Origin of the sequence: Ruegeria sp. HKCCD4315 (assembly GCF_013112245.1) — a bacterium.
GTDB lineage: Bacteria > Pseudomonadota > Alphaproteobacteria > Rhodobacterales > Rhodobacteraceae > Ruegeria.
Genome location: NZ_WVRN01000003.1, coordinates 54731 through 110311, shown reverse-complemented (window position 1 = coordinate 110311; position 55581 = coordinate 54731). Strand labels below are relative to the sequence as shown.

Annotated in this window: 62 protein-coding genes and 3 pseudogenes (2 of these 65 only partly in view); 28 read left to right on the top strand and 37 right to left on the bottom strand. The window is 54.9% G+C overall.

Translation table 11 applies throughout. From position 1 onward, the window contains the following. From GS646_RS22460 to GS646_RS22440, 5 genes are all read left to right on the top strand, one after another. Positions 1-235, top strand: partial view of a cytochrome c gene (locus GS646_RS22460; RefSeq protein ID WP_171648655.1) — the final stretch only. It extends 320 nt beyond the left edge of the window; the window shows 235 of its 555 coding nt (coding positions 321-555); the start codon falls outside the window, past its left edge; the stop codon is at positions 233-235. A gap of 9 nt (positions 236-244) precedes the next feature. Then, entirely contained in the window at positions 245-1144 is a 900-nt protein-coding gene (locus GS646_RS22455) for a c-type cytochrome (protein WP_171648657.1), read from the top strand. Positions 1145-1291: 147 nt separating this feature from the next. Next, positions 1292-2554, top strand: a complete 1263-nt coding sequence (locus GS646_RS22450; protein ID WP_247744399.1) for a multicopper oxidase family protein — start codon at positions 1292-1294, stop codon at positions 2552-2554. Then, positions 2554-3027, top strand: coding sequence for a c-type cytochrome (locus tag GS646_RS22445; RefSeq protein WP_171648660.1), 474 nt, complete (start codon positions 2554-2556; stop codon positions 3025-3027). Before GS646_RS22450 ends, GS646_RS22445 begins: the two co-directional genes overlap by 1 nt. Before the next feature lie 37 nt (positions 3028-3064). Then, a complete protein-coding gene (locus GS646_RS22440) occupies positions 3065-3757 on the top strand; it encodes a DsbA family protein (protein ID WP_171648709.1) in 693 nt (230 codons plus the stop codon). 36 nt (positions 3758-3793) lie between these two features. Here GS646_RS22440 and GS646_RS22435 read toward each other — a convergent pair whose 3' ends face one another. Then, positions 3794-3991 (bottom strand): heavy-metal-associated domain-containing protein, encoded by a 198-nt coding sequence (locus GS646_RS22435; protein ID WP_171648662.1) that lies wholly within the window; start codon positions 3989-3991, stop codon positions 3794-3796. 173 nt (positions 3992-4164) lie between these two features. Between GS646_RS22435 and GS646_RS22430 the strand changes: the two genes are divergently transcribed. Together GS646_RS22430 and cueR are read left to right on the top strand one after the other, a co-directional pair. Beyond that, complete coding sequence (locus GS646_RS22430) at positions 4165-6675, top strand: heavy metal translocating P-type ATPase (protein ID WP_171648664.1); 2511 nt, start codon at positions 4165-4167, stop codon at positions 6673-6675. A gap of 15 nt (positions 6676-6690) precedes the next feature. Next, complete coding sequence (gene cueR / locus GS646_RS22425) at positions 6691-7098, top strand: Cu(I)-responsive transcriptional regulator (RefSeq protein ID WP_171648666.1); 408 nt, start codon at positions 6691-6693, stop codon at positions 7096-7098. Here the strand turns inward: cueR and GS646_RS23085 are convergent. The 10 genes and pseudogenes from GS646_RS23085 to GS646_RS22380 all read right to left on the bottom strand — a co-directional run. Next, positions 7084-7374, bottom strand: a pseudogene (locus GS646_RS23085) (IS5/IS1182 family transposase); the annotation flags it as partial. The gene cueR and the pseudogene GS646_RS23085 sit on opposite strands and share 15 nt — an antisense overlap. A gap of 117 nt (positions 7375-7491) precedes the next feature. Continuing rightward, on the bottom strand, positions 7492-8712 hold the full coding sequence (locus tag GS646_RS22420; RefSeq protein ID WP_253746769.1) for an ABC transporter transmembrane domain-containing protein: 1221 nt from the start codon (positions 8710-8712) through the stop codon (positions 7492-7494). A 104-nt stretch (positions 8713-8816) separates the two neighbouring features. Beyond that, on the bottom strand, positions 8817-9314 hold the full coding sequence (locus tag GS646_RS22415) for a plastocyanin/azurin family copper-binding protein (RefSeq protein WP_171648668.1): 498 nt from the start codon (positions 9312-9314) through the stop codon (positions 8817-8819). Positions 9315-9424: 110 nt separating this feature from the next. Further along, positions 9425-10135, bottom strand: coding sequence for a copper resistance protein B (locus GS646_RS22410; RefSeq protein ID WP_171648670.1), 711 nt, complete (start codon positions 10133-10135; stop codon positions 9425-9427). 30 nt (positions 10136-10165) lie between these two features. After that, positions 10166-12001, bottom strand: a complete 1836-nt coding sequence (locus tag GS646_RS22405) for a copper resistance system multicopper oxidase (RefSeq protein WP_171648672.1) — start codon at positions 11999-12001, stop codon at positions 10166-10168. 211 nt (positions 12002-12212) lie between these two features. Beyond that, on the bottom strand, positions 12213-12536 hold the full coding sequence (locus GS646_RS22400; protein WP_171648674.1) for a hypothetical protein: 324 nt from the start codon (positions 12534-12536) through the stop codon (positions 12213-12215). Positions 12537-12639: 103 nt separating this feature from the next. Further along, the gene (gene tnpA, locus GS646_RS22395) at positions 12640-13056 is read right to left on the bottom strand and encodes an IS200/IS605 family transposase (RefSeq protein WP_171648676.1); all 417 of its coding nucleotides are present in this window, start codon (positions 13054-13056) and stop codon (positions 12640-12642) included. Positions 13057-13283: 227 nt separating this feature from the next. Beyond that, positions 13284-13667 (bottom strand): annotated as a pseudogene (locus GS646_RS23285) (DDE-type integrase/transposase/recombinase); the annotation flags it as partial. A gap of 232 nt (positions 13668-13899) precedes the next feature. Further along, complete coding sequence (locus tag GS646_RS22385; RefSeq protein ID WP_171648678.1) at positions 13900-14925, bottom strand: IS110 family transposase; 1026 nt, start codon at positions 14923-14925, stop codon at positions 13900-13902. A gap of 68 nt (positions 14926-14993) precedes the next feature. Next, positions 14994-15227, bottom strand: a pseudogene (locus GS646_RS22380) (IS6 family transposase); the annotation flags it as partial. Positions 15228-15547: 320 nt separating this feature from the next. Here GS646_RS22380 and GS646_RS22375 point away from each other — a divergent pair. Next, a complete protein-coding gene (locus GS646_RS22375) occupies positions 15548-16603 on the top strand; it encodes a tyrosine-type recombinase/integrase (RefSeq protein WP_170417862.1) in 1056 nt (351 codons plus the stop codon). A 54-nt stretch (positions 16604-16657) separates the two neighbouring features. Here the strand turns inward: GS646_RS22375 and GS646_RS22370 are convergent, their stop codons facing one another. Both GS646_RS22370 and GS646_RS22365 read right to left on the bottom strand, forming a co-directional pair. Further along, the gene (locus tag GS646_RS22370; protein ID WP_170417859.1) at positions 16658-17002 is read right to left on the bottom strand and encodes a type II toxin-antitoxin system RelE/ParE family toxin; all 345 of its coding nucleotides are present in this window, start codon (positions 17000-17002) and stop codon (positions 16658-16660) included. Then, on the bottom strand, positions 16999-17256 hold the full coding sequence (locus GS646_RS22365) for a type II toxin-antitoxin system ParD family antitoxin (RefSeq protein WP_170417856.1): 258 nt from the start codon (positions 17254-17256) through the stop codon (positions 16999-17001). Before GS646_RS22365 ends, GS646_RS22370 begins: the two co-directional genes overlap by 4 nt. An 836-nt stretch (positions 17257-18092) precedes the next feature. Between GS646_RS22365 and repA the strand changes: the two genes are divergently transcribed. The 6 genes from repA to GS646_RS22335 all read left to right on the top strand — a co-directional run bounded on the left by repA (position 18093) and on the right by GS646_RS22335 (position 24836). Further along, complete coding sequence (gene repA / locus GS646_RS22360) at positions 18093-19277, top strand: plasmid partitioning protein RepA (protein WP_170417853.1); 1185 nt, start codon at positions 18093-18095, stop codon at positions 19275-19277. Then, positions 19277-20245, top strand: a complete 969-nt coding sequence (gene repB, locus GS646_RS22355; protein ID WP_170417850.1) for a plasmid partitioning protein RepB — start codon at positions 19277-19279, stop codon at positions 20243-20245. Before repA ends, repB begins: the two co-directional genes overlap by 1 nt. A gap of 177 nt (positions 20246-20422) precedes the next feature. Further along, the gene (locus tag GS646_RS22350) at positions 20423-21478 is read left to right on the top strand and encodes a helix-turn-helix domain-containing protein (RefSeq protein WP_170417847.1); all 1056 of its coding nucleotides are present in this window, start codon (positions 20423-20425) and stop codon (positions 21476-21478) included. A gap of 154 nt (positions 21479-21632) precedes the next feature. Beyond that, positions 21633-22742 (top strand): Fic family protein, encoded by a 1110-nt coding sequence (locus GS646_RS22345; RefSeq protein ID WP_170417844.1) that lies wholly within the window; start codon positions 21633-21635, stop codon positions 22740-22742. Between the two features lie 343 nt (positions 22743-23085). Continuing rightward, a complete protein-coding gene (locus GS646_RS22340) occupies positions 23086-24345 on the top strand; it encodes an XRE family transcriptional regulator (RefSeq protein WP_170634624.1) in 1260 nt (419 codons plus the stop codon). After that, entirely contained in the window at positions 24345-24836 is a 492-nt protein-coding gene (locus GS646_RS22335) for a DUF4411 family protein (protein WP_170634626.1), read from the top strand. The genes GS646_RS22340 and GS646_RS22335 overlap by 1 nt, the downstream gene beginning before the upstream one ends. Before the next feature lie 295 nt (positions 24837-25131). Here GS646_RS22335 and GS646_RS22330 read toward each other — a convergent pair whose 3' ends face one another. Beyond that, on the bottom strand, positions 25132-26043 hold the full coding sequence (locus tag GS646_RS22330) for a homocysteine S-methyltransferase family protein (RefSeq protein WP_170417800.1): 912 nt from the start codon (positions 26041-26043) through the stop codon (positions 25132-25134). 84 nt (positions 26044-26127) lie between these two features. Here GS646_RS22330 and GS646_RS23140 point away from each other — a divergent pair, with 84 nt between their 5' ends. After that, a complete protein-coding gene (locus tag GS646_RS23140) occupies positions 26128-26427 on the top strand; it encodes an MBL fold metallo-hydrolase (protein ID WP_170417797.1) in 300 nt (99 codons plus the stop codon). A 482-nt stretch (positions 26428-26909) separates the two neighbouring features. Here the strand turns inward: GS646_RS23140 and GS646_RS22320 are convergent, their stop codons facing one another. From GS646_RS22320 to GS646_RS22310, 4 genes are all read right to left on the bottom strand, one after another. Then, a complete protein-coding gene (locus tag GS646_RS22320) occupies positions 26910-28316 on the bottom strand; it encodes a hypothetical protein (protein ID WP_174819503.1) in 1407 nt (468 codons plus the stop codon). 115 nt (positions 28317-28431) lie between these two features. After that, a complete protein-coding gene (locus GS646_RS23280; RefSeq protein ID WP_371732129.1) occupies positions 28432-28542 on the bottom strand; it encodes a DUF6429 family protein in 111 nt (36 codons plus the stop codon). Between the two features lie 185 nt (positions 28543-28727). Next, on the bottom strand, positions 28728-29030 hold the full coding sequence (locus GS646_RS22315) for an SH3 domain-containing protein (RefSeq protein WP_152460662.1): 303 nt from the start codon (positions 29028-29030) through the stop codon (positions 28728-28730). A gap of 102 nt (positions 29031-29132) precedes the next feature. Continuing rightward, complete coding sequence (locus GS646_RS22310; RefSeq protein ID WP_152460663.1) at positions 29133-29525, bottom strand: GFA family protein; 393 nt, start codon at positions 29523-29525, stop codon at positions 29133-29135. A 233-nt stretch (positions 29526-29758) separates the two neighbouring features. Between GS646_RS22310 and GS646_RS22305 the strand changes: the two genes are divergently transcribed. The 10 genes from GS646_RS22305 to GS646_RS22260 all read left to right on the top strand — a co-directional run bounded on the left by GS646_RS22305 (position 29759) and on the right by GS646_RS22260 (position 39047). Next, complete coding sequence (locus tag GS646_RS22305; protein ID WP_245220702.1) at positions 29759-30028, top strand: WGR domain-containing protein; 270 nt, start codon at positions 29759-29761, stop codon at positions 30026-30028. 527 nt (positions 30029-30555) lie between these two features. Further along, complete coding sequence (locus GS646_RS22300; RefSeq protein ID WP_152460664.1) at positions 30556-30960, top strand: DUF3768 domain-containing protein; 405 nt, start codon at positions 30556-30558, stop codon at positions 30958-30960. Positions 30961-31178: 218 nt separating this feature from the next. Continuing rightward, positions 31179-33044, top strand: a complete 1866-nt coding sequence (locus GS646_RS22295) for a ParB/RepB/Spo0J family partition protein (RefSeq protein WP_170417794.1) — start codon at positions 31179-31181, stop codon at positions 33042-33044. Positions 33045-33159: 115 nt separating this feature from the next. Next, the gene (locus GS646_RS22290; protein ID WP_170417791.1) at positions 33160-33453 is read left to right on the top strand and encodes a type II toxin-antitoxin system RelE/ParE family toxin; all 294 of its coding nucleotides are present in this window, start codon (positions 33160-33162) and stop codon (positions 33451-33453) included. Between the two features lie 5 nt (positions 33454-33458). Beyond that, on the top strand, positions 33459-33749 hold the full coding sequence (locus tag GS646_RS22285) for an addiction module antidote protein (RefSeq protein WP_152460667.1): 291 nt from the start codon (positions 33459-33461) through the stop codon (positions 33747-33749). Between the two features lie 22 nt (positions 33750-33771). After that, positions 33772-34314: a hypothetical protein gene (locus GS646_RS22280; RefSeq protein ID WP_170417788.1), complete on the top strand. Its 543-nt coding sequence runs from the start codon at positions 33772-33774 to the stop codon at positions 34312-34314. A 683-nt stretch (positions 34315-34997) separates the two neighbouring features. Then, positions 34998-35198, top strand: a complete 201-nt coding sequence (locus GS646_RS22275; RefSeq protein WP_170417785.1) for a hypothetical protein — start codon at positions 34998-35000, stop codon at positions 35196-35198. Positions 35199-35670: 472 nt separating this feature from the next. Further along, the gene (locus tag GS646_RS22270) at positions 35671-36090 is read left to right on the top strand and encodes a hypothetical protein (RefSeq protein ID WP_170417782.1); all 420 of its coding nucleotides are present in this window, start codon (positions 35671-35673) and stop codon (positions 36088-36090) included. After that, positions 36087-37922: a relaxase/mobilization nuclease domain-containing protein gene (locus GS646_RS22265; RefSeq protein WP_170417779.1), complete on the top strand. Its 1836-nt coding sequence runs from the start codon at positions 36087-36089 to the stop codon at positions 37920-37922. Before GS646_RS22270 ends, GS646_RS22265 begins: the two co-directional genes overlap by 4 nt. A gap of 87 nt (positions 37923-38009) precedes the next feature. Next, entirely contained in the window at positions 38010-39047 is a 1038-nt protein-coding gene (locus tag GS646_RS22260) for a hypothetical protein (protein WP_170417776.1), read from the top strand. A gap of 209 nt (positions 39048-39256) precedes the next feature. Here the strand turns inward: GS646_RS22260 and GS646_RS22255 are convergent, their stop codons facing one another. Continuing rightward, a complete protein-coding gene (locus GS646_RS22255; RefSeq protein ID WP_170417773.1) occupies positions 39257-39673 on the bottom strand; it encodes a helix-turn-helix domain-containing protein in 417 nt (138 codons plus the stop codon). Between the two features lie 74 nt (positions 39674-39747). Between GS646_RS22255 and GS646_RS22250 the strand changes: the two genes are divergently transcribed. From GS646_RS22250 to GS646_RS22240, 3 genes are all read left to right on the top strand, one after another. Then, positions 39748-40377 (top strand): cation transporter, encoded by a 630-nt coding sequence (locus GS646_RS22250; protein WP_170417770.1) that lies wholly within the window; start codon positions 39748-39750, stop codon positions 40375-40377. Between the two features lie 74 nt (positions 40378-40451). Then, positions 40452-40919 carry a DUF411 domain-containing protein gene (locus GS646_RS22245; RefSeq protein WP_170417767.1) on the top strand — a complete coding sequence of 156 codons (468 nt, stop codon included), beginning with the start codon at positions 40452-40454 and terminating at the stop codon, positions 40917-40919. Between the two features lie 161 nt (positions 40920-41080). Beyond that, the gene (locus GS646_RS22240) at positions 41081-41503 is read left to right on the top strand and encodes a cytochrome c (RefSeq protein WP_170474328.1); all 423 of its coding nucleotides are present in this window, start codon (positions 41081-41083) and stop codon (positions 41501-41503) included. Between the two features lie 214 nt (positions 41504-41717). Here the strand turns inward: GS646_RS22240 and GS646_RS22235 are convergent, their stop codons facing one another. From GS646_RS22235 to GS646_RS22150, 18 genes are all read right to left on the bottom strand, one after another. Next, entirely contained in the window at positions 41718-43610 is a 1893-nt protein-coding gene (locus GS646_RS22235) for a type IV secretory system conjugative DNA transfer family protein (protein ID WP_171648680.1), read from the bottom strand. Continuing rightward, complete coding sequence (locus GS646_RS22230) at positions 43603-43761, bottom strand: DUF4177 domain-containing protein (RefSeq protein ID WP_152460674.1); 159 nt, start codon at positions 43759-43761, stop codon at positions 43603-43605. Before GS646_RS22230 ends, GS646_RS22235 begins: the two co-directional genes overlap by 8 nt. 12 nt (positions 43762-43773) lie before the next feature. Further along, entirely contained in the window at positions 43774-44787 is a 1014-nt protein-coding gene (locus GS646_RS22225) for an ATPase, T2SS/T4P/T4SS family (RefSeq protein WP_152460675.1), read from the bottom strand. Positions 44788-44992: 205 nt separating this feature from the next. After that, positions 44993-45826 (bottom strand): TrbI/VirB10 family protein, encoded by an 834-nt coding sequence (locus tag GS646_RS22220; protein WP_170575215.1) that lies wholly within the window; start codon positions 45824-45826, stop codon positions 44993-44995. Positions 45827-45837: 11 nt separating this feature from the next. Further along, positions 45838-46518: a hypothetical protein gene (locus tag GS646_RS22215; RefSeq protein ID WP_152460677.1), complete on the bottom strand. Its 681-nt coding sequence runs from the start codon at positions 46516-46518 to the stop codon at positions 45838-45840. Continuing rightward, the gene (locus GS646_RS22210; protein WP_152460678.1) at positions 46518-47333 is read right to left on the bottom strand and encodes a TrbG/VirB9 family P-type conjugative transfer protein; all 816 of its coding nucleotides are present in this window, start codon (positions 47331-47333) and stop codon (positions 46518-46520) included. Before GS646_RS22210 ends, GS646_RS22215 begins: the two co-directional genes overlap by 1 nt. Continuing rightward, positions 47333-47977, bottom strand: a complete 645-nt coding sequence (locus GS646_RS22205) for a virB8 family protein (RefSeq protein WP_152460679.1) — start codon at positions 47975-47977, stop codon at positions 47333-47335. The genes GS646_RS22210 and GS646_RS22205 overlap by 1 nt, the downstream gene beginning before the upstream one ends. Positions 47978-47994: 17 nt before the next feature. Then, on the bottom strand, positions 47995-49050 hold the full coding sequence (locus tag GS646_RS22200) for a type IV secretion system protein (protein WP_152460680.1): 1056 nt from the start codon (positions 49048-49050) through the stop codon (positions 47995-47997). Beyond that, positions 49047-49547, bottom strand: a complete 501-nt coding sequence (locus tag GS646_RS22195) for a hypothetical protein (RefSeq protein ID WP_152460681.1) — start codon at positions 49545-49547, stop codon at positions 49047-49049. The genes GS646_RS22200 and GS646_RS22195 overlap by 4 nt, the downstream gene beginning before the upstream one ends. Continuing rightward, on the bottom strand, positions 49544-50290 hold the full coding sequence (locus GS646_RS22190; protein WP_152460682.1) for a type IV secretion system protein: 747 nt from the start codon (positions 50288-50290) through the stop codon (positions 49544-49546). Before GS646_RS22190 ends, GS646_RS22195 begins: the two co-directional genes overlap by 4 nt. Further along, positions 50290-50427 (bottom strand): hypothetical protein, encoded by a 138-nt coding sequence (locus GS646_RS22185; protein ID WP_170425207.1) that lies wholly within the window; start codon positions 50425-50427, stop codon positions 50290-50292. The genes GS646_RS22190 and GS646_RS22185 overlap by 1 nt, the downstream gene beginning before the upstream one ends. Continuing rightward, a complete protein-coding gene (locus GS646_RS22180) occupies positions 50424-52790 on the bottom strand; it encodes a hypothetical protein (protein ID WP_170797136.1) in 2367 nt (788 codons plus the stop codon). Before GS646_RS22180 ends, GS646_RS22185 begins: the two co-directional genes overlap by 4 nt. After that, complete coding sequence (locus tag GS646_RS22175) at positions 52783-53061, bottom strand: VirB3 family type IV secretion system protein (protein WP_152460684.1); 279 nt, start codon at positions 53059-53061, stop codon at positions 52783-52785. Before GS646_RS22175 ends, GS646_RS22180 begins: the two co-directional genes overlap by 8 nt. Positions 53062-53064: 3 nt before the next feature. Next, positions 53065-53346 carry a hypothetical protein gene (locus GS646_RS22170; protein ID WP_152460685.1) on the bottom strand — a complete coding sequence of 94 codons (282 nt, stop codon included), beginning with the start codon at positions 53344-53346 and terminating at the stop codon, positions 53065-53067. Continuing rightward, entirely contained in the window at positions 53343-53987 is a 645-nt protein-coding gene (locus GS646_RS22165; protein ID WP_152460686.1) for a lytic transglycosylase domain-containing protein, read from the bottom strand. Before GS646_RS22165 ends, GS646_RS22170 begins: the two co-directional genes overlap by 4 nt. Further along, positions 53984-54409, bottom strand: coding sequence for a hypothetical protein (locus GS646_RS22160; protein ID WP_152460687.1), 426 nt, complete (start codon positions 54407-54409; stop codon positions 53984-53986). The genes GS646_RS22165 and GS646_RS22160 overlap by 4 nt, the downstream gene beginning before the upstream one ends. Beyond that, a complete protein-coding gene (locus tag GS646_RS22155) occupies positions 54406-55029 on the bottom strand; it encodes a hypothetical protein (RefSeq protein WP_152460688.1) in 624 nt (207 codons plus the stop codon). The genes GS646_RS22160 and GS646_RS22155 overlap by 4 nt, the downstream gene beginning before the upstream one ends. Positions 55030-55502: 473 nt before the next feature. Beyond that, positions 55503-55581: the end of a thermonuclease family protein gene (locus tag GS646_RS22150; protein ID WP_170417964.1), read on the bottom strand. The gene runs 335 nt beyond the window's last position; only the last 79 of its 414 coding nucleotides appear in the window; the start codon falls outside the window, past its right edge; it ends in the stop codon at positions 55503-55505.

Below are 55581 nucleotides of genomic sequence, written 5' to 3'. Positions count from 1 at the left end.
CAGCCAGTTGGAAACCTACTCTGAAGGCCTCGTGCTTGCGGCGGACAACGGGTTGATGATGTCCGGGTCGGGGCAAGGTTCGGGCATGATGGGCGGCGCATCCATGATGGGTGGCGGTTCTATGATGGGTGGCAGTCCAGATCAGACACAACTGTCTGAAATGCCAGCAGATGGTGTGTTCATGATGCTGAGCCAGACTTGCTCGGCGTGTCACACGCAATTTCGGTCGGAATAGGAATGCGTCATGAGACCGATATTCCGATTGGGCCTTGCTGCCGCCGTAACGGCGTCAGCGGGACTTGTTGCCGTGATGGCTTGGCCAATTGGCCAGCCCTTACAAGCTCTCGACATTCAGGGTGACGTTAACCGCGGGGCTTATCTGGCAAGGGCAAGTGGCTGTATCGCTTGCCACACAGATTTTGCCAAAGGGGGCGCGCCATTGGCCGGTGGGGTGGAGTTGGATACCCCGTTCGGCACGCTCTATTCACCGAACCTGACCACAGATCCTAACCACGGGATCGGTGATTGGACGGTCGAGGAATTTGCCCGCGCTGTGCGTCAAGGCGTGTCACCCGGCGGACAACCCTACTACCCGGCCTTTCCTTATCCGTTCTATGCCAATTTCACGGATCAGGATATCGCCGATCTCTGGGCCGCCTGGCAAACGGTTGCACCGGTAGCGGAACCGTCAAAAGAGCAGGAAATGGCGTTCCCCTTCAATCAGAGATGGGGCCTGAAGCTGTGGCGCGCGGCTTTTCTGGAACCACCCCGCACTGATCCCGTGCCGGGCAATGACGAAGTGTGGAACCGGGGCCGGCTACTGGTCGAAGGTGCCACGCATTGTGCGGCCTGCCACACCGGGAGGAACCTGGCTGGCGCAAGAAATTCGGACACGGAACACTTCAAGGGAAGTGACTCTCTGCCGGGCGGTGACACGGCACCGGCCATCGACTTTGAAACCCTGCAAAAGCGTGGTTGGACGGTAGATGATTTGGCCTACGCGTTGCGCACCGGCGTAATGCCTGATGGCGATGTCTTCGGCGGCGCCATGGGAGAGGTCGTAAACTATGGCACCAGCTTTCTGACAGACGAAGACCGGAAGGCAATGGCGACCTATCTGCTGGATGTGCACGACGGGGGGTAATCGAGTGAGAGATCAAATTTTCTTTGGAGGGAAGTCCTCATGAAGCTCAATCGCAGGCAATTCGTTGCAGGCACGTCGGCACTAATCGCAATGCCGACTTTCGGGAGGGCGGCTACCGCCCCTCGAATAATCGAGGCGCGTTCAGGATTGGCACGTATTGCCCCCGACAGCTATCCTGAAACCGAGATATGGGGATATGATGGCGGTGTTCCGGGCCCTGAAATTCGTGCCCGGCAAGGCGAAACGGTTCGCCGGACACTCCTGAACTCGCTACCTCAGCCTACAGCAATCCATTGGCACGGATTGCGGGTTCCAAACAATATGGACGGGGTGCCGGGCCTTACGCAGGAGGCTGTACCAACCGGCGGCGAATTTCAGTATGACTTGCCTCTGAAGGACGCGGGGACCTTCTGGTATCACTCTCACAACCAGTCAACGGAACAAGTGGCCAGGGGCCTTTACGGCGCGTTCATCGTCGACGAAACGGACCCGCCGGACACGGATCATGACATTACGATCCTTCTGGATGACTGGCGGTTGTCTAAGGACGCTCAAATAGTTGATGATTTTGGTGCAATGCATGATTGGACCCATGCAGGTCGGATGGGAAACTACGTTCACGCGCGCATATCGCCAATGACCGAAGTTTTGACGAACCAGCGATTGCGAATTCGAATGGTCAACGTGGCAACTGATCGGATCATGTATGTGTCAGTAGGTGGCGCAAACGGGAAACTGGTCGCTTATGATGGAATGCCTGTAAGGCAGCCAGAAGATTTCGAAACACTTGTTTTCGGACCTGCACAGCGAGCAGACTTGATCGTCGACGTCACAGCGGAATCGAACGAAGCCGTTCAAATAACTCTTCACGAACGCGATGAATCATTTGTTATCGCTGAGATCCCGGTTTCGGGAAGCGGTACATCTGCCAGCCGCGGTGAGATTGAAGCTCTGCCACCCAACCCTGTTTCTTTTCTTGAAGATGTTTCTGACGCCTTAAAGGTTCCATTGGTGATGGAAGGCGGGGCGATGGGCGGACTGCGTCAAGGTACTTACAACGGCCAAGTCATGAGCGCTAATGAGTTGGTTCAGGAAGGACAGATCTGGACATTCAACGGAGTCGCAGGGTTACCCGAAGACCCGCTCGCTTCCGTTTCGCGTGGCGACATAGTCCGTATTCAGATGCAGAACGACACTGTCTTTGCGCACGCCATGCACTTGCACGGGACGCACTTTCAGGAAGTTCTGCCGAACGGCAGCCTGGGGCCGCTGCGGGACACAATCCTGGTTGACCGGATGGAAACGCGGGAGATTGCGTTCGTTGCGGATAACCCGGGGGACTGGCTGTTTCATTGCCACATGCTGTCGCATCAGGCCGCTGGTATGAAGACCTGGCTGAGCGTGGCGTGATGAACAAGAGCGCGGCGAATTGGCTGTCACTGGCTGCTGTGGTGATCATTGTCGCGGTCGCTGGCTGGGGCTTGGGTGGGCGTGCGCAGAACAGTTCATCGGCGGATTCGGCACGTGGTGTATTTTTGTATGCCGAAAACTGCGCGTCATGCCACGGGGCAGATTTGGAGGGTCAACCAGATTGGCAGACACCCGGTGCAGATGGCGTACTACGGGCACCCCCGCATGACCGAACAGGGCACACTTGGCATCACAGCGACAAGCTGTTGTTCGATTATACAAAGCTTGGCGGGGACCAAACACTAAAACAGATGGGCGTCTCTGATGTCAAAAGCGGTATGCCAGGTTTCGAGGACACTCTGTCGGATCAGGAAATCTGGGACATCCTTGCCTTCATCAAGGAGAGTTGGCCGGATCGGGAACGCAAGCTGCAAGAGCAGCGCACCGAGGCAGAACAAACGGAAGGAAACTGATGTGAAACGAATATTTGCAGGCTTAATCGCCATCGCCATGTCGATTGGCGTTCCTATAGCACGCGCCGACGAGCTGTCTGACTCCGATGTGAAACGGCTGGCTCTGGAAGCCATTTTGGAAAACCCTGAGATCATCATGCAGGCGATTCAACTGCTTCAACAGCGCGAGAATCAGGCAAAAGCCGAAGCAATTGGAAGCGTCTTGGAAAATCAGCGTGAATTGCTGGAACAGGATCCGAATGCGCCTGTCATCGGAAACCCGAAAGGCGATGTAACCGTGGTCGAGTTTTTTGACTATAACTGCCCATATTGCAAACGCGCTGCCCCGGTTGTGAAAAACGTAATCGCAGGCGATTCCGATGTACGAGTTGTCTATCGAGAATGGCCCATACTCGGAGAAGGTTCCGACTTCGCGGCACGCGCCGCGCTTGCCTCACGTAATCAGGGAAAATATGAAGAATTTCATTGGGCGCTTATGGCTCTGGACGGTCGTGCCACTGAGGCCAGTGTCCTGAAAGTTGTCCGTGAACTCGGCCTGGACGAGGATCAATTGCGCGCAGATATGGAGGCGCCGGAAGTCGACGCACATATTCAGGTGTCCATGGAATTGGCCCGACAGCTTGGCTTCAGTGGCACCCCCTCGTTTGTGATTGGAGATGCTCTTGCCCCGGGGCTGATCGCCGAAGATGAAATGACCCGGCTAATCGAGGCAGTCAGAGACGCAAGATAAAACCAAGGGGCGACTGAATGTGCGCCCCTAAGTTTCTCATGCGACCGTGGCTTCGTATCCCTCGGACTTCAGAGCAGCAAGGATATGATCAAGTGGATTGGCGCTTAAGACACGTACCCTGCGGTTTTCCATGTCAAAGTCCAACTGTGCGAAGGAATCCACCGTGGCAACGGCTTTTTCGATAGCTGACTTGCAGTGCCCGCAGCTCATATCCGGGATATTTAGGGTCGTCATGGATGTTTGCTCCTGTTTTCCGTTGTCCCGGCTAAAGTATTCCAGCACAGGAAGGTCAAGTCGTGAAAATTGGATCGCCAAAATTAGTGGAAAAGAAAGTCAACCCCATCCCTTGACCTTCCACTTGCTGGAACCCTTATGTTGCCCGTCAGCAGAACATTTGTGGTGACAATATGACTGAAATTTCACATGCGCGGTTCCAGGTTCAGGGTATGAGCTGTGCCTCTTGCGTAGGGCGCGTCGAGCGCGCGTTGAAAGATGTGCCAGGGGTAGATGCCGCTTCGGTTAATCTCGCCAGCGAAAGCGTTCAGGTCGATTTCCGCGATCCAGCCGATAAAGCGGCCATTGCTGATGCGTTAAACAGCGCCGGATATCCGGCACGGACGGAAGAGGTAACGCTGGATATTCAGAACATGTCCTGCGCATCTTGTGTAGGACGCGTTGAACGGGCCTTGGAGGCCAACGACGGCGTATTGTCCGCGTCGGTTAATTTGGCCACCGAAAGTGCAACAGTACGTTATGCCGAGGGAGTCACAACACCCGAAGCCATCGCGGCGCTTGCAGCATCTGCTGGCTATCCGGCGAGCCTGCGATCCGCGACGCAGACCGAACCACAAGACCGTAAGGCGGCAGAGATCAGCCATTTGGCGCGGCGAACAAGCTTTGCCGCTTTGCTCGCTTTGCCGGTTTTCGTCCTTGAAATGGGCTCGCATGTTATTCCGGGCATGCACCACCTGATAACGAGCACGATCGGCATCCAGAACAGCTATTACCTGCAATTCCTTCTAACCACGATCGTTCTTTTTGGGCCAGGATTGCAGTTCTATACCAAGGGATTCCCTTCCTTGGTCAAAGGCGCGCCAGACATGAACTCTCTGGTGGCTCTGGGCACTTCGGCGGCCTATGGGTTCTCGCTTATCTCGACTTTTGCACCGGGTATTCTTCCGGCCGGAACCGCAAACGTCTACTACGAGGCCGCAGCGGTGATCGTGGTTCTCATATTGCTTGGGCGGTTCCTTGAGGCGCGCGCCAAGGGCCGAACGGGTGAAGCGATCCGAAAACTGGTCGGTCTGCAGGCAAAAACAGCGCGAGTTGAGCGCGACGGAACGGTTGTCGAGCTTCCAATTGAGCAGATCGTTGTAGGAGATCTTGTGCACGTTCGACCGGGCGAAAAGATTGCGGTGGATGGTGCCGTAGTGACCGGCGCGTCATATGTCGATGAAAGCATGATCACCGGCGAGCCGGTTCCTGCCGAAAAGACCGAGGGCGCAACTGTGGTCGGCGGAACAGTCAATGGCACGGGCGCATTGACGTACCGGGCTGAAAAGATCGGCGCAGACACTATGTTGGCCCAGATCATTCAAATGGTCGAACAAGCACAGGGTGCCAAGCTTCCGATTCAAGGCTTGGTTGACCGTATCACGCTGTGGTTCGTGCCTGTAGTGATCGCTGTGGCCGTAATGACTGTGCTGGTTTGGATGTTGTTCGGACCCGATCCCGCGCTCAGCTTGGCGTTGGTAGCCGGGGTTGCGGTACTGATCATTGCTTGCCCCTGCGCCATGGGGTTGGCCACACCCACCTCAATCATGGTCGGCACCGGCCGCGCGGCCGAGATGGGTGTCCTTTTCCGAAAGGGCGACGCCTTGCAAATGCTGCAGGAAACCACCGTTGTTGCAGTGGACAAGACGGGGACCTTGACCGAAGGGCGTCCGGAGCTGACCGACCTTATTGTGGCCGAAGGATTGGCCGAGGATGAGGTTCTGCGCCTTGTGGCTGCCGTTGAGGTCACATCCGAACATCCGATCGCCACGGCCATCGTGCGCGCGGCTGAAACCCGTGGTCTGGAGCTTTCGAAGCCAGAAGACTTCACGTCGATCACCGGTTACGGGGTAAGCGCTTCAGTCGAAGGCCATACAATCTTGATCGGGGCCGACCGCCTGATGAGTCGCGAAGGGGTTGAAATGGGCGCGCTGTCTGATCGGGGCGCTGAACTGGCAATCAACGGAAAGACTCCACTTTATGCTGCCGTAGACGGGGTTATCGCGGCCGTAATCGCTGTGGCGGACCCAATCAAGACCACCACGCCAGACGCAATTGAAGCTTTGCACGGACTGGGGCTGAAAGTAGCGATGATTACCGGCGACAATACCGCTACAGCCAAATCCATCGCGGCGCAGCTTGGCATCGATCATGTCGTGGCCGAGGTTCTGCCCGAGGGTAAAGTATCCGCGTTGCAGGATTTGCGTTCAAATGGCGGAAAACTGGCGTTTGTGGGTGATGGCATCAACGATGCACCCGCGCTGGCGGCGGCTGACGTAGGAATTGCGATCGGGACAGGCACTGACATCGCCATCGAGGCGGCTGACGTCGTTCTGATGTCAGGCGACCTGACAGGCGTGGTCAACGCCTTCGATGTTAGTCAGCGCACCATGCGTAACATCCGCCAAAACCTGTTCTGGGCGTTCAGCTACAACACGCTACTCATACCGGTTGCAGCGGGGGTGCTCTATCCGTTTGGCGGCCCGTTGCTGTCGCCGGTTCTGGCTGCAGGTGCCATGGCGCTGTCCAGTGTATTTGTCCTGACCAACGCGCTGCGGTTGCGCTGGGTTAAGCCGATCAAAGTTGGGCGAGAACAGATCTCGCAGAATGAAGAGCAGGCGCTGCGATCAGCGCCTGCTGAATAGAATAGGAGAACCGCTGTGAATATCGGAGATGTAGCAGAACGTTCGGGTCTGCCTGCCAAAACCATCCGCTATTACGAGGATATCGGATTCATCAAACCCAGGCGCAGCCTGAACGGGTATCGCCATTTCGATGAAAAGGAATTGCACAAACTGGCCTTCATCGGGCGGGCCCGCTCATTGGGCTTTACCATTGAGGATTGCCGTTCACTACTGGCGTTGTACGAGGACAAAGAACGCGCAAGCGCGGACGTGAAGGATATCGCCAAACAGAACCTAAAAGAGATAGATGCCAAGATCGCGGACCTGAAGGCCATGCATGCAACACTGTCTCATCTGATTGATGAATGCGCCGGTGACCATCGCCCCGACTGTCCAATCTTAAGGCAACTGGGTTCGAAACTCATTGGTTCACAGCCAGATTAGGACGCAGCCGCAGGAGCGATATCCGAGAAAAAGACTTTGGGCACCTGTCATAACGGGTAGCGACACGCCGTCGGCCCCTCTGGCGTCCAAACAGGATATTGATCCTGTTGCGTCGTTTGTAGCGTCGCATGTCGTACTGGACAGGTTTGCCGCGTGATTTCTGATCTAGGATGCAGGGCTTCGTCTCCCGTCTGTCAGGGCCTCTCGGAACCCGTCGGCATCACAGACGTGATCTCCCGGCAGCCAATCAACCGATGGAAGGCTGTTGATCAGGGCGCCTGTAACACGCAGCCGAGACGGTCGCAACCAAACTAATAGATCCAGAGCCTAGCAGTTCTTACCGCGTAGGAAGCACTTCGAATATTGGAAAGAGGTTGAACACACTATGGCCAATCAAATGTTAAGTCGCTGACTTTGAAGCGGGTGATCCAAAAATCTAAAGACTTCGTTGTAGCGTATCCGCGTGTCTTCAAATTGCTGATAGAACCTGAACAACTCCTTAAGTGGAGCCGAAAACTCCTTGTGCGCGGACAGCACCGCGATCAAGGCCCCCAAGGAAATCCGCTCCTGTATGACGAAATACCCGCCGAGCGAATAAAACAGGAATGGAGTTAGAGATGTCAGGAAGTTGCTCAATGCCTTGGCAAAGAATTTCACGCGGTGAATTTTCCGGCGGATCGCTTCCAGTTGCCGAAGCGATGCGGTGGTCTGCAATATAGTTCGGGCGTGATCTTGTTCAGGGTCAATCTGACTAGTTAGGTGCAAAGACAGCTTACGCATTTCGTGTATTCGTTTTCGGCTCAGCCGGTTCACGATCCGCTGCAGATAGGGCAGTAAAAGCAACTGCAATGGCAGAACCGTCAGCGCTGCAGCACCAAGGATCGGATCTTGAACGAACATAAACAACAGAATGGTGATCATCGTCCCGCCCTGTGTGATTGGCAGGGAAACAAGGTCTGCAGCGAAGCCTCCGATGGGCTCGACTTCAGATCCCAATACCTGCACAATTTCACTTCTTCGTCGACCGTCGGTCTGTTTACGCCAATTCTGATAGATCAAAAGGCGCATCCGCCTGAGGCATCGCTCAGCGACCCGGCCTTTCATTACGTTGAGGTGGTACTTTCCCACTCCGTTCAGCGCGATGGTCAGAAAGAATACACCGCTGAGAACTGCCAGATGCTGGGTCGCGGTGAGATCATAGCCCAACAGTGTCAGGCGCGAATGTGAGCTGTCCAGGACGTTGTTTACAATTTGCTTTGGCAGCTCCAGGGATAGATAGAGCACCGGCATCAGGGACAGGCTCAATACGAGCAGATAAAGCTGTTGCACTCGCGTTGTCTGCAAGATGTGTCGTATCAGATTGTGATTTAGGCCGGCAACGAGATTATCTGGATGATGGGCGGAAGCGACGATCGCTGGTTTGACCTGAAAAAGAAGTACTCTTGCAACCATCACAATTGTGGAAATGGCCAACAACGCCGGAGCAATTACAAGGATCAGATGCAATGCAGGATGCATCCAATCTGGTGCTGTTTCATCATAACGAAAGCCCAGCCAAGCTGCTGCGTCATGGGCGATTAAATGAAACTCCGGGATGTGCTGCTCTTTTCCCATCGGCTTTATTTCTTTTTATTAGATACGCGGCAGTTCGACCTGGAACTGCCGCGCACTTCGGCGCCGCATCATGGTGAGTGATTAATTTACAGCGCCGGAAGAAGCTATTGCACGGTTACGTTGCCGAACATTCCGGATTCGTAGTGCCCAGGAATCAGGCAAGCGAATTCAAAACTGCCATCATTTGAAAATGTCCAGATAAGTTTGCTTTGCTCTCCGGGCTCCAAACTGACGGCGTTCTCAGAAACGTGCCTTTGACTGCCGTTTACCATAACGTCTTTGTGTATCTTGTTGCGTTCAGCCGTATCCAAAATGAACTCATGTTCCAGTTCGCCAAGATTTTTGATATCGAACTCGATGGTCTGGCCTTTCTTGAACGACAAGTTCGAAGGTTCAAAAATCATGTCTCCGTCATCCGTTTCTTTCATAGAAACCTTGACGGTGCGGCCGATATCACTGCTCTTTCCGGGCTGTCCCACCTGCATCATTTCGGCGTGACTGTCGTCATGATTTTCACCGTGTTCCTCATGTTGATTTTCTGAGGCAAATAAGGGTGTCGCCAGCAAAGCAGCGATCGACGCGCCTAAGATTGTGGTTTTCATAGTTTTTCCATTCGGTTTTGGTTAGGAAAGGCCATCTTGCCGCACGTTCAGAATGCGATGGCCATCAGAAACCGGCCGGAGCAATCTGCCCCGGCCAAGATTATCGGATTTCAAAACATTAGCCGGGCGCCAAACACGACTGCGAACACTCCGTTCTCTTCGCCACTTGCCTGGATCAGATCCGCTGTGCCGCCGTAAGATTTCTCGTAGTTCACCCCAACATACGGCGATACCACCCGATCGATGAGGTCATAGCTCAGCCGAAGCCCAGCCTCGAGAGTGACTCCACCTGCTTTTTGATTGTATTCGAGGTCATCTTGCAAAGGCACAGTAAGCTCGAGATTCGGGATCAGGAACAGCCTGTTTGTCAAACCTGCTTCGTATTCGCCTTCGAACCGAAAAAACGAGTTGTCGGACAAGTACAAGTCAGCGTCGATTTCAAACCACTGCGGGGCCAATCCCTTTATCCCCAGGACCGCATTGTACCGATCCGGCAGACCGGTCGGTGTGTTGGCATACACCCCGACCACAGCGTCAAAGAAGTTGGATATTGGCTTTTGCAGTCGCAACTGGTTTTCGAGCGTTTCAAAATCGCCTGAGCTTTCACCCAGTTCGGCTTCGCTACGCCATACAAATTTCAACTCGTCAGTTCCCACGAAGGCATCAAAATCCCATTGGATTGTGTCCTCGCCTTTGTCATTGGAGCGGTACTCCAACTGCTCGGCTTGAAACCCATAGGTCAGGGCCTCTGCTTTTGTCTCAGCGGTCCAGCCAAGCGAAAGCCCGGCTGCCGCTGCGGTGACGGCAATTAAGTTTTTCATGTTTTTCACTCTGTTTGTGCTGCCGAAAGCTTAGGCAGGCCCGCCTTCGATGATTACTTTGCGGAACATCCCCGCATCGGCGTGGTAGGACAGATGGCAATGGAACGCCCATTGACCCGTCACATCCACTTCAGTCTCGGTGTAGACTGTCGTGCCCGGCGCGATGCTGACCGTGTGTTTGATCGGATCGCGGCTGCCACTGCCGGTATCAAGGATTGACCACATACCGTGCAAATGCATCGGGTGTGACATCATGGTTTCATTGACGAATTTGAACCGCACTCTTTCACCGTATTTCAACCGGAGAGGCTCAGCTTCGGACAGTTTCTTTCCGTTGATGGACCAGATGTAGCGTTCCATGTTGCCCGTCAGACGCAACTCGATTTCACGCGTTGCAGGGCGGTCCTTGTAAAGCGGTTTACGCGCCTTCAGGTCGTCATAAGACAGGAATTTCCCGCCATTTGCAGCATTGGGTGTCAGACCGCTACCCATAGCATAAAACTCCTGTTGCGCACCCCCAGGCATCGCCATCTGATGACCTGCGTGCTTCCCGCCTGACATGCCCTGCCCTGCGGCGGCAGAGGCGTTACTCATGTTATGTTGGCTGTGATCCATGGTATCGGATTGTGCCGCATCGACCGGTTTCGCCATTTGATGCTGGCTGTGATCCATAGTTTCAGACGGTGTCGCGTCGGCGGATTTTGCCATTTGATGCTGGCTGTGATCCATGCCCGGCATCTTCATCATGTCGTCGGACATCACCGAAGCGTTTTGCATGACGTGGCCTTCCATCCCCTTGCCGTGCATCATCCCGGACATGTCGGCCATGGTCAGGCGGGGCTTTGGTCGAAGACTTGGAACTGGCCCGGCCATTCCCTCGCGCGGTGCCAACGTTCCGCGGACCAGTGCAGTACGGCCCATTGACTCTGCTACTATGCTGTAGGCACGATTTTCCCTGGGCTGAACGATCACGTCATAGGTTTCGGCAACAGAGATGCGCAACTCATCCACGGTGACGGGTTTCACGTCATTGCCGTCTGCCTGCACGACGGTCATCTTGAGGCCCGGAATTCGAATGTCGAAATAAGCCATGGCCGAGGAGTTGATCAGCCGCAGCCGCACTTTCTCGCCCGGTTTGAATAGCCCGGTCCAGTTCTGCGAAGTGGTCTGGCCATTGATCATCGGGGAGAAACCCTGAACGTCCTCGACGTCCGTTGGCATCATCCTCATACGACCCCACATCTTTCGGTCTTCCAAAGCCGCCTTAAGCCCCATCTCACCGGAATCCTTGATGAGATCCTGCGCCGTACGTTGTGACCGGTTGTAGTAGTCAGCCGACATCTTGAGGTTTCGCATGATCCGCTTACCGCGGTGAGGGTGCGTGTCAGTCAGTTGCACGACATAATCCCGATCAGCACGAACCGTTTCGCCGCCCTTCGGCTCGATTACGATAGCTCCATATGCTCCATCGGGCTCCTGAAAACCCGAATGGCTGTGAAACCAATAGGTGCCTGCCTGTGTGATCGGGAAATTATAGGTGAAGGTTTCACCCGGTTTAATACCGGCAAAGCTGATCTTCGGAACACCGTCCTGATCAAAAGGCAAAATCAGCCCGTGCCAGTGGATCGAGGTGTCTTGTTTGAGATTATTCGTGACATTCAGCGTGACATCCTCGCCCTCTTTGAAACGCAGGATAGTTGGGGTTTGGCTCTTGTTGTAACCAACCCCCGTTTTGCGGAAATCACCGGCGTCGATGCGGATCTTGTCCACAGTAATATTGTAGGTTCCAGCCATGGCCGCCGTTGACGCGGATAAGGCAAGGGCGACGGAAGCAATAGCCACACGTGCAGATGCGATGGGACGCATTGTTTTTCCTTACTTGGTTGAATTGATGATTTGGAAATTCACTGCATTTGTCAGCAGGCGCTGCGGTCAGCCACGCTGATAGTCTATTCTCGCATTTCGCTTTTTTGATCAGTGCTCAAGAAGCTGGTTGATATCGGGTGCAGGACAGGAAGGTGCAGCACACAACATTCAAGAAAAGCAACGAAATAGCAGTGTATTCAGGCGCAATGAGTTACGCTTTGGGAGGTGGAAGCTGGGCTTCAAGTACGGTTGAATTTCTGCCTGGCTCGCTTTGCACGAACATCAGTTCCCCTGCATTTTCGGCGATAGAAGGTCTTTGGTGAGTCAAAAACGCAGCGGGAGTTTCGCATTGAGCAATCTTGTGGCATTGGCTAGGGTTTGAGTGATAGTGCCCCACCTCAATGTCGTTTTGGACTAAAGAAGCTTCAAGGAAATGACCTTTAGCACGAGCGCTGGTAAATGAAAAAATGGTGGACGCCACCAAAACGAGCGTAAGAAGAAGAAAAACACTTATTTTTGCCGCTCTTTGGCGCATCTTGAATTGCTCTCCGTGCTTCTCAAGCTATCTAGCAAAAAACTTCCCACCCGCAACCCGAAGATACAATTTGATACATTCTAGACCTACCGCAACTGAACCACTACCGACTGGCGTCGGTAGGATCGGCGATGTGATTTTCGAGGTATTGCAGGACAATGTCCTCGGTGATGGCACCGTTGGTGGTTGAGAAATACCCCCTGCCCCAGAACCGACGGCCCCAATAGCGCCTGCGCAACGCGGGAAATTCCCTTTGCACCTTGTGGGACGAACGGCCCTTCATCCTGCGCACCAGATCGGAAATGGCGATCTTCGGCGGCACCGAAACGAACATGTGGACATGATCGGATGACAGCACCCCGCGCAGGATGTCGACCACGTTCTCGCGGCAGACCTGACGAATGATGTCGCGCACCCGCAGGCGCACCCGGCCGGTCAGCACCTTGTAGCGGTATTTCGTCGACCAGACGATGTGGTAGCGGTGGTAGAAAACGCAGTGCTTGCCAGTGTCATACTGCATGACCTTACCCTCTGGAAAATGAGCCTTCCGACCGGCTGCGGCTCATTTTCCAGAGGGTAAGGTCATAGCACGATTCTTCGCGCTGAAGCAGTTCCGACTGGAAGTCGGAGGGTTTGCTCCAATGCGTGGATACTAAATGTGCCACGAAGCATGTGCATCAATTGAATGAAGTGCCCTTATCGGCAAAAGCCTGCTCGAACACCGAAAGTCGCACTGAACATGATCTGTTACAAAGAGATTTTTTTAGGAGTAGGAGTCGATTTGTTGAACCTCTGCACACGGAAAGCTCTGTGACCGCAAGTCGGGAGATCGTCCCGCGGTGGTCTTACCGGTGTGGTCGCCATATTGCCGATTTCATCAAACGCACGCGGCCAATGCTGGGGTTCAAGGCCTTTGAGCATTTTGTTGATGGCATTGATGCCAGCGGTGTTGGCGCCGCTCTTGTCGATCACGATCTTCCTCGGCAATCCATTGATCTCCAACACCCTGGCGAAGAACTTGGTGGCGGCTGGATTGTTTCGGCGTCGTGAAAGCATGAAATCAAGCGTCTTGCCGTGCTTGTCGACGGCTCGATAGAGATAAACTCAGGCACCTTTAACTTTGATGTAAGTTCTTTATTGAGCAGCAGCTCTCGATGAGATTAGTCCTGTATCGACCACCTGCAAAGTTCTTTACGAAGTCATCCTGTTGGCGCTTCATCTCGGCGTTCAAGGCATCAACCCCCAAAGGTTTCATGCGCGGTCTTTTCTGGGCAGCCGCATGTACATCAAACGGGTTCGGTCGACAGCCTGCCGTGTTTGTCTATACGGCAACTCGTGATTGGTTGATCCGCTGGTATTCTGACTAGGCCTCCTTGGTTTGAAAGGTTGATCCGTTTGTCCAGATGGCATGCATCAGGACCGCGAGTTTTCGAGCCAAGGCAACGACCGCCTTCTTGTGACTGGTGCGGGCTTTGAGGGCTCGAGCCCATCTCTGTAATTCCGATCCTTTGCCCGGTTTCACCCGGTTCAACAAACTGCTGGCCGCCTCGTAGAGCGCTGAGCGCAGCATAGGATCGCCGTGTTTCGATATTCTACCACCATAATCGACATCCCCAGACTGGTATCGACGGGACGTCAGCCCGAGATATGCACCAACTGATCTGGATTTCGAAAACCGACGCGGATTGTCGATGGTCGCAACAAAGGTCACTGCACTCACAGGACCAACACCCGGGATCGTCATCAGGCGTTGGCAAGCCTCATCGGCTTTTGCGTGGCGCACCATTTCTTTACTCAGCGCAGCCGCTTGCCGAAGGTCGGCTGTGCGCAAGTCGAGCAAGGGCAGGATGACACTCGATAAGACCGGCCGATCCTTCAGGATCGCGTGGACACGCTCTTCATAGGTGTTCAGATGTTTTGGCAAACGCAGCCCGAAACTGGCCAAAAGACCGCGGATTGTGTTTTCCACATTCACGCGGGATTTCAACGCCACTTCCCGAGCTTTCAGCAATGCCCGCCGCTCCTGGGCGAGCCGGCTTTTCACCTCAACCTTCCGATAGAACCCCGTGCGCGCCAGTTCAGCTAACATGGCGGCATCATTGGCATCGGTCTTGTTGTGCATCTGGCTGAGAACAGCATGAGCCTGACGTGCGTCGATACAAACCACCGGCAATCCCCGATCTGCAAGCTCAGTGTAAAGCCAGTTCGCCATACGGCCGGTTTCGAGGACCACACATTGGATGACGCCAACGTGGTCGCGCAACGCCTGAAAAATCACATCGGGGTCAGTTACTTTCTTCGCGGCAAACACGGGTCCACCGCTCTGATTGCAGACACAAATCGACGTCTCAGCCTTCGAGACATCCAGTCCTACAAAACACTGTTCCATCTTGCTCTCCCATTGCTGTTCCGATGCCATCATGCACCGGCCAAGAGAGCTGCTGTTCAATTACTCAGAGTTTCGTCCGTTCTCCACGAACGATCACATGGCCCATTGCGACGACATGCTGCGTCAGCGATTGCGCCAGAATACCGTGTTACCCATCGGTTTAGCGTGGTGCGGTCCACTGAAACGCCACGCTCATGCATGATCTCTTCCAGATCGCGGTAGGAAACGCCGTTTCGGAGATAGTAGAAAACCGCGAACAGGATCACGGCCTTCGGATATTGCGCGCCTTTGAACGAGATCATAAAAACAAACTTTCGACTTCAATATTTCGATATCCAATCACTCGAAGCACTTATGAGAGTCAACAGTCAAAAGTTTGCAACAGATCCTTCACCAACAGGCCGTTCGAAATGTCCTCCAACATAGCCTGCAGCTTACCGAGACGAAAACCCCTGCCAAGCCTGATTCTCTCTCTTGTTTGCGGTCCTATTGTCTATGAGACGCATTATTTCTTAATATTGCGCATTACATATCGTTACCCAATTTTTTGGAATTAAACCCGATAAGTATCCCTTATCAAGTATAATTGATTTTGCGGGAAAATGGGCGCAGAGTGGGCCGTATGAGCACCCCTGAGCCCTATCTCCCCGCCCCCTCCCCTGCCCTGTCGCAGTCTGACCAGGACGCCCTGACCGATCTCTATGTCCGCGGCACACCCGCCAACACGCTCAGGGCCTATGAGCGCGATTTGCTCTATGTAACGGCCTGGAAGGCAGCACGGTTCGGAGTGCCGTTGGACTGGCCCGAGAGCGAGGCCACAGCGCTGGCCTTCATTCTCGATCACGCCCGCGATCTGGGAGATGCCGCGCCCGAGGATGTCGCGCGTCAGAGTGCCGAGATGTTGATCGCGCAAGGGCTACGCAAGTCCCTCGCCTGCCCGGCCCCTTCTACGCTGGACCGGCGCATCGCCTCCTGGCTGGCCTTTCATCGAATGAAGAACCTGACCAGCCCTTTTGATGCGCCGCAGGTGAAGCAGGCCCGTGCCAAGGCGCGCCGCGCCGCCGCCCGGCCCCCTGCCCCAAAATCGCAGCAACCGATTACCCGCGATGTGCTCGAGCAGTTGCTGTCCACTTGTCGGGGGTCCCGGCGGGATTGCCGCGACCGCGCCATCTTGATGCTGGGTTGGGCTTCGGGTGGTAGACGGCGCTCGGAGATCACCGGGTTGATGTTTGAAGACGTCTCGCTGAAGGAGTTCGACGAGAAAAGCCTGGTTTGGATTTCACTGCTGGAGACCAAGACGACAACCAAAGGTGAAACGCCGCGGCTGGTGTTGAAAGGCCGCGCAGCCCAAGCGCTGGCCCATTGGATCGAGGTGGGTGAGATTCAGGACGGCCCCTTGTTCCGGCCTGTTTCAAAAGCCGATCGGGTGTTAACCCGCCGCCTCAGCCCGGATGCCATCGCGCAGATCGTCAAGCGTCGGGCGAAACTGGCGGGCCTGCCGGACGGGTTCGCTTCCCCCCATGGGCTGCGCTCGGGCTTCCTGACCCAGGCCGCGCTGGACGGCGCCCCGATCCAGGCCGCGATGCGCCTCTCCCTGCATCGCTCCATGGCCCAGGCGCAGAAATACTACGACGATGTGGACATCGCGGATAACCCGGCGACTGATCTACTGGGGTGAGTAGTTACTGACTATTTAATAATCCCCGCTTGAGGGAAACTCCGGCTGCTGTGCCTATGTCTTGTTTCCTGTCGCATCTGTTAACGTGGCCAGCGCGGAAACATGTCGCGGCAGATCGCAACGGGAATGCAGGATATCAACAATGATCACCGCGTCCGGCTGATCCAGATAAACCAGGAAATGCTCTCCTGCGCGCACATATCTGAGATCCGCCGCCTCTTCGACCAATATAGAACAACTTCGGCTGGCCACCCTGCCCTCTGTGATGGCCTGACAGCGCGCTATTAGTTCTTGTTCATAAAGATCGGCTTGATGCGATCCAAACTTGTCGATGGTCCATCGGGCAATTTCCACCAGGCTGGATTCAGCGCGGCGTGTCAGTCGAAAGGGTCTGGTCACGCCTTGGCTCGTGCCCTTGCAAAGGCACGACGGATCGCATCCGAACCCCTGCCTTCTGCCAAATCTCCGGCCTGAGCCTGCGCTACACCCTCCTGCAAGCCTTGTTTGAGAGACTCCAGCCCCGCTTCTTCCCGCTCCAAAAGCCGAAGGCCGGCGCGCAACGCTTCACTGGCGTTCTGATATCGACCGGACGCAACCAGATTCTGCACCAGTTGATCCTGCGATTCTGTAAGTACAACATTGCGGGTTACCATGGCGTAAGCCTCCTTTTTGGCAATATATGCCAACGAGACCGTCTGTTCAACGATTGAGGAGCCCAAAATCACTAATTCGAGCAAGCTGGTTTTATGGACGCTAATGGGACGTGAACACACGGATCATGTCTGTGATCCCATATGAATCCAATGACGGTAGAGACTTGCGTCAAAAGCCGCGCCGCGCAAGCACAGCTGCACTGGATCGAGGACAGTTCCGTGTTCCGTCGCAACTTACAGGCGCACAATTCCCGAAACCCCGCCCTCACGGTATGCCATTTCTTGGGCAATTGGCGAGCGGCTGACTCTAGCCGGAATGTTCGCGTGTTTTCCTCTGCGCACGGGCTGAGCTCGGTGTATCTGACCCAGATCGCCATGCCATTCTCACCGCATCGTACTCCCGTACTGGCGCAGAAGTATTGTTACGAAGTTGGTATCGCAGAAAACTCGATAACGAAATTGTTGGTGAGAGAATTTGACCAATCAGCTCAACTAGCTCCCTGCCCTTCCCAATTGCGCAATTTGCGCCAAAAGCCGTTCGGCCTTCACTCCAACTCCATGCTAGAGGCGTTCTACTCAAAGCGGAGCATAGGGAGGAGTTTTACAGGAATGCCTTCGCATGCCTACGTTAGAACTTCATCGACTGAAAGAACCCATGATCCCGCTCAACCGAGTTTACAACTGTAAACCACCCTGCTCTGATGCAAAGCGTATGTAGTCCTCCGCGTTGGAAAACCTACAATATAGGCGAAAATCCTTGACTTAGTGCTATGAATCACGGCTGTTTATCTCAAGTGGCGCAAAAATGACCACATTCTTTAATTTGAGGCAACTACATGATTCCCGTGACACCACTTGCGGCAGAAAGACCATCGGCACTCGCCACGGAAATATCTGAGAGATTAAACTCGGCTATCCGGGAACATCTACTTGCTGCATTTGCCCCCGACAACACCAAATCACTGCGAAATTTTGCAGCGCCAGAAGCTGCTGAACTCTTAGGAGTCTCAGGTCAATTCATGCGCAAAGTCCACGCAGAGGGAACGATTCCTGAACCGAATGACGTACGCAGCGGTAGGCGTTACTATACTGCCCAAGAACTTTGGGAGGCTCGCGAAACGCTTGAGAAAACCTCACGCAAAAAAGGGCGCTATGTCCCTCGCCGGACTGAAGGAGAAAAGCTCCAAGTCTGGCAGTTGATGAACTTCAAAGGCGGCAGCAGTAAGAGCACCACAACAATTCACTTGGCTCACTATTTTGCGCTTCGCGGTTACCGTGTGCTGGCTGTTGATCTGGATCCTCAAGGCTCTCTTACATCCATGTGCGGCATAAGCCCCGAAATAGAGTTTGACGGGCTGACGATTTACGATGCTATTCGATATGAAGATCCGGTAGATATGGCGGACGTCGTGCTTCCGACGTACTTCCCCGGTCTCTCTGTGGCTCCGTCACGGCTTGTTCTTTCCGAATTTGAGACAGAATCTGCCGTTCACTCCAACCCAGACCATCCGTTCTTTACAAGAATACGGAATGCCCTGGCCCAGGTGGAAGGAGATTTTGACCTTGTTCTGATTGATAGCCCACCTCAGCTAGGATTCTTGACAATTGCTGGGATGGCGGCCGCCAGTTCATTGCTTGTGCCACTTACACCTTCGATGCTGGACGTGTCTTCGACGGCTCAATTTCTCGAACTCGCTGGTGCTTACATGGCAGTCATTGAAGATGCCGGCGCTACGCTCGAATACGACAACTTCAAATTCCTGATAACGCGTGACGAGCCAACAGACGTACCGTCTCAACAACTGGCTTCGTTCATGCGGGCACTGTTTCAGGATCGCGTTATGTCAGCCACAGCCCTCAAAAGCACCGCGGTCAGTGACGCCACAATGCTCAAACAATCAATTTACGAAGTCGTGCGGTCAGAAATGACACGCGCAACTTATGATCGGGCAAAGAACTCAATGGATGCGATCGGCTCTGAGGTAGAGCAAATGATCCATCAAGCATGGGGACGCAGCTAATGGCTAGAAAGTCGCTTCAGGAGATGTCGGGGATCGCAAACACCATCGCGCGCTCTGGCCCCAAGGCCATCGATAAAACTCCAAAACCCAATGCCCCTGCTCTTGGTGCGCTTCAGGGCTCTCTTGCCGCAATCAGGGAAATTGACCCTGCTCTGATCGACGACTGGGGGCCTGCCGATAGGCTCGGTGAGTTTACAGCTGTAAACATTGACGAAGAAGACGATAGTTTTGAAAGCTTGATGTCGAGTATACAAGACGGTGGCCAACAAGTTCCCATTCTTGTCAGAAGATCGAAATCCGACGGTCGATACGAGGCAATTTATGGACGGAGGAGGCTCAAAGCCTGTCGTGAACTTGGTATTAAAGTCCGCGCCAATGTTCAGGATATCGACGATGCTTCAGCGCTTCTCGCCAAAGGGCTTGAGAATGCTGCGAGGCGCAATCTTTCCTTCTACGAGAAAGCACGTTTCGCCGAGGCGATCCTGACTTCCGGGCATGACACGGCAACGGTGCGGCAAGTATTGAACGTTTCGAAATCAGGGCTGTCTCACCTGACAAAAATTACGCAACATGTTCCTGCAAAGATTGGTGACATGATCGGCGCAGCCCCAAAATCAGGCCGCCCAAAATGGACCGTGCTTGCAGAGCACTTCGTTGCAGGCAAGCTAGCGGAAGATGAAGCTGCAAATCTTCTTGCAACCATTGAGCCATCGATGTCGTCAGATGATCGGCTGGAAATGCTCCTAAAAGCAGCTGCCAAACGCGGTGCAAGACAAAGAGAAGGTGCAGCCGAACTCAACCCAATCGAAGGCGTTACAATCAAATCTACCAACGGATCACTAACTGTTTCGGTCAAAAGGACCGGAGCTAACGCTGGCTTCGCTAGCTGGTTGGACGAAAACATGGCTGAAATCATTAAGCGCTCACACGCTGAGTTTACAGCTGTAAACGCCAAGAAAAAGAACTGAGGACGAGCAGAAAGGAGGAAGGCAAACAAACAAAACCCCCGAAACCGGAGCTTCGAGGGCTGCTGCGCAAAGCGCAATTCTTAGATTAGACACCTAGAATCTAGCAGCACCCGAATCGCCACACAAGAAAAAACGCTCTTGAGCGAACGGGTAATTTTTGTCTGCCGATAGATAATCATGAAAACACTAACAGCATTGGCTCCAATTGGAGCGACCTTGTCGGGAACGGCAGGGCAGGGGAACAGTACGCCCAAAAAATGGATACTTCTTCGCGCCGTTGAAGAGGCCAGAGAACCTCTTGGGTTAAAATCCACAACTCTCAATGTCCTGAGAGCGATGGTTTCCTTTATGGGCGGTGATCAGATTGCTGCGGACCAGGATGATCATCACATCTGTTTCGCGTCCAACGCGGCGATAGCCAAACGAACTCATGTCAGCGTGCAGACAGTTGAGCGTCATATCTCGACGCTGGTGGACCTTGGACTTATCCGCCGCGTCATGAGCGCAAACGGTAAGCGATGGGCGCGCCGGGATCGCCAGGGCAGGGTGGTCACCGCAACTGGGCTCTCCTTGATGCCTTTGTCTGAACGGCACGCTGAGTTCATTCAGGAAGCCCAGAGGCATGCTGATCGCGTTCTCGAGTTCACTGTACTCCGTGACAAAGTTTCCGCCGCTCTGGCGCGCCTTAAGGAACTCGTAGCAAATGACACCGCGATCTCTGATTTGGTGACCACCGTACGCAATGCTCTGCGTCGCAAACCAGATGCGAATGTACTCAGCGAGCTGTTGGCAGAAATCTCTGTGGAAATCTCCGAGATAACACAGACTGATACAGAAAATTTGAGGGCCAGTGACAGTGAAATTGAGGGGCACAAAGAGGACTCTTTGAATCCGGAAGTTAAGAAAGAAAAGCTTTCTCAGATTCAGGTTTCTCCAGACCAAATGGAGCGCAGTTTTCCACGGCTATGCTCAGAACTACGCTTTGCAAAAGATCAGCACCACTGTGATCGGCTTATGGATGATATCGCCGAGTATCTACGGCTTGGCCAAACCTGGTATGCAATGAAATCAACTTTTGGCCCAGCTATTCGCTTCATTGTTCTCGGATACATCTTTCAACGTGCTGAGAACATACAATCTCCAGGGGCTTACCTGATTTCGTTGCTGGCCAAGATCGAAAAGGGCGAATTGTCTCCAAAGGCAATGCTCTCGCGGACATCCAATGCTACGTAAATTTGGGGAAACAGGATGAAATTTACCGTTTTCAGATTACACCTCCAAGTGATGACTGGATCGAAGGGTCTGAAAAAGGTGAGCTATAGGATTGACCTCTATAAATCACGCAACCATAAATAGTGAGTTATAGAAAGGAAGCTTATACCTCACGATGTGGAACTGGCAGAACCCTGACTGGCCTACCTTTCGTTACGACGCCGCAAGACTCGAACCATACGAGCAACAGTTCCTGTTGTCCTCAGGGGAAGTTCTTGGAGCGGTTCATCATGTGAACACATCGGATCGAGATCAATTGCGTATCGACCTGCTAAGCGAAGAAGCAATGAAGACCAGCGCGATCGAAGGTGAGATGCTGGATCGTCTCAGCGTGCAATCTTCCTTGCGCCGACATCTTGGACTGGCTCCCGACAGCTATCCATCCAAACCGCGCGAGCAGGGCGTTTCTGAAATGATGGTGGATGTTTATTCCAACTATTCGGAACCACTGTCACACGACACCCTGTTTCGGTGGCATGACATGCTTCTGTCCCATGACAGGCATCTGGAAACGATTGGATCATACCGGAGCCATGAGGATGCGATGCAAATCGTCTCAGGCAGGCTCGACCGCCCAACGGTGCATTTCGAAGCTCCACCTTCACATCAGGTTCCGGCTGAAATGGACCAGTTCGTAGCCTGGTTCAACCGGACCGCACCGGATGGTCCCGAACCATTGCGCGCACTGATCCGGGCCGGTTTGAGCCATCTGTATTTCGAGAGCATTCATCCCTTTGAGGACGGCAATGGCCGGTTGGGTAGGGCGCTGGCTGAAAAGTCCTTGGCCCAGAATATCGGTCAGCCAAGTCTGATTGCCCTTGCTTTCACGATCGAGCGAGAGCGGAAGGCTTACTACGACCAACTCGAACGCCATCAAAAGACGCTGGAAGTCACACCGTGGCTCGTCTGGTTTGCCGAAACTGTCCTTACAGCACAGCAGGTGACGCTTGAGCGGGTTGGTTTCTTTATTTCCAAGACGCACTTCTATGATCGGTACCGTGATCAGTTCAACACTCGCCAAAGCAAGGTAATCGCCCGTTTGTTCAAGGCTGGGCCGGATGGGTTCACAGGGGGATTGAGCGCTGAGAACTATATCTCGATCACGGGAACATCGCGCGCCACAGCAACGCGGGATCTCCAGAACCTGGTAGAGAAGGGCGCTTTGATCCGAACGGGTGAACTCCGGTACACGCGATATTGGTTAAAGCTAGATCGGGACGGGTAGGGGGCTGAAGTACGGCACGAAGCGCGGGAAGCTGCCGTTCTCTGCAGTCGCGAAACCGTTCACTCGAAAATCAAAAAACGGCCATTCCGGTCTAGAATGACGACTTCGATGATGCCGCAGCCGTACCGATGTCAGTAAAGCGCAGAAGTGACCTTTGCAAAGTCAGTTTTGACACTCGAAACTCCCTTACAGGCGGCAGAGTGAATTCCCTGGGTCGGCCCCAAAATGCACCTAGCATCGCTAAGCAGACCTCACTGTGATATCTATGCACTATGCGTCGTCTGCAAAGTGTCCTACATCTCAAGTAATCAAAGAACAAATATCCAACGGCGAAGCACGGTTTATGTCCATTAAAGTCAATCCAGATGTCCTGATTTGGGCACGTGAGACCGCTGGTTTCACGCTGGAAGATGCTGCGCGCAAGCTGTTTTCTGATGGAGTCCGTGAGACGGCTGATCAGAAGCTTGAGGCACTTGAAAGTGGCGACAGAGAACCGTCCCGTGCACAACTGAATAGCTTTGCCAAGTTGTACAAAAGACCTTTGCTAGCATTTTACATGGAACAGCCGCCACGCACCGGACGCAGAGGGCAAGATTTTCGTCAAAGTCCGGACAGCCGCACAAAGCGCGAAAATGCTATGTTGGATGCTTTGTTGCGTGATGTGAAGGCTCGGCAAGAGGCCATAAAAGACATCCTCATAGATGACGAGGATTTTTGGGAGCACAAATTTGTAGGATCCGTCAATCTCAAAACGAGTGTTGAGGCCACGGTAAAATCCATTTCCAACGAACTTGAGTTTGACTACACGGATGTGAGCTTGCGCCGCGGTGACCCGGACAAGCTGTTTAAGCGGCTGCGTATGGAAGTGGAAGACATCGGCGTTTTTGTATTGCTGTTGTCCGATCTTGGTTCCCACCACTCCACGATCCCGTCCAGTGTATTCCGCGGCTTTGCAATCGCTGATGATGTCGCCCCATTTATTGTGATTAACGCAAAAGAGGCCAAACCGTCCCGCTCCTTTACACTGATGCACGAACTTGCCCATATTTGGCTTGGAACAACCGGAGTAAGCGGTCAAGCCTCTACTGCCACCCCGACGAACCAATCCGCCAAGATTGAACGGTTTTGTAATGATGTGGCTGGAGAGTTTCTTTTGCCTTCGGCGCACTTCCGCAAGGGTATGCCTGACTTTGACCCTGACGATAGCAATAGTGCGGAGGCAGTGGTTGATAGTATTGCCTATAAGTGGTCTGTCAGTGGTCCGATGGTCGCCTATCAACTCTATAGAACAGGTGACCTAAGTGGCGATGCCTATGGCCGTCTTCGTGGGGTGTACTCGGCACGTTGGCAGGCTGCTCTCAAGAGCCAAAAAGAAAAGATGAAAGATAGCGACGGACCAAACCCGCACGTTGTGAAATCTCACAATCTGGGCAACGCACTATTGGAGGTAGTTTATCGCTCCGTTCGCGGCAATGCGCTTACCTACACAAAAGCTGCAAACCTTTTGGGGTCGAAACCATCTGCGGTAGAACCGCTGTTGAGAAGGTACGAGGCGAAACGAAAAAAGGGTGATCTGTTCTCCAACGCAAGCGGAGCGCATTGATGTACCTAATCGATGCCAACGTGTTGATAACTGCGAAGAACACCTACTACCCTTTAGAACACATTCCCCAATTTTGGGAATGGCTCGTTGTTCAAGGTGATGCTGGTAGAATCAAGATGCCGCGTGAGATTTATGAAGAAGTGTCAGGCGGTAGCGATGACTTGGCCGACTGGATCAAGGGAGAAGACGCAAAGGAAGCGCTACTTTTAGATGAGGATGCAGACCCCGCCTTAGTGCAGCAAGCGCTACGTGACGGGTATCAAAGCGATGACGCCAAATTCACAGATAGCGAACTGATCAAGGTAGGTCGGGACGCTTTCCTTGTTGCTTATGGCCTTGTTAGTAGCAACAGAACAGTTGTGACGAAAGAAGTCACAAAACGAACCAAGCGCCTTGGCGCGACACGACTACCAGATGCATGTGACGACTGCGCTGTGTCTTGGTGTGATGACTTCACGATGTATCGCACTTTGGACTTCAACTTGCGTTGACAGATATGCCCGGTCGGAAAACACAGTTTAAATTCTGGATTGGCGGCACTCTGCTGCTGAACCGCGAAAGTTCTCTTAACTGTCCAATTCTCGGGAAAAGCATCCTGAAAGAGCTCTAACGTCTGCTCAGGCTAAACTATGCAAATGCAGCGAATGTCCGAGAAGCGGGCTGCGACCGCGGCATCGGTATGTGCAGGTGAACGGCAGGAATGGGCCGATCTCCTAACAAGTTGTGGAAAGAAATTACGGGATCACCTTAGATCTCAGCGTTATCGCTCAGATTGAACCAAGTTGGCTATGCTAGTTCGCTGATCATCGATTTCAGATGGCGCATGTCGGTACCGCAGCATCCTCCAAATACTTGGATCGACGGATTCTGCCTCGCAATCGCGGCAATCTGTTTACCAAGTTCAGCTGGATCGCCTTCGTCCAGCTCATCTGCTTCGTCAAGTTCCGCATGCGAGCAACTCGAAGCGTTCGCCACAAGGCCTCTCAGCCGGGGGTGGTTGCCAAGCGCTCCGGCGAAATGGGTAGGGTGAGCGCAGTTGACCATAAAAAACAGCGCCGCCGAGTCGGTTGCTGCGTCGATCTGGTCAATTCCGTCCACAAGTTTGGTCCCGTCTGCCAGGCACCCGTCTGTCTCAACAACCAGAGACATGATGATCGGCAGTTCAGCGTCCCGGGCGGCGAGGATGCATCCCGCTGCCTCGCTTGGGCGGTTGAATGTATAAGCGGTGACCAGATCGAGGCTTGTGTCTTTCAGGCTGTGCATTTGAGCGGCGTGGTATTGACGTGCATCTTCGACGGGTACCGGCGGGATGTCGGCGTAAGGATCATGGCGCGGGCCGATGCAGGCCGACACCAGTACATCATCGCGAGCGGCAGCTTGGCGCACGTCTTCCATTAGACTGACCGCATCTTTGTTTACTTCGGCGAGCCGCTCTGCATCGTACCCCAAGGGCGCTGCCCGGTCGGCGTTCGCCATCCATGTGGGCGCATCAAGGATGCATCCGACATTCATTTCACGGGCCAGATCGACAAGAGCCTGCATTTGACCGGCCAGTATCACCCTGGTGCCAGGTTCTTCCAGCAATGGAAACGACGCGAAACCGGGAAGCTCAATTCCATGATTGAAAATCAGGTCGGTGCCAGTGCCGGCGTAAACCAGAAAGGGCTTGTTACCTTCGAGTGGGAGCTGTCGCGCCATTCTGATCCACGCCTATTGCCGTTACCTCTGCACAAGAAACCTACTTTGTCTCGGGCCTCCTGTGAACCTTAGGACTGCGACAGGGTGTATTCCGTCACTCTGATCCCCACGCCAGGCCAAACACCAGGTCATGTCTCGGTCGAAATCACCAGTGGCGACCGGCGCGCTCTGATTACAGGTGATGCAATCCATACAACCGCCCAGTGCTGGCATCCCGAGTGGCATTTTATGTTTGATTCCGATGCTGAGATGGCCGTGACATCCCGTCGGAAACTGTTGGAAAGCGCCTCGGAAACGGGATGTATTGTGCTGGGAAACCACTTCGCTTTGCCGTCTATTGGTCGGGTGAAGGCGGACAACGACGCGTTTCGCTGGGAGGACTAGCCCAGGTTGTATTTTGATGTGCGCGGGTCTGTTGTGGGATGGCGGCTGACGTGAAAGTTCGACGCGCCGCGCAGCTTACAGGCAATGATCGGCGAAACTAAATCTCGAACCCATTGGGCTATGTCACATTCCCTTGAATTCTTGTTTCACAAGCTTTCTCTCTTCACCATTTTGTGAAAGCCTGAAGCAGTTATGAGTGACAGAGTGTGCAATTTTCAGAAAACAGTGGTTCTTTCTGAACTCCAATCAGCTCTCTTGGACGGAATTTGTGATCACTGCGAGGTGACAAGTTCGGAACTGGCCAAGAGTGGAGAGGTGCTGGAAATATGTGGACAAGAGTACTGTTTCGATTATGAAACCGGTGTGTCCACGGAGACTGAAATTTTGTTGTGCCCCAGCTGTCACGAGGCAAACCATCTGGACGCGCAGCGACAGCATAACCCTTGCCACATCTCTGCAAGACGCAGCCGGGAAAACATGGGTTAGTCGATGGGTTCAGGAGGCGAAGCTTTGGAACGGTTTTTGCAAGAACCATCGCTGGTCCAATTTCGGTAGTCTGACAGACCAAGCTCGTCCCACATCCAGCCGAAATCATACTCAGCCACCGGAGAGCCGGTCTGGCGCGCGCTGCGGTTTTCGATTGTCTTCAGCCAGTCTATGACTTTCTTCCTGCCCGCCGTGCTGCGAACGGCCTGGCGCGGGGTCTTGCCATCCAGGGCAGGAATCGGCTGGTCAAGCGTATCGCGGTAATGCTGTTCGAGATATTCGTGGGCCATCTGACGGGCAAGGGCACGGGGGATGTCCTCTTCTTCTGCCACTCCGTTACTCGTGCTGTCATCCGCCATCATCTGTTCGGCGGTCTGGATTGATGTCAGCGGAGATTTCACCAGGTCGCCCAGGAGGTCCCGGACCAGGGCTTCGCCGCGTTCAGCGCGCGCTGTAGAGCTCACAGAAAGTGTGAGTGTCCGACCTTTCAGATCTAGGGACCCAAGCACGGAGGCCCCTGACATTGATTTGTCCAACACGAGGCCGGTGCCGTGCTTGGTGCCGGACGGGGTGTCGAGGTCAAGCCAGGTCCAATCCTTCTGGCCTGAGATCACGAGTTCTGCGGACTGTGTTAGCTTTTCAGATACCTGGCTTTGCGTCACTTTGCTGGCGAGGGGGAAGCGCATGTCGTGAAAGAGCAGGTTGTCGCCATCGCTGTTGCTGATTTGTGGTGGTTCCGGATCCAGTAGGTTCGGCAGATGTGCGAAGAGCCAGGCATTGGTGAAGAGGGGTGCGGAACGGTGTAGCTGATCCTGTGTCAGCCTCAGTTCAACGTCGGGGTTCAATTTCAACACGGAGCGGAGCCCGTCTTCAAAAAACGCGACGGTGTCGGGGTCGAATGGGAGCAGCGCCCCCGAGATCACGTTATAATCCCCCTGTGCGACAACCCGAGCTGCGATGCGATCCCATCGCTGCAGCATCTGCGTCGCGCTGTGTTCCCGGACGGTAACCGGCTCTGCGTCCGAAAGCATGTTGCGCAAGACCATGGATCTGCCGGGGTCTACCTCGCTCACCTCATAAAGGCTGACCGACGCGTCCCGCAATCCTTTGATATAGGCGCGGGTCTGCGCACTCTCCTTGGAACCGCTCCCTTTCAGATAAGCATCCGCAGCGTTTTCGGCGTCCGCTCCGAATGTCCTGCCCAGCAAATCTTCCAGGCCACCACCCCACAGGACCATCGGCCAATCCTCGCCCAGCAAGTCGCCCAGATCCTCGAACTCAAGATCGAAGGCCTCGAGCGCTGGCAGAAAATGCTCGTCCAACACATCAGCGAGCCGCTCATGCCAAATCTCGTCACGGGTGATAAACCCGATGAGCCCACCAAGATCGTTCCCCGTTGTCATCTTCAGCTTCTCCCTGTTTGCCGGACAGGGGCGATTTAGCGCAGATTGCAACCGCCAGCCAGCCCACACGCGTATGCAGACCTGCGTTACATGGAGGGACTTGTCATGGCGAATGCTATGTCTTTGGCTCCCGCCCAAAAAGCTCTGTGAAAAGCTTTTCGGAGCGGCGCAGGCCTTCATCGGTCAGTACCACCGATTTTGCCTTTCCAACCGGGTCCAGGATCAATCCGTTACGGTGCAGGCGATCAAGCGCTCCCCAGTCAAAGCCTTAGGGCCGTCCTGAACCCAGCGAATTCGGGGATGTTGCGAGCCGCTTCGACGACGGGTGTGAGCCCAACTAGTGGATTCGTCAGGGCGTTTCCGCCGGTATTCTATGATTGCTAAAAGATGGTGGTGCTGATCGCTGTCGTATTAGATTTTCCGCAAATATGCCCAAGAGACGTATCCCTTAAGCTTGCGCGCGCGCTCCAAAGAGACGCGGCACCAACGGGTGCCACCGGTCTGCTCACAGCCGTGAACTCGTAGTGCGGTTCCATTTGGAAGACCAACGATCACATTGAACCCTGTTCCAGGCCCACTGCGCATTTTTAGCATGTCACCGTCTTCGACGCCAAAAACCTCATATGTTCCGAGTGACGCGGCCGCCGCCGGTTTAACGTCCATGACGACCCCCAGGAACAAAGCCATTAGGGGTAAAAAGATTGCATTGCGCATCGCGATGTCCTGCTTATTGCCTCAACGACAATCGTAGCAACTCGGGTCACCAAGAGGAACAACTCCAAGACAGAAATGTAGGTGATACCAAAGCTTCAAACGCTACATTTCTTCCAAATGGTGGGGAACCCTGGCCCAGTTGGGGGCATCTTTCACAAAAACCTTGCTCGTTGGCTTGAAGTTGTTTGGCTCATCCAATGTCCCAGCCGCAATGCTCGTCAATCCGAAGGCTGTCACGCCCCACAGGCCTGATCCGCAGGTGCCACAAAAATGCTTGATGACAGGTCGACCTTCCTTTGAGGTCTTCTCAAAGGTCCGTGGTTTGCCTTTCAGCAGCTGCAGGTCTTCCGACTTTATCATGTACCCGGCATAACCGTCCGTTCCGGTCATCGATAGGCAATCACTGCAAAAACACATGAGTTGCATTACTGCGCTGCCAGTGACCTGGTATCGAACCTCACCGCAAAAACATCCGCCTTCCAAGATTTCAGCCACGTTGCCTTCATCCTTCTATTTCGTTTTGCAAGATATGAGAAAACCGTACCTACTCTGGCCAGTGGTCACAACGGTTCCAGCAGCGGAATGTGGAATGGTGCCAATATGAGCTCCTGTACCTGGATGGGTACGAGGCAAGCATCAGACAGATTGAGTTGTCGAATGTTTTCATCACGGTTCTGAATCCTTGCCAATTGACTGTTCCAGCAAAGTCATTGGACAGACGAGCTTTATTGATCGACAATCGCGTCATGGAGCTGACAGACACCACACCTGTGCACCTGATCCATGTGGACCCTGAGATCAACATGGCGCGGTTCTATGGCATCGAGTTGCAGCCGACGTTGTTTGGGGAGGTTTCAGTGCTTCGTACCTGGGGGCGTATTGGCACGAACGGGCAAGCCATGATGGTGACGTATGATGACGAAGCCCTGGCTAGTGAAGCGCTCCACAATCTCGAAAAGCAAAAGCTCCGTCGAGGGTATGTTCCGGTCGGTGAGTGACTTCGGGCTGCAGTCTGTTTCTGTGGCAAATCCCGAGCCTTTCGGCTCGTGAGCAGGCTCTAGGTTTCAGCCGACGTATCGGCTTCCACCCAGAACACCCCAGAATGATCTCCCTGTCCCAGTAGCCCCTGACCCGTCTCTTGCGAGCCGGGGCAGGGGCTTTGGGTCATGGTCGGTCCATGCCGTGGTGATCTGCCCATTCGGGTGACGGTCCCTTTTGCGCTCACGCAGGATCAGAGATCCTTTGTCCTTTCCTTGTGGGTCAGGCGGGATTTGGACAAGCCAAACGCTACCTTCCGTAAGGGGGAAGGCGCGGCCTCCCCCCTCGGACAAGACAAATAGACAATACCGTGTCCTCGCGCGCCTGCGCTGCGGGCCGCACCACTCTTGTCGATTGGTCCTGTCTCGCCCCTCTCCGCGTTCGCCACGGGGCAGGTTTTAGAGACGACGCCCTTTCAGGGCTCGGCTCAAAACCAGCACCAAAGGGGATCAACCCCAGAGGTCGCACCACAAAAGGAGAGACGGTTTTGGACATTGAAAAGACAAAAGACATCGACACTGACACCAGCCTGCAGGCGGCAGAGATTGCGACCCAGAATGACCTATTTCGGAAAGCGCTGATCGATCCGACTGCGGCAATCGAGATGCATTCTAAGGGAATTCAGGGTCAGGTATTTGTCACGCCCGGCGTGTCAGGTGAAGGGATGGAGTTCCAGACTGCAGCTTTGGCAGCGGTGGCGTCGGATGACCAGTTTGACGAGGGCAATGACCCCTATGGCGATCACACCTTTGGGGCGGTGACAGTCCGTGACCAGAAGCTGTTCTGGAAGATCGATCTTTACGACACGGACTACACGTATGGGTCCGACCGGCCGTTTGACACGTCAGTGACGCGCCGCGTTCTGACCATCATGTGCCCCAGCGAATACTGATCTCAATCCCAAACCGGAAAGGAGGTGAACACCATGAGCAATGAAATCTTGCAGCAACGTATCGCAGAAGCGTGGGCGCTAATCAGGAAGGGCGACAATTTCCACATCGCGCGCCGCTTCCTGATCCAACACGCAGCCATCTAAACGGCTCCGCTCTACCCCGGAAGGGGTAGGGCACCCTTAACACGATCTCAAACACTCAAACAAGGATTTGCCCCATGAGCAAAGTCGAAACATTCACCGCACCGGAAACCATCGAAACCGTATCCCTGTCCGATCTCTACCTGTCTGACATCAACCCACGACAGGAGGTTGGTGAGGAAGGTATTGCACTTCTGGCCGACAGTTTGGTTATGTGTGGCTTGATCCAGAACCTCAGCGGGTTGCGCGATACCGATGGCAAAGTCGCAATCGTTGCCGGTGGTCGCCGCCTACGGGCTCTGAACATCGCCGTGACTGAGCGCGCTGATCTGGCACAGGTTCCCGTTAAGGTCACGGACAATCCCTTCGTGGCTGAGCAATGGGCCAATGCGGAGAACACCGCCCGTGAAGAACTGGACCCTGTGGACGAGGTCCGTGCTTATGGCAAAATGGCCGAGAAATCTCTGTCTATTGCCAAGATCAGCAATGCGTTTGGCGTGACCGAATCCCATGTGCGCCGCCGCCTCGCGCTTGCCAGTCTGCCCGCCGCCGTTCTGGATGCGCTCAAAGCCGGTGAGATCAGCATGGGGCTGGCCAAGGCCATGACCGTCAGCACCGAAGAAGAGAAAATTCTGGAGGTTCTGGAACGGGCCAAAGAATGTCGGTGGTTCAGTGAGCATGATGTCAAACAGGCACTGACGTCGGAGGCTGTTAGCAGCACTAGCCGCAAGGCCGTATTTGTCGGGCAGAAGGCTTATGTTGAGGCGGGCGGCACCGTCACCGCTGATCTGTTTGCCGATGAAACCCTATTCAATGAAGGCGCGTTACTGGATCGTCTGTTTGCCGAGAAACTGGCGGTAGAAGCGGAAAAACTGCGCGACGCGGAAGGCTGGGACTGGGTGGACACCCATGAGGAAAGCTACATTCCCTATGGGTTCTCGGGTACGAAAGACATGCACCGTTTGGACATGGTGAGCCGGGACTTCACCGAAGGACAGGCCGAACGGTATGACGAACTTGCCGAACTCTATGAGGGTGAGGCTCTGGACGCGGATGGTGAAAAGGAGCTGGCCGCGCTTGAGGACTATACGGCGCCGTTCTATTCTGACGCGCAGCGCAAGCTGTCCGGCGTGTTTGTCTATGTCACCAACAATGGCGAGATCAAAACATCCCCGGCCTATGTCGCGGCGGAACATGTTCAGGCTGCCATTGAGGCTGGTGTTCTGGCCCCGGTCAAAGAACCGGAGATCAAGGAAGAACCAAAACCAGTTTATTCGCAGAAGTTCATCGACGACATGGTGGCGATCCGGCTGGCAGCGGTTCAAACGGCCCTGCTGGACAAGCCTGATTATGTGTTGAGCCTGTTTGCTTTCTTTGCCACCCCGGCCTCCGGTCTGAGCAGCAATCTGTTTGGGTTTGGCTATGGTGGTGCCGAGCGGAACACACCCGAGATCGATGACCAGTTCATCCTCGACCCGCGTCTTGGCGGAGAACGGGATGAAGCGGCACAGGCAGCCTATGACCAGTTCCACGAGATTGCCGCACAAGGCAGCGTGGAAGCGTTCAAAGCGTTTCGCGATCTGGGCAAGAAGACCCGCAATGGTGAGATCACGGGTTTTCTGGCCCGGCGGTTTCTGACCCAACGCCCGGAGTTCATGGCGGAGATCGAGGCTGAGATCGAGGCTGACATGCGCGCGATCTGGACCCCTTCGGCTGAAAACTGCTTCAAGCGTCTGAAAGGCTGGCAGCTGGATGATCTCTACAAAGACCTGCTGGACCTGCACATCGACGCCGACATGTTCAAAGCCTTCGCGAAATCCAAAAAGGGTGCCAAGAACGAGGCGCTGCACAAGCTCTTCAATGATCCAGAGCATCAAAAGGCACTGGGCGTGACCGAGGCACAGAAAGCCCGGATCGATGCATGGGTGCCGGATTGCTTCTGAAACTGGCAGGGCAGGGCGCAACGCGCCCTGCTTTTCAGCAATGATTTTTGATTTTAGTTCAATGGTATAGGTTGTTTTGACTTGAAAGGTTGTAGCCTGTAGGCTACATATAGGTATGATAGAAATTCGTAAGACGGACCTGTTCGACAAGTGGCTCAAGGGCCTGAAGGACCAAAGGGCGAGAGCCAGGATCTTGGTTCGCATCACGCGGTTGAGCCTGGGCAATCCCGGTGATGTGAAACCGGTTGGTGAAGGTGTGAGTGAACTGCGTATCTCCGAAGGGAAGGGGTATCGCGTTTACTATGTGTCGCGCGGTGACGTTTTGATCGTTTTGCTGTGCGGGGGAGACAAGTCATCCCAGCAAGCCGACATCAAAACCGCCAAGGCGATGGCAAGAGAGTTGGAGTGAAAAACATGGGTGTCAAAACAACGAAGTTTGAAGCGGCTGACTATCTGGACAGCCCGGAAGCCATTCAAGCCTATCTTGAAGCGGCTTTTGAAACCAGCGACACGGCGCTGATCGCGTCGGCACTTGGCGATGTTGCCAAGGCCAAAGGTATGTCGAGTGTGGCCGACAAATCTGGTCTGTCTCGGGAAAGCCTCTACCGCGCACTTAGCGAAAATGGCAATCCCGAGTTTGGCACGGTGCTGAAAGTGCTGAGCGCTGTGGGTGTGACGCTCACCCCGAAAATGCACGTGAATTAACCCACTTTAAAGGCTATCCACCATGTCCACCGATGCAGCTCCGTCTACGGTTGAAAAAGCCGCCCGCCGCGTCTGGAAATCCGCGCAGATGTTCGTCGGGTTTCATACAGACCAGAAGGGCAAGCCGCGCACACAGCCGAAGCTCTGGCCGCCAAAAAACGGGAGCGCGTCGATCCATGGTGATCCCAGCGCGCAGGAGGCCATCGTGGTCGTCAAAGCCGCTGATCCGGACGAGGTACAGGACGTGCAGATCAAGCTGCACCCAAACCGCATTGTTGTGCGCCGCGATGCAGATGCCTGGTGGCAGGGTGTCGCTGTAGATGAGCATACCGTGACGGTCCGAATGGCCGACAACACGATCATCGAAATCCGCCATGACGGATCGGTGAAGCGGCGCTCGGCAGAGGACGAAACCCATGTTGAAGCAGATGGCAGCATCTTCAAGTTCACGGAATTTGCCGAGGCGCATATGACGGGTGACGGGGTGGAAATGACCCGCCGCACAGAGGATCGCATTGCCACGATCACAGCTGACGGTGTTGTCGATCGCGCGCGCAAGCGTTAGCCTGTAAAGAATACCTCCAGATTTTCCTTTGGTTAAACTCGTGGCCCGCTTCGGTGGGCCTTTTTCTTGGCGTACTCATCACTGTATCTGCCCGTGCGCCGGTCTCGCCCCGCGACAGCGCTTGAGAGAGTTCTTGCGGATTACCGGGGCGTCCTACCGAACCCGCCAATCCAAATTGAGTCCGGCTGTTTACCTGATCCGCACAAGCACGGACCAGGGCCGGACCGTCCGGTCTTTGGCCTCCGCCAGTTGGATAGGGCGGTTTGCACCGTCCGTCATTCTTCATCCTTTGCGACGACGGTCATACCGACCCAGAAGGGCAACCCCCAACTTAGAACTGAGCGCCGCGCCTGTGTCGGATCGAGGTGATGTTGCCGCCATCAAAGACATCGTTTTGTTCAGATGTTCCGCGCGCAGCGATCCCAGAAAGCCTTGCCTTTCACCAGGTCTGACAGTTTCAAGTACGTTGCCGGAGAAGATCCTCGGCTGCGGTGTTTCTGAAGGGATGAACATAAGCGGGCAGTCGGGGAAGACGCGCGGCGCCCGGGCCGGGCGCCGCGCTTCAACAAGGAATGTCCCCTGCGCCTGCGGCGCATTCCGCGCGGATCAAATTCCCTGCTGACATCCCCTTGATGCCCGCTTTTCCCTTGTTCATCGAAACACGCCATAGCGAGGATCAAACAATGGCAACTCAAACTCTGAAACTGAGCGTCAAGACCGGTGAAAAAGAAGGCAAGACATTCTGGGATCGATGCGGGGTGCTCTTCGTCAATACCGATGAGACCGGCACCATCACCTCGATCCAGGTCAAGCACAGCATGTTCCCTGGCGTTGAGATGGTGGCCTTCCCGAAGCGCACCGATGACGATCCCGTCACCGAATGACGGGAGGGCAGGGCGGCGCAAGCCGCCCTTTCTTCTGCTCCGGCCGCAGGCCGGACCACATATGCGCCACAGGTGGCGCGCGGTCCTAAGACCGGGCAGGGGTGCCGACCTGCCCCAATGCGGCAGCAGACAACCCTGCCACACCCGCCGCGAAAGCGGCGGGACATTGAGCGCGCTGAGGCGCGCGGAAAATGCCATACTGACCTTGAACGTGCCGGTATGTGACGGGCGCTGTTCGGGCAGCTCCCGCTTTGCGTGATTGCCCTGCGCCGGTCCACCGGCACCCACGCCTGCTGGCTGGAAAAGGGGCAGGACCCTTTTCCCGGCGTGGAGATTGCCTCCAAGAGCAAAACTGTTCCGGGGGCAATTTGAGAAAATACGGATTTCTAAAATCACCCCCGGTTTCCTCTTGGAGAGTATGACAGGATAAGGTAGTTGTGTTACAAGTCATAAAAACAACCAGAGGTATACATTGAGCAAGCCCGGCGACACCACTGTCTTTTCCGTTCGATTGCCGTCAGATGCGTTGGTGCGTTTGGAGGAGGCCGTGCAGTCGCTTGGGGCCAAGAGCCGCAACCAGATCATCCAACGACTGATCTATCGTCTGATCGGGTATCTCGATCCTGACCCGGCCGTTGTCGATCTCTGGCAGACGCACTTGCGGCAGGTTCAGGGTGGATACACCAACCTCAATCAGCTCGCAAAATCGGCCAAACGCGGTTCGGTGATCTGGACCGATGACGACCGGCGCGATGTCGAAAACCTCCATCGTGCGATCATCCAGCACCGGCAAGACCTGAAGGCGCTGATCACCGCGGCCCGCCGAAACCGAGAGCCAGACTCCGCCATTCGCCGAATCTTGCGCGACGATGAGAGGACATCTGAAGCATGAACGTCGCGGCTCACAATTTGACGGCAGGGGACTTTCTGGAGCTAGCCTTCCGGGAAGCGCAGAAGGGTATCGATCGGTCCAAGCAGATCAGCCAGCAGCTGCAAACCGCCAAGCGCATGAAGTTCATGATCTCGCGGGCCTCATCCATCAAGGCGCGGCTTGGTGCTGTGGTTGGAAAGCCCGAGGCGGTTGTGAAACACGTCCGCAAAGGTGGGGTGAAAAAAGCGCATGAGCTGCGCCGCCAGATCAATTACCTGACCGTCAGGGCAGAGGGCGTGTTGGACATCCGCGACAATGGTGTGACCCCGCTCGATGCCGATCAGGTGAGTGATCTGATCGAGACCTGGGCCGAGGATTTCAACGGGAAAACCAACTATGGTTATACCCGTCACATGATCGTTTCTTTTCCCGAAGGCACCTATCCGGATGCCGCGCATGAGGCCGGTTTGGACTTCGCGGATCGCCTGTTTGGGAGCGGTGATTTTGGCGATACCTGGGACTATCTGACCGTGTTCCACAACGACACTGACAACCCCCATGTCCACATCGTTGTGAATAACCGAGGCGTGGAACATGGGCAGTGGTTGGCTATGGGTATGAGCAGCGACATGAACATCGACGTTCAGCGCTCTATCCAGGTTGAGGTTGCCGAAGGATACGGAATTGAGCTGACCGCAACGACCCGCCTTGAGCGCGGTTTGCGGCAGGAAGTTGAGACCGACACGTGGAAGGTTCAGGCCGGACTGTCTGTTGTTGAAAGCACTCCGGAGGTTGAAGTTACGGCCCGCGACATGGCCGGTGATGTGATGACACTCTCCATCGCAAGAATGTCGGATCTGTTTGATGAGCGCGCCAACGCTGTCAAAGACCGGATCGAAGAGTTTGCCATCCAACTCGTTGAAAGTGAGGAACCTATGGTATCGAGAATGGAACATCTGCTGGATCAAGCCCATCATTTTGATGATTACGGCGAGCCAGGAGACCCGTCTTATGTGTCGCCCGAAGTCATGAGCAACTTGCGGCGACACATCGAATTAGGCGGTTCTGAGGAAACAATCGCACCCGAGCTGAAGGCTCAGGTTGTTGCCCATATCAGCGACGTTCGGGACAACGAACAGAGCCATCCGTATCTGTCTGCCCTTGCTGATATTGTCGATGACAAGGCGTTCCAGTCGTCCGCTGATTATGCCCCGGCAGCACGCCGGTACGAGGTCTATATACAGGACACCTTGGGCAAGGGGGCCTATGAGGACTTCCAGACTCAGACCAAAGAATTGCTGCAATCCATCGACAAGATGGAAGGGCTGGCCCGTGAGGTTGACGACCCTCATCTGCGTGTCGCTATGGATATTCAAATTGGCGAGTTGAAGGGCGACGTTGCGGACCTGCGCACCAACGATCCGGACCTTCAAGCCTTCATCATCGAGGACCGCCGCTATTCAACGATGATGGGAATGGGCACTGCCGAAATGGATGTCTTGGATTATTCAGAGGCCGGCAAGTGGGCAGCGATCCGCAAAGAAGTCACCGACACGGCCAGCAGCTACGGCCTCGATGGCGAGGCGTTCGTTGCCCGCTTTGGCGATCATCAGAACGTCACCCTGGGTACAACAATGGGATGGCGCAGCGACGACATTTCGACCGCCGCGGCCCACTTCCAGGCGCAAGGATTACCCGACAGCCACGACCGCGCTGAGGCCGTTGTTGACGAGCTGCACCAGCTTGCGTCTTCCAGGATCATCGCAATCTCAGAAGAACTTTCAGACGTTCACGCCCACGCAACGCACCCGCTCTTGCAGGGGCGCGGTGACGATGACGGGCACAGCTTGTAAGGACTTTAACCGGTCTGCCTGATGCGCGCGCCAACGCCCCAGGCAGACCCATCACAGAGTTTTCCATCAACTCGCAAAGGAAAAACTATGGTTTCGCGTACAGACTATCTTTTGAACGAAGTCGAACACTTCGCACCCTATTCCAGATTTGATCAATCCGCCCCGCGTGAAGATCGCGTTTCAGAGCAGATCGACATCATCAGGAAAGAACAGCAGGCGATGGGCTTTGATCGTGCAGCCATCGCCTCAAACAGCTTCGACATCGAGGACCAGGCCAACCGCCGTGTTGACGAACATACTGCGCAACAAGATCTGGTCGAAGAATTCAAAATCGAATTTGAAGCTGCGGAGCGGTCAGGGGAGCCGGTTGATCTGAACGATATGCAGGCTTTGGTTTCTCAGCACATGAGTGATGCTCAGGAATACGATCTGTATCACCCTTACTATTCGTCCCTTGCGGATCTGAGTGGTGACAAGGATTTTCAGGAGTCCGACGACTACCAGTCGCCCGGTGATCGCTATGTTCAGTATATGCAATCCGCTTTGGGGGAGGCCATCTTTGAGAACTACGAGCAGCAGACCAAGGACATCGTGAACTCCATCGAGAACATGGAGGCTCTTGCACGAGAGGTCGAAGATCCACACTTGCGTGCCGCAATGGACGTTCAGATCGGGGAGTTGAAAGGCGATGTTGCCGAACTGCGCCCATATGACACCGACCTGCAGGCATACACTTTGGCTGATGACAGCTACACCACATCCATGAATGCGGCCGAGTTGGACAACCTGGACCCCACGGAAGCCGAAAAATGGCTGGCTGTGCGTGATGACATTGTGGCGACCGCGCACAGCTTCGGTCTCGACGGAAGCAAGTTCCTGGCCCGCTACAACGATCATGACAGCGTTTCAATCGGCACAACGGCGACTTGGAAAGACGCGGACATTTCCACCGCTGCCGCCCATTTCAACAGCCAAGGCGTTCCGGACAGCTACGAGCGCGCGGAGGCCGTTGTTGGTGAGCTGCACCAAGTTTCATCCAGCAAGATTGCCGCCGTGGTGCAAGAGATTGCCCATACCCGCGAACAGGCTACCCACGTCCATGAGTATGATGGACACAGTCTTTAACCACGGAGGACATGATAGATGATTGTTCGCGCCGGTGAATGTGTTGCCGGGAACAGCGAGACCACCGGGTTGGAGTAATGTGGGGTCTGTTCCGATTGGGACGGACTCTTGTCCTTGGACATTCCGGGCATTCGCTGCACCACGTTTGAATAGGCAAGAAGCGGACAAAACAGTCTTTCGCTGGGACTAAAGCAATGTCCGCTCATAGTTTAGTGATCGTGGTGACAGAGTTTATGATCGGCAAGAGACGCGAGCACATAGCAGTTCTCTGACACTCCTTCGTCATCACAGCCCTTCGAAATCCGAACCAGCTCTTTTTCAAGAGCCCGTAGTCGTTTGATCTTTGCTCTTACTTCGGAAAGTTGTGAGACGGCGATGTCCGTTGCGGCTTGGCATGAACGATCCGGGTGGCCTTGAAGCACAATCAATTCGGAGATCGCTTCAATTGAGAAACCAAGATCGCGTGCATGCTTGATGAAACTGAGACGCTCTAGCCCTGCCACATCGTAGCGCCGTTGGTTGCCTTCGGTGCGTTCTGGTGCGGCAAGCAGGCCCATTTCCTCATAGTAGCGGATAGTCGGAACTTTGACCTTCGTGCGCTTGGAAAGCTCCCCGATAGAAAACATGAAAATACCTCTTGAACCTCTAGTAACTAGAGACACTACACTATGGTCACGACAGATACAAAAAGGGCTTCCCAATGTCAGCATGTTGCGGACACAACGCCAAATTCGACGGCGTATCAGACGACTACAAAAGGAGGCTGTGGATTGTCATTGCTCTGAACGCGGTGATGTTCGTCGTCGAGATGACTGCCGGTCACTATGCAAAGTCTCAGGCACTTCAGGCCGACGCTCTAGACTTCCTTGGGGATGCTTTGACCTACGGTATCTCGCTGGCAGTGATCGGGGCTTCAATCCGTGCACGCACCAATGCCGCTCTGGCGAAAGGGGTGAGCTTGCTGCTGATGGGTCTTTGGGTGTTTGGATCGACCGTGTACCGGGTGTTCTATGTCGGAGTGCCGGAGGCCGAGATCATGGGCATCGTTGGCTTTTTCGCTCTTATGACCAATCTCGCAAGTGTTCTCTTGCTCGTCCGTTACAAGGACGGCGATGCAAATGTGCGCTCTGTCTGGCTATGTTCGCGTAATGACGCCATTGGCAATGTGGCCGTTATGTTTGCAGCTTTAGGCGTCTGGGGCACAGCTAGCGGTTGGCCTGACCTGATTGTTGCGGCGGTCATGGCAACGTTGTTTCTTTCCTCTGCTTTCCAGATCGTGCGCCAAGCGCTCGCCGAGCGTCGGGAAGTTGGCGAACATGAGCATGTTTGACGTGGATTATGACCTTTGATCTCGAATGATACGAAATCGGCTCAATTTAGTTGGAAATACCAAGGACTCTCGCCATGAACCTGAAACGCCGCCAAGTACTGACTTACGCCGCTGGCTTTGCCAGCACAGTACCATTTGCCGCGTTTGCGCAAGACACGCCTTCCGTCCGTGTTCTCAAGGATCCGAACTGCGGCTGTTGCCAGGTTTGGATCGACATCCTGCGGCAGGAAGGCTTTCGCATTACCGAGGAGCGCAGCTTTGGAACACAGCTTGTCCGCCACAAATTGGACAACGGCATTCCCGAAGAAATGATGTCCTGCCACACAGGCGAGATCGATGGCTATATGATCGAGGGGCATGTGCCGGTTGCAGACATTCGTCGTCTGCTGGAGGAGCAACCCAGTGCTGTTGGACTTGCTGTTCCTGGCATGCCCTACGGTTCCCCTGGGATGGGGCCGGAAGATCGTCGTGAGGCCTACGACGTGTTTTTGATCCTCAAGGACGGTAGCACCGAGGTGTTCAAGAGTTACGAAGCGGCCTGAGGCGACGTTCATCGAGCGGAAACAGTAAGGAGGAGAAGATGACGAAGCTTGGATTACGCACTCTTACCTTAAGCGTTCTGTCTATCACCATTGCTACAGTGGGTTGCGCACAACAACAACGAGGAGATTGGTGGGGTCACGGGCCAATGGGATCTAACCACATGAGGTCTGAGCACATGCGTGGTTGGGGGCACGGCAATATGGGGCCTGGCCAGCAGCAGCGCATGCAACGACATTGGACGTATATGAACGAGGACGTGCCCGCAGCCTACCGCGGGGCTCGGAGCACCATTCGTGCAACGCCCGAGAATGTTTCGGAGGGCAAGACGCTATATACGGAAAACTGCGCAAGCTGTCATGGAGCTGAGGGTTTGGGCGATGGTGAAGCCGGACGTTCGCTCGCGCCCTCTCCCGCTCTCCTACGATGGTTCGTTCAGATGCCGATGTCGGGGGACGAGTACCTTCTTTGGGCAATTTCCGAGGGCGGCGAACGCTTCGGAACAGACATGCCAGCCTTCAAGGAAGCGCTGAGCGAAGAAGACCTTTGGAAGATCATCGTTTATATGCGTGCGGGGTTCCCTTGATCTGTCGTCAATCTGTTGGTTTTTGATGAGTGTTTTTGCTGTCGATACTATGACGACAATTCTCAGCAGGCATAAAGCTGACAATGCGCCATTCTAGTAAGCTTCACGGAAGCGGACATATATGTAAGTCGCAGCACGAGCAGGTTAGGGCTCTCTCCTGCCGTTCTCTGCATATTGAAGTAAGGTCCGGTTCGGCCGCGTCCTGTTACCCCCGTCAAGTGAAGGCGCTACTTTCAGCCCGTTTGGCTTTCATTTTCTCCATCGCCATATCTTTCGCTGACCGACTTTTCCGCTTTGCGACCGTGCGCTGCGCATCAAATGCCGCCTGAAGTTCCTGGTCTTTTTCAGAAACCTCTTTCACCGGGGCAGGGGCCGGTTTCACATCAGCCAGGGCCTTTGCCGTGTCCTTGGCTTGCTCTGCAGCAAGATCCAGGTGTGTCCCTTTGATCTTTGGCGTGTCGCCACCAAGGAACTGCATGAAATAAGGATCTTCGAAATATCGAATCTTGTTCGCAATCACGGGCATCTTGCCTTCGCGGATCAGCACAACCTCGTTTTCCGGCAGACGACCAACGTGCTCTGGCCGGAGCAGCCGAATGCCTTCTTCACGCTCTGATATGCTGCCCATTTCCATCTTGCCGAGTGCTCGAGACTTCGACTTGCTTATGACCGTTTTGTCCCCGATGGACCTGGACACATGTTCGCGTACTTCGGAATCCTCTGAGGCGGCAAACATCTGGGTTCCAGCGTTTGCCAGCATCGCCCGCACACCCTCGTGCCCATAAATGTCCTGTAGGCGCGACAGTGTTTGCGAAATCACCACGAGCCTGCCCCCGAACGATCGCATGGTGTCATAGGCTTCAACAACGCGCTCAAGATGGCCGAGGCGTTGGAACTCATCGAGCAGCATCAAAACCTTGAACGGCTCATCTTCGCCCGGCTCAACAGTTTCGATGGTGTTCACCAGATCGAGGAAGAACAGGCGAATGAGCGTCCGGAACTCTTTGACTTTTTTCCCTGGCACGGAAAAGTAGATCGAGCTGGGGCGCCGACGCAGATCTTCAAAGTTGATGTCATTGCCCTGCGTGGCTCTTGCTACCGACGGGTTGCGCCAGAGCTGCAGGCCGGAGTTCAACATAACCGAAATCGTTGACCGCAGGATTTTGGATTCTTCGGCTGCAAGATTCAGAAACTCATCTGCAGCTCGCGCATATCCAACTTCTTCAGCCATTTTCTCATAGTCCTTTTGCTTGGTCGTTTTGACCAGGCGCAGGACTTCGGAAATGTATGGCCGCTTTCTTTTGATCGCCAACATCGCCATCGCGCAGAACATGCCTTCGACACCCCCCATAAAGCCCTGGGCGGATGAGCTGGGCGTGTCGAACATCTGAGTTGCAACCTGAATCACTTCTTCCCATCGCCGGTCCAGATTGTCGGCACGTGCTGCGCGGCGCAGAGGGTTGTAGCTGTGGCTTTTGTCGGGGTTCTCGGGGTCGAACATAAAAACCTCATCGCCCATTGCTGCCCGACGCGCGCCGGTTGTCTGGAAAATCTCGCCCTTGATGTCCAGGACGACGCAAGACCCATTGAAACGCAGGACATTCGGGATCACAAAGCCGCTGGTTTTGCCCGAACCAGACGGGGCAATGAACATCGCGTGCGGCTTTTGGACACCGGGGCCGGGCTTATAGTAGATCGCGTTTTTGTCCTTTGGCTCACCAAATTTGGCAAACACGATTTCACTATCCAATTTGTCTTTGAGCTTCAGAACCGACGCATAGCCTTCCTGGACGAGCTGAGGGGCCTTTGCAAAACTCGCATCACCGTATTTCGTTGAGGGACCACGCAGCGCAGCCGCCACAAATGCAAAGGTCAAAACACCCACTGCGACCACCGCCACCAGACCCATGATCTGCTGCGTCTCTGCAGGCTGTGCCATGAACTTCTCTGGGATCGCCCAGATGTCCAGCCCGCGAAAGCCTCTGGTGTTGATGTATTCGAGAGCCAGCCCGACCACCAACACCGCGCAAGCCGAGGTAGCGATAAAGCCCATAGTACCGGCTATCGCGACCTTCTTGCCTTTGGGTAGATCCTGAAACTCAGCCATCGGTCAGCTCGCGTTTGAAGAAGCACACGATGCCAAACTCGGCAGGTACGACGCCGACCATTTCCCAACCGTCTTGCCCGAGCTTCGCAAACTTCTCGCCTGCATTTTCCTCTACCCGCATCAAGACATTACGATACTCAAATTTTTTCATTCTATTTCTCCTTCAGATAAGTTGATCAGCGGTCATCAGGGGTGGGAAAATCACGCCGTTGACCTTCCGTTCGTCACCGATTTTCTTCATGTGAACGATCATGTGAATGGTGGCCCGGATGTCATCGACCACTTCTGACTTTTGAACGGTCGGAGATCCGCGACGCACCATCTTGCTCATACGTCCAATGGCATCTACTGGTGAGTTGGCGTGCATGGTACAAACAGAACCATCGTGGCCGGTGTTCACCAGTTCCAGGAACATATTTGCGTCGTCGCCCCGAATTTCACCGCAGACGAGGCGGTCAGGCCGTAACCTCAGCGCCGATTCCAGCAGCTTTGTTGGTGATCGAGGGCCATCTTCTTCGGAACGGTCAGCAAGTAGATCGACAGAATTGGGTTGCTCGATGTCCAGCTCGGCCACTTCTTCAATCGTCACGATCCGTTCGCCAGGATCGACGCGCTTCAGCATTGCATTGAGAACAGTGGTTTTGCCAGACGAGGTGCCCCCGGCAATGATCACGTTCCATTTGCTTAGCATCGCAAGGTCGGCCAGCTCGTCAAAGTTCATTGTTCCGGCAGCGAGAGCAGCCCGAGCCTTTTCAAGCGCGCTGTGATCATTGTTTTCTGCCAACGCCGCCTCTTTGCTGGCGAAGCTGAACGCGCCCAGATCGACGGTTTTCACGCGGAGCAGGCGGATCGCCACGGACCCCACGCCGGTTGTTGCTGGCGGAATCACAACCTGCACCCGCGCTTTACCCTGCTGTGTCGGCACGTTGGCCGTCGCAATCGGCTTCTTTTCTCCGAATGTCACATCGCTGAATCCGGCCACGCAGCGCCCGATGTTTTCCACATCATCTCTGTTCAGAGTAATGTCTGTCCTGGTCATGTGTGTTGTGCCCATTTCTTCGACCCAGACCGATCCGTCAGGATTCACAGAAATTTCGCTCAGGCTTTCATCGTGCAACAGATGCTCGATCTTGCCTGTATAGTATTCCAGAAGGCTATTGCCGTTCCGCCCGCTCATGTTCTTGTCCTTGGTAGAGCACTTTTTTGAACACTGGAGGTTGCCTTCGCTGCATCTCGGCTTTGCCTCGAACACGAAGGCATCCACATAAGATTCATTGCTTCCAAAAAGTGCTGAATTTGCTTCAAAAAAGGCCGCTACCGCACTCGATCATGCTGGCAGCGGCCGGAAAGACTGCTGAGGCGGTCGGCTCATTGGCTCGCGCTCAGAAGCTATCGAACACAACGTCGCGCTGCAGGATGGCGTTGATGCGACTGCCCTGATCGACAAAGACTGTCGGAGTAATGCGCAGGTATTCATCAAGCGCCGCTGCCGTAGCGTTCTGCAGGTTAGACCCCACTTGCGTTGCCAGATCAGTGCGAACCGAGTTGTTGCTATCGTTGTCAGAGACCAGTGCCACCGGCGCAATGCCGATGATGGACAACAGCGCTGCAGTTCCGAACCGTTTCCCAAAGTGTGTGTTCACCCTGCCGGTCGCACCAGTCCGGCCTTGACCGTCCGTACCAGCCGATCCGACCTGAGTTGACAGGCCGTCAGGCGTGATGACACGGCTCCAAACGATCATGATGCGCGTTTGCGCCAATGTCGTGTCCGCTCGATACTCGCCAAAGAGCTTCGATCCGCGCGGCAGAAGCAAACGCGTGCCGTCCATCGAGTAGACGCCACGTGTAATCGTCGCCACGACACTGCCGGGCAACTCCGAGCTGACCGCGCCACCGAACACAGCCGACAAAACCGTGCCTTGCGTCAGGGTGCGCGACGGATCGTCAATGATCGAGGCCCCGACGATGGGGGGATATTCTTCGACCAGATTGTTTTGCCATGTCGTGTTTTGGTTTTCCTGATAGCCGCGTTGATCTTCAGGCAGGCGGGTGTCGTCTGGCTGGACTTGAACCGGCTGCGGCGCTGCAGGGAAGGGTTGGAAAATGACCGGCTGCGATCCACCATTGATCGGCTGGTAGTTTTGACCGGGTGCGTCCTGTGCCATCGCGCTTGAGGCCAACGTGACCAGGGCGAGGGTGAGTGCTGTTCTGTTCATCGTCAGCTCCATCAGTTTCTGCCGTATGGGTTTTCATCGAACACAATGCCGTCCGACTGGTTCTGCCGCTGGCGCATCTTCTTCAGTTCTTCGAGTCTGCGCCGCTCGTCATCGGTCAGACCTTGCGCCTGAAGGTGGCTTACGCTGGCAAGTGCCCGGGCCTCCGCATCTGCGATGGCCTGGGCAAGTTCCGTCTGGAACTTCTTCTCTCGCTCATCATATCTGACCTGAAGGCGTTCATTGGTCAGGTTCAGCGTTGCGATTTCACCGTCTTTTTCGGACAGCGAAACTTTGGCGTCCGTCAGCTCGTCTTGCAGATCGGAAATCCGACCGTTCTGTTGCTCGATAGTTTTCAAGGCTTGTTTCAGCCCTTCGGAATCGACCTGCGGCACTGTTGCCGGTGTTGCCACCTCAATTTCCTCGGGCAAAGCCTCTGGTTCCGGCTCATCGGCCTCTGGTCCCCGTGCGGTCAAAAGCCCGTATCGCTCGCCACCACCTTGTTGCAAAGCGTCAACGCGGACACCCGTGTTCGTGCTTTTGTTTTCATGGCCCATGACAAACCATACAAAGCCCAGGAACACCGCGCCTGCGATTGCAACGGTTATCAGCTTCTTTGGGTCGAACTTCTTCCGGACACGTTGCGACGGCTGTTCAGCCGCCGCCCGTGCCGCAATTGTCTGATTGCGATCCATTACTTGCTGCCCCCCGGTTTAACTGTCTGTGAAGTAACGGGCCTGCCCGTTGCACTCGCCTGCTGAAACGCGTCGCCATCGTTTCGTACACAGATCGAAGTGTCTTCGATGCGCAGTGTCCAAAGGTCGGAAAGGCCCTGCACCTGGATAATGCCGCGCTCTTTGACTGTGGTGTTCACCATCAGCTCGCGGCCATCAGGCAGGACACGGAAAATCCCCGGCAACTCCGCATCCTGCGGGATTTGCATATAGGTGTGAACGCCATCATCCCACACGGCGGTGGGCGCAAAGTCCGCTTTGCCCGAGCGCGAATAGTTCTGGTTCACAAACCGGCCAGTTGGCTTCGGCTCGCTCCGAGCGACTGTGCCGCGACGCGTTGTGGTCCCGCCGCTGTTGTTTTTGTTGTAGAACGTGACCCGAAATGGAACACGTTTGCGTTCGGCGGCGCTCTCGGCCGGAACCAGATAGAAGTTGTATGTCCCGCGATTGGTCAGGACGGTCAGGTTTGAATCCGAGTTCAGGATTTCTGGCTTGAACGCAATAACGCGACCTTCCTGCAGGCGGGTGATCTGAAAACTCTCAGTGTCGCCCGCGCCAATGCTGCGGACGGTCTCGCCCTGCGGAAAGTGAACATAGGTAATCAGGCGTTCACCTACAGTGATGCGGTACACCTGGTTCTCGACGTAATGGAAATGCGTGATGCGATGATCCGCATTCTTTCCGTCTGGCGTCGGTGTGATTTCAGCGAGCAGAGGCGTAGAGAATGCCAAAACTGCTGCGGCGGTGGCGGTGAGTGTTTTGAAAGAACGCTGCATCAGACCTTCCCTATGGCGTCTACGCGGTAGTTGGTGACGACGAAGCCGAACGGATTTTCCAGAAGCTCATCCATCGACGTCACGATTTTTTCCTCAAACCCGTAGGTCACAGTGACCACGTAGCGGGCTGAGGCCGTTGCTTGGTTTGGCACGATCAGGGACTTGCGGATCTCGACCTGCACCGTCTCATCGTTGACCGGCGAGACGCCCAGAATTTCGGTCTGCACCTTTGTCTTGGGCGTATAGATTTCGTCAGGATGGTTGTCGTTCGAACCGTCCCACAGTTCGCGGTAGGACGTTTCGGCCAGCTCATCAGAACGACGCAGCACCGATTTCAGGCGCTCGTTGTTGTCCTGGACATCATAGGTTTCCCGGTCGCGCACATAATTTGCGACTTCACGGAAGGCCATCGCCTCAGAAGGTTCCAGTTCTTCGACTTTTTCAGTCAGCAGGACCGGCAGTTTCGTGTCCGGATCAATGGAGAATGGCACCGCGCGGATTTCCTTCAGGGGAAGGAGCATCGCCCAGCCAATCATAGAGGCCACGCCCATTGCCATGCCGACCATGCCGAATACCTGCCATTTGAAGGCATCGCGGCGTGCGCCCAGAAAGAGTTCTTTTTCGTGATCTGTCACGTGTGACATTTGCTCTGTACCTCGATTTATGAAGATTTATTGGCGCGAGCTTGTCGAATGCTCTGCCGGTAACGGTCAGCGGCGTAGCTCTGACGAGCTGCCCCATCCTGATTTCGGGCTCTGTGCGCTATGTCCCGACGCGCTTGCATTGCGCGAGACGCGCTGTCACGAACGCCAGTCCCGTCACGTGCTGCGGAAGCCATAGCAGCGGCAGTTTTCCCACCGGCTACTGCACCCCTTGCGCCGTCGCTTGCAGTGCCCAATGCACTTCTTGCGGCTGCTGCAGCACCAGTTGCCACGGCAAGACCCGAGGATGCCGAAACGATTGCACCCGACATCCCGCCCGCGAGCGACGGGATCTGCGTGAGCATCACGATTGAAACAATGCAGATCGCCAAAAACCGGCCACTGGCCTCCATATTGTTCACATCCTCAACAGCGGTCAGTTCGGAGCTGAAAAGGGCCTGAATAAGAGAAACGATGCCTGTCAGAACGACGATGACCATGATCAGGCCAACAGTCGTTTTCGCCCAGGCTGCGAAGATATTGGCTGTTGCCGAGCTGAGCAGCGTTGCGATGAAAACAGGCGCTAGACCCAGCAGGACCGCTAGACCGCCTTTTGCGATCAGCGCCATGCCGGTGCCAAAAGCAACGATGACAGCCCCAACAACCCAGAGAATAGCCCCGGTGATGCTCAGACCCCAGGTTGCGTTTTCAATAGCCTGCTGGCCCATCAAGAAACACTGAAGCGCAATGTCATCGAGTGCTTCCCAGACATTTGTTGTGCCGGTCAGTTCTCCGGCAATCGTGTCTGGGAGGCTCGAAATGCCCTGATAAATGGGTTGAAAGAAGCTCCAGCTAGAAGCCATACCAATGATGATCGTCGCCCGAATGATCCAGCCGACATAGCCACCAAACCCGATTTCTCGGATTTGAAGCACACCGTTGATCAGCATTGCCACGAAGATCAGCGCGGCTATTGCCCAGAGGGCGGATGCGAGATCCGCCGCCAGGCTGTTGTATGCTTGCTGCGAGAAGTTATTTAGCGCAGCCTCAATCGAGCTGACGAAATCTTGGATCACGGCCCACAAGCCTCCTCAATTGCAGGGCGCAGAGCTTCCAGACGGGTCCGTTGCTCTTTTTTCAGCGCGGCAAGATTGTCGGACGGTTGGGTCCAAAACTCGTCTTGGTCAGCTCCGACCTTTTGGGCGGCGTCCTCACGGCTTAAACCGCCCAGCGGACATTCGGTGCTGAAGGTCTCGCCAGATTTGCGCAGAATGCATTGCTCGATGGTGGCCTCGTGCGCAGCGATGACCTGTTCATTCAGGATCACCACCGACCAGTTGGTCACAAGAGGCTGCTTGTCTGCGGATTGGCCCGCTTCGGCCATGCGCGCTTGATCGTTTTTGACGAATTGACGACCGTACTCACGCGCACCCGAGTACCCAAGGCACTTACGATATTCACCGAACGGCATATCGACCTTGGGTGATGGGCGCAGCTTCACCTGTGCCGATGCAGCCCCCGACATAACGGCGGCGGCTGCAATGGTCAGGATGAGAGTTGAGCGGAGTTTCATTGTGAGGTTCCTCGTACATAGTTGCTGAGTGTCGAAAGATCGGCAGCGGTTGCAGCCAGATCCGTGCCCGACGCCAGAGCATTAGCCGAGGTTGCGCGTAAGATTTCAATTTCAACCTGAAGGAGTTTAAGGAGAACCGCCGTGTTGTAGTCGATTGCATCCTTCAGATCTTCTTGCTGACCGATTTCACCGCGCAGCTTTTCTGCATCTTCGGAGAGCTGACCGGCCATGTCATAGCCATTCTCACCCAAGGCCGATGCCATCAAGCCAGCGCCACCTCGCTCCGAGAGAATGCGCCGGGCTGGCACGTCTGACGTACTGAATTCTTTAAGGATTCCATTGTTCAGCCCCAGGCTGATTGATCGGCGTTCCATCGCGAGTCCGGCGACGCCTGGAAGATCGCCAATCGTATCTTCGGTCGCGTTCAAGGCGTATCCAAGCGTGTCAGCTGCCGTTGCCAGTTTCAGAAAGCTGCGGCTGTTGAACTGGTCCAGATCCGTCAGACCACTGATGGTTTTGAGGGAGTTTTCGAGCAGTGCCCTCTGCTGCTCGAGCTTCTCATATTGTTGCATCAGCTGTTCGTATTGGCGGACCATTTCCGCGACTTCGCGGGCCGAATTGGCTGCGTCCTGTGCAATGGCCGTGGCGTCGATGGTCGGAACACCTTGGGCTGCCGTCATAACTGGCAGGGCGGCCAGAACCGAAACAGCAATGGTTGTGCGGAATTTCTTTGAAATATCCATCAGACAAACTCCAAGTTTTCAGGGGAGGTCATGCGCTCAAAGTCACAGGCGCATTTGCTGCGATAGCCCGAATAGGTGCTGGTGCAGGCCGAGACAGCGGCCAGAACTACAAGGGTGATGACAAGGCGGGCTTTCATGTGATTTCCTTCCAGAAGTTGGGGTTTTTTCGCCAGTCAGGATCAGGGAACGATTTTCCGTCTGATCCGCTCAGAACACGAAGAAGCGGGCCGAGCGCGCCGACATCGACATCGAGCCAAACACTCTCATCACCTTTCTTCATGAGCATTACGCGGTCGCCAAAATGCGCCCTCAGCGCGCCCAGCTCTGAATCGTTCAAGCCGATTGCCCGGTAGTCTGCTTCATTGCCGGATCGAGAGGGGAACAAGAGTTGCGTGCTGGTGTTTTCCAGGATCGACTTACTTGCCGCTGACGACAGGAGGTGATCGGGGATCTGCGTCATCATCATCATCATGACGTTCAGCTTCCGATACGTGGTGTAGGCATTTATGAGGATGCCAGCGCCATAAGGGTTGCCAGCAATTACCCATGCTTCATCAATCACAAAGACAGTGGGTATCTTGGTGGCGCAGCGGCGTTCAATCTGGCGCATGACGTAGCTGATCCATGCCAGCCGCACCAATTCGTCATCCAGAACCTCAGAAATATCGAACACAAGATGACGGTCGCCAGCAGCAAACGGATCTGAGCCACCCTCGCCAAACATCCAGGACAAGCGGCCTTCGCCCGCCCATTCACTTGCACGCTTGTACAGGTTCTTGTCATCGTCAAAGGCTCTGAACCGTTCCACCAGTGAATCGAAGTTCTGAAGCGCAGGCGGCAAAGTGGCATTGGCTTGGCAAGCCCTTGTGATTTCATCCTTCTGATCGGTGGTCAGTGGTTCGTCATAGCTCAACAGGGCAATGACCCAATTGGCGAGCCAGCTTTGCCCAGCCTCATCCGTCTCGGTCTGAAAAGGGTTCATGCCGGTTGGCTCACCAACTCGGACGCGGATGTACTGCGCACCGAGCGCCCGCATTGGAGCCTCCATTGCCCGGTCTTTGTCAAAAGCGATGATCCGCGCGCCCTGTGCAACCGCCATTGTTGCCAGCAGCATCGCGATCACAGTTTTACCCGAGCCGTTCGGTCCAAGAACGATCGTATGCCCGGAGGGCAGGTTTTCAGGGTCGTTACTGGTCTTGGGAAGGTGCAGCGAAACATCGTAGCTGTCCCCGTGTGTCGTCGGGAAAGTCGCCAATGGCCCCGGCCAAGGTAGCTTTTCCGCATCCAACCCTTTGGGGCGCATGTGGAACGCAACCATATCCGCAAAGTTCTGGTCCGTGATCAGTTCTTCACGGGCGCGGAACGCGAAATTGCCGGGGTGCTGTGCGAAGTACACGGCACGGGCCGACATCGCTTCGCGCTTCACCGTGCCACCCGAAATCTGGATTTCACCGATGATGTGTTTTTCGGCGGTTTTCAGATCTTCCTCGTTCCCAAACACGCAGATCGACAGGTGGTGCTTGCCGAGTGACATGGTGCCGGAGGCAATGCCGTCCGCCAGAATGGACAAATCCTCTTCAAGCGACTTTGCCTTGTCGCCTGCCGAGCGCATTTGTCCCGACTTGCGGCGTTCCATTTCCTGCGCCTGGGCGCGGCTGATCGGCAGGAAGGATTGCGAAATCACGACATCAACCGGCAGGTCTAGCCCGTCGAAAATGCCGGGGAACGAAGCCATCGGGTAATTCTTCAGGGAATAGACACGGATGGAGCGTTCCTGATCGTCGCCCGTGACCAGTTTGCCGCGCTTGCCCTGAAACAGCACATCCTCTTGCGGCATGTTGAAGGCGATGGGTTCTGCAATGTTCGTGTGAATGATCGGCTGATACCGACCGTTCAACAGCATTCCATAATAGCCGAGCCAACGCCCCTCGCTGAGCTTCAGCCGGCGCATACGGGCCTCGCCCAGCGTGCCCGCCAGTGTTGTGAACACACCGTCGAGCTGTTCCATCATTTCGCGGCGTTCCTCGTCTATCGTTCCAGACGACATGCCGAACATCTGTTTTGCCCGCTCATCCTGCCGCTTTTGCAGAATGGCGCTGATGATGATCTTGCGTTCTTTCAGCTCTGCATCGACGGACGCTGAGCGCATGGCCTGCGCCACTGCACCGGCAAAGCCGGTTGGATCTGTGATGACATGACCAGTCTCAGCTGGGACGGTCAGTCGATGAACATAAAAGGCCACCTCATTGGGTGTCGTGCGCAATACACGCTCAAACCGTTCGGCCAGGAACTCGAACTCGTTTTCGTCCAGCGTGTTTGCGTTGATTCCGGTGATTTCTGCAGCGGCGATGAGGCCACCGTTGCGTGTAGAAATGACCTCATCGTCCACGACATAGCCATACGGCAACATCTGAAAGAGGCTCATTTCATCCTTGCGCCAGCTCGGCTCGATCAACGAGCGGGCAAGGGTCCACAAATCCTGTGCAGCAGGCTTAGGCACTATAGTAATCTCCCCCATGATGCTGGCGGTTTTTGGTGCGCGGAGTTTTGGAAAGGGTTACGGACAGGACGCGGAAGAAAGCCGGTTCCCATTCGTAAAAGAGGCGAAGCCCGGTGTAGAAAACAAAACCCGCAATGATTGCTGGCGCTATCCCGAACATGAAGAACGAAAGCATGGTCATCCCGAGGATCACCAGCAGATAGATCACGGGTAAGCCGCCCCATTCTGCGGGGCGGCTCAGGCCGCGAAAGACCGTATTGCGGCGCGGCATCAATCAGCCTCCGATGAATGTATCAGCGAGGCCGATAACAGCGCCGACGACGATAGCGATTACCGGGCCTTTCAGCGAACCCCAGCCGAACACGTAGGCGAGACAGCCCCAGATGAAGCCGACAGCGGCAAGGCTGACGCCAACGACCTTCGAGTCGGCCAGCGTTTCGTTGATGAAATCGCCAATGGCATCTTGCAGCCAGCCAGCGGAGGCGGGCGCTGCTGTGATGATGAACGCAGTGATCGCGAAAAACGCCATCTGCTGGTAGAAGTGGGTTCTTTTCATGAGGAAGTGCTCACTTTGCTTAGGATGATCCGCACGTAATTGCGGGTTTCGGTGAAGGGGGGGACGCCGCCGTATTCGACGACGCGGTGAGGCCCGGCGTTGTAGGCGGCAAGCGCCAGCTTCCAGGTTCCGAACTCGCGGTACTGCGCCGCCAAATAGCGGGCACCACCGTCGAGATTTTCTGCAGGGTTCTTTGGGTTCACGCCCAGGTCTTTCGCCGTTCCGGGCATGAGCTGTGCGAAGCCATAGGCACCCTTGGGTGACAGAGCGTCAGCCCGATACCGGCTTTCCTGCCAGACCAGCGCCATGAACAACTCGGCCGGAATGTCATGGCGTTCCGCCGCTGCGTGGATTTCTTTGACGATCCGCTCCTGCGACCAGCCGCCCGAGGATCTGCGAGGCCGCGGTGCCTTGCCCGCAATCTCGATCTTTTCCTGTGGCTTGGCCTTCGGCGCTTCCGGTTTTTCGTCAAGCGTGTACTCACGCATCCGGATTGGCCGAACGACGCCATTGACGATTTCTGCCCGCGCACCGTTCAGAAACACGCTGCCATCCGGCTCGTATTCGATGACCTGGGCGCTTGCGCCGGTCGCCACAAATGCCGTGGAGACGAGCAGAAGGGGCCGCATTGCTGCGATCATTCGGATTTCTCCTTTGCTTGAGTTGGCGAGGAATTGGAGGGGTTCTGTTCGTCGCCGGTCGCGGCCACGTACTCATCAGTCCAGGACGGCGGAATGCTGACAGCATCCACCAACCAGCCTGCGAGACTTGCGTATTCTTCGCCACCAAGGGCCGAAGTCTTGCGAGCGATAGAGCGCGACAGAAACGAAGCTGCTACGCCGTGCTGCAGCAACAGCGAAATCAGAACGCACAGATCATGCAGATGGTATTCGAGGTCGCTGCCAGAGCGAAAACCGCCGCTATAGAACACTTCACGGGGTTTGATTGGCGACGCCGGATCATACCCGATGGTGACAAAGGCAGTGTGCCCTTGCGGAGTTTCAACGCGGCGTGTTTCAGCCAGCCGACGATCAGGAAGAACTTTGCGCGCAGGCTTGTTCATGACAAAGCTCCCTGCGCATCAAGTTCCGCTTGTCGGATTTGCATTGCGAAATCCACTTCAAGGCGCAGCTCAACGACCACTTCAAGCGGCATAACGATGTCCAGCCAGACACCCTCACGGATCAGGTGAACGTGATAGGTGGCGTTTGGGTAAACGAACCAAAGGGCTTCATGCCGGTTCAGAACGTCGCGCGCGGTGTCGGCGTCGATTGTGCCTGACAGGTCGCAACCGAATTTCAGGGTTGCGTATGAGTTGGCATAGTTTGCTCGGCTGCTGCTTTGGATGAGCGCAGCGGCCTTTTCCGGTGAAGCAAAGCGGAACAGCTCTTTCGGACCCAACGCCTTGTTAACGTCTGCGTGCAACTTCAAGGCTTTGTAGAGCCGATTTGCACGGACATACTCAAGATCATTGAGGACATGGAACATTTCGAGCGCGATTCCGAAAGCCGTGGCGCGGGCATCGCTTTCCAGCCAGTATTCGCGCATTCCGCGCTTGATGGTTGACCGTTCTCCGGCAAGGTGGCGGATTACGGTGAGAATGTCCTTACGGGCTTGCTCGAAGCTCTGGGCGGCAGGCACCCAGCGCCGATCAATCTTGCTTTCGATAGTGTCGAAGGCCACTGTGATCACCTTTCCGCCTTTCAAAAAATAGGTCAGTAGTTTTTACATAATTACTATTATGGGGTCGACTTCAGGTCATCTGAGCGGTGGGGAATCGGGTGCTGGGACACAGCACTGAACCTTCAGTGGCGCCGCAAAAGACCAATGTCTGGTTCGGATCTCTTAGTCAGATGTTTTGGCTGGAACGTTCGGATGTCCCGCGCGCCTCAATCGTCAGACAGCGCTAAGGGATCGGAGGTGCAGACGCGTTGTCTAGGTTTGCACCCATTGACTCTGTCGCGGTGCTGCCCAATCTAGGACCGGCATCTCGGACTACTGTTTTTACCATAGTACAGTTCTCTCTTGATGTTGGAGGAATGCCCGGATGGATTAAGGGCGTTTCTTGTCCTGTCGATTGTTGGCGCAATCGGCAGGACTGCTTATTGCTTAGTCGTTTCTCTCTGCTGTCATAAATCGTTGTTTTATCCTTTCTTTCAGCCGCACCAGGACTGGCGCTTGCCACCCGAGTACGGGCGCGCCAGACCTTCAGAAATCAGGATGGCCCCGACGTTC

What these genes read in the sequence shown, in the direction of transcription:
- GS646_RS22320 (WP_174819503.1), bottom strand. Translation starts at nt 28,316, where the DNA reads ATGACAACGGGGAACGATCTTGGTGGGCTCATCGGGTTTATCACCCGT.
- GS646_RS22315 (WP_152460662.1), bottom strand. Translation starts at nt 29,030, where the DNA reads ATGCGCAATGCAATCTTTTTACCCCTAATGGCTTTGTTCCTGGGGGTC.
- GS646_RS22385 (WP_171648678.1), bottom strand. Translation starts at nt 14,925, where the DNA reads ATGGAACAGTGTTTTGTAGGACTGGATGTCTCGAAGGCTGAGACGTCG.
- GS646_RS22455 (WP_171648657.1), top strand. Translation starts at nt 245, where the DNA reads ATGAGACCGATATTCCGATTGGGCCTTGCTGCCGCCGTAACGGCGTCA.
- GS646_RS22160 (WP_152460687.1), bottom strand. Translation starts at nt 54,409, where the DNA reads ATGAACAAGCCTGCGCGCAAAGTTCTTCCTGATCGTCGGCTGGCTGAA.
- GS646_RS22445 (WP_171648660.1), top strand. Translation starts at nt 2,554, where the DNA reads ATGAACAAGAGCGCGGCGAATTGGCTGTCACTGGCTGCTGTGGTGATC.
- GS646_RS22275 (WP_170417785.1), top strand. Translation starts at nt 34,998, where the DNA reads ATGGCAACTCAAACTCTGAAACTGAGCGTCAAGACCGGTGAAAAAGAA.
- GS646_RS22440 (WP_171648709.1), top strand. Translation starts at nt 3,065, where the DNA reads ATGTCGATTGGCGTTCCTATAGCACGCGCCGACGAGCTGTCTGACTCC.
- GS646_RS22230 (WP_152460674.1), bottom strand. Translation starts at nt 43,761, where the DNA reads ATGAAAAAATTTGAGTATCGTAATGTCTTGATGCGGGTAGAGGAAAAT.
- GS646_RS22340 (WP_170634624.1), top strand. Translation starts at nt 23,086, where the DNA reads ATGTCCATTAAAGTCAATCCAGATGTCCTGATTTGGGCACGTGAGACC.
- GS646_RS22430 (WP_171648664.1), top strand. Translation starts at nt 4,165, where the DNA reads ATGACTGAAATTTCACATGCGCGGTTCCAGGTTCAGGGTATGAGCTGT.
- GS646_RS22405 (WP_171648672.1), bottom strand. Translation starts at nt 12,001, where the DNA reads ATGCGTCCCATCGCATCTGCACGTGTGGCTATTGCTTCCGTCGCCCTT.
- repA (WP_170417853.1), top strand. Translation starts at nt 18,093, where the DNA reads ATGATTCCCGTGACACCACTTGCGGCAGAAAGACCATCGGCACTCGCC.
- repB (WP_170417850.1), top strand. Translation starts at nt 19,277, where the DNA reads ATGGCTAGAAAGTCGCTTCAGGAGATGTCGGGGATCGCAAACACCATC.
- GS646_RS22345 (WP_170417844.1), top strand. Translation starts at nt 21,633, where the DNA reads ATGTGGAACTGGCAGAACCCTGACTGGCCTACCTTTCGTTACGACGCC.
- GS646_RS22225 (WP_152460675.1), bottom strand. Translation starts at nt 44,787, where the DNA reads ATGAGCGGGCGGAACGGCAATAGCCTTCTGGAATACTATACAGGCAAG.
- GS646_RS22185 (WP_170425207.1), bottom strand. Translation starts at nt 50,427, where the DNA reads ATGAAAGCCCGCCTTGTCATCACCCTTGTAGTTCTGGCCGCTGTCTCG.
- GS646_RS22330 (WP_170417800.1), bottom strand. Translation starts at nt 26,043, where the DNA reads ATGGCGCGACAGCTCCCACTCGAAGGTAACAAGCCCTTTCTGGTTTAC.
- GS646_RS22420 (WP_253746769.1), bottom strand. Translation starts at nt 8,712, where the DNA reads ATGGGAAAAGAGCAGCACATCCCGGAGTTTCATTTAATCGCCCATGAC.
- GS646_RS22175 (WP_152460684.1), bottom strand. Translation starts at nt 53,061, where the DNA reads ATGCCGCGCCGCAATACGGTCTTTCGCGGCCTGAGCCGCCCCGCAGAA.
- GS646_RS22295 (WP_170417794.1), top strand. Translation starts at nt 31,179, where the DNA reads ATGAGCAAAGTCGAAACATTCACCGCACCGGAAACCATCGAAACCGTA.
- GS646_RS22435 (WP_171648662.1), bottom strand. Translation starts at nt 3,991, where the DNA reads ATGACGACCCTAAATATCCCGGATATGAGCTGCGGGCACTGCAAGTCA.
- GS646_RS22240 (WP_170474328.1), top strand. Translation starts at nt 41,081, where the DNA reads ATGAGGTCTGAGCACATGCGTGGTTGGGGGCACGGCAATATGGGGCCT.
- GS646_RS22365 (WP_170417856.1), bottom strand. Translation starts at nt 17,256, where the DNA reads ATGGTAACCCGCAATGTTGTACTTACAGAATCGCAGGATCAACTGGTG.
- GS646_RS22190 (WP_152460682.1), bottom strand. Translation starts at nt 50,290, where the DNA reads ATGGATATTTCAAAGAAATTCCGCACAACCATTGCTGTTTCGGTTCTG.
- GS646_RS22285 (WP_152460667.1), top strand. Translation starts at nt 33,459, where the DNA reads ATGGGTGTCAAAACAACGAAGTTTGAAGCGGCTGACTATCTGGACAGC.
- GS646_RS22335 (WP_170634626.1), top strand. Translation starts at nt 24,345, where the DNA reads ATGTACCTAATCGATGCCAACGTGTTGATAACTGCGAAGAACACCTAC.
- GS646_RS22245 (WP_170417767.1), top strand. Translation starts at nt 40,452, where the DNA reads ATGAACCTGAAACGCCGCCAAGTACTGACTTACGCCGCTGGCTTTGCC.
- tnpA (WP_171648676.1), bottom strand. Translation starts at nt 13,056, where the DNA reads ATGCAGTATGACACTGGCAAGCACTGCGTTTTCTACCACCGCTACCAC.
- GS646_RS22165 (WP_152460686.1), bottom strand. Translation starts at nt 53,987, where the DNA reads ATGATCGCAGCAATGCGGCCCCTTCTGCTCGTCTCCACGGCATTTGTG.
- GS646_RS22265 (WP_170417779.1), top strand. Translation starts at nt 36,087, where the DNA reads ATGAACGTCGCGGCTCACAATTTGACGGCAGGGGACTTTCTGGAGCTA.
- GS646_RS22235 (WP_171648680.1), bottom strand. Translation starts at nt 43,610, where the DNA reads ATGGCTGAGTTTCAGGATCTACCCAAAGGCAAGAAGGTCGCGATAGCC.
- GS646_RS22290 (WP_170417791.1), top strand. Translation starts at nt 33,160, where the DNA reads ATGATAGAAATTCGTAAGACGGACCTGTTCGACAAGTGGCTCAAGGGC.
- GS646_RS22415 (WP_171648668.1), bottom strand. Translation starts at nt 9,314, where the DNA reads ATGAAAACCACAATCTTAGGCGCGTCGATCGCTGCTTTGCTGGCGACA.
- GS646_RS22250 (WP_170417770.1), top strand. Translation starts at nt 39,748, where the DNA reads ATGTCAGCATGTTGCGGACACAACGCCAAATTCGACGGCGTATCAGAC.
- GS646_RS22410 (WP_171648670.1), bottom strand. Translation starts at nt 10,135, where the DNA reads ATGAAAAACTTAATTGCCGTCACCGCAGCGGCAGCCGGGCTTTCGCTT.
- GS646_RS22260 (WP_170417776.1), top strand. Translation starts at nt 38,010, where the DNA reads ATGGTTTCGCGTACAGACTATCTTTTGAACGAAGTCGAACACTTCGCA.
- GS646_RS22220 (WP_170575215.1), bottom strand. Translation starts at nt 45,826, where the DNA reads ATGAACAGAACAGCACTCACCCTCGCCCTGGTCACGTTGGCCTCAAGC.
- GS646_RS22195 (WP_152460681.1), bottom strand. Translation starts at nt 49,547, where the DNA reads ATGAAACTCCGCTCAACTCTCATCCTGACCATTGCAGCCGCCGCCGTT.
- GS646_RS22350 (WP_170417847.1), top strand. Translation starts at nt 20,423, where the DNA reads ATGAAAACACTAACAGCATTGGCTCCAATTGGAGCGACCTTGTCGGGA.
- GS646_RS22210 (WP_152460678.1), bottom strand. Translation starts at nt 47,333, where the DNA reads ATGCAGCGTTCTTTCAAAACACTCACCGCCACCGCCGCAGCAGTTTTG.
- GS646_RS22215 (WP_152460677.1), bottom strand. Translation starts at nt 46,518, where the DNA reads ATGGATCGCAATCAGACAATTGCGGCACGGGCGGCGGCTGAACAGCCG.
- GS646_RS22205 (WP_152460679.1), bottom strand. Translation starts at nt 47,977, where the DNA reads ATGTCACACGTGACAGATCACGAAAAAGAACTCTTTCTGGGCGCACGC.
- GS646_RS22170 (WP_152460685.1), bottom strand. Translation starts at nt 53,346, where the DNA reads ATGAAAAGAACCCACTTCTACCAGCAGATGGCGTTTTTCGCGATCACT.
- GS646_RS22375 (WP_170417862.1), top strand. Translation starts at nt 15,548, where the DNA reads ATGAGCACCCCTGAGCCCTATCTCCCCGCCCCCTCCCCTGCCCTGTCG.
- GS646_RS22255 (WP_170417773.1), bottom strand. Translation starts at nt 39,673, where the DNA reads ATGTTTTCTATCGGGGAGCTTTCCAAGCGCACGAAGGTCAAAGTTCCG.
- GS646_RS22400 (WP_171648674.1), bottom strand. Translation starts at nt 12,536, where the DNA reads ATGCGCCAAAGAGCGGCAAAAATAAGTGTTTTTCTTCTTCTTACGCTC.
- GS646_RS22280 (WP_170417788.1), top strand. Translation starts at nt 33,772, where the DNA reads ATGTCCACCGATGCAGCTCCGTCTACGGTTGAAAAAGCCGCCCGCCGC.